General features: G+C 27.9%; 52 protein-coding genes and 1 tRNA gene (2 of these 53 running past the window's edge). 40 read left to right on the top strand and 13 right to left on the bottom strand.

The window, feature by feature from the left end; translation table 11 throughout:
- The 11 genes from neuC to CINS_RS05890 form a co-directional block, all read left to right on the top strand.
- Positions 1-1,120, top strand: partial view of a UDP-N-acetylglucosamine 2-epimerase gene (gene neuC / locus CINS_RS05940; protein ID WP_039650689.1) — the 3' portion only. 29 nt of this gene lie to the left of the window's left edge; the window shows 1,120 of its 1,149 coding nt (coding positions 30-1,149); its start codon lies beyond the left edge, outside the window; its stop codon occupies positions 1,118-1,120.
- Complete coding sequence (locus CINS_RS05935; protein WP_039650687.1) at positions 1,117-2,148, top strand: glucosamine-1-P guanylyltransferase; 1,032 nt, start codon at positions 1,117-1,119, stop codon at positions 2,146-2,148. Before neuC ends, CINS_RS05935 begins: the two co-directional genes overlap by 4 nt.
- Positions 2,145-3,032, top strand: a complete 888-nt coding sequence (locus CINS_RS05930) for a glucosamine-6-P synthase, isomerase subunit PtmF (RefSeq protein ID WP_039650685.1) — start codon at positions 2,145-2,147, stop codon at positions 3,030-3,032. The genes CINS_RS05935 and CINS_RS05930 overlap by 4 nt, the downstream gene beginning before the upstream one ends.
- Positions 3,025-3,732: a flagellin modification protein, acylneuraminate cytidylyltransferase gene (locus CINS_RS05925; RefSeq protein WP_039650683.1), complete on the top strand. Its 708-nt coding sequence runs from the start codon at positions 3,025-3,027 to the stop codon at positions 3,730-3,732. The genes CINS_RS05930 and CINS_RS05925 overlap by 8 nt, the downstream gene beginning before the upstream one ends.
- On the top strand, positions 3,732-4,496 hold the full coding sequence (ptmA, locus tag CINS_RS05920; RefSeq protein ID WP_039650681.1) for a flagellin modification protein PtmA: 765 nt from the start codon (positions 3,732-3,734) through the stop codon (positions 4,494-4,496). The genes CINS_RS05925 and ptmA overlap by 1 nt, the downstream gene beginning before the upstream one ends.
- The gene (locus CINS_RS05915; RefSeq protein ID WP_039650679.1) at positions 4,493-6,400 is read left to right on the top strand and encodes a motility associated factor glycosyltransferase family protein; all 1,908 of its coding nucleotides are present in this window, start codon (positions 4,493-4,495) and stop codon (positions 6,398-6,400) included. The genes ptmA and CINS_RS05915 overlap by 4 nt, the downstream gene beginning before the upstream one ends.
- Entirely contained in the window at positions 6,397-7,317 is a 921-nt protein-coding gene (gene waaF / locus CINS_RS05910; RefSeq protein WP_039651425.1) for a lipopolysaccharide heptosyltransferase II, read from the top strand. The genes CINS_RS05915 and waaF overlap by 4 nt, the downstream gene beginning before the upstream one ends.
- 359 nt (positions 7,318-7,676) lie before the next feature.
- Positions 7,677-8,822, top strand: coding sequence for an MBOAT family O-acyltransferase (locus CINS_RS05905; RefSeq protein WP_331852885.1), 1,146 nt, complete (start codon positions 7,677-7,679; stop codon positions 8,820-8,822).
- An 8-nt stretch (positions 8,823-8,830) separates the two neighbouring features.
- Positions 8,831-9,886 carry a hypothetical protein gene (locus CINS_RS05900; protein WP_039651423.1) on the top strand — a complete coding sequence of 352 codons (1,056 nt, stop codon included), beginning with the start codon at positions 8,831-8,833 and terminating at the stop codon, positions 9,884-9,886.
- 113 nt (positions 9,887-9,999) lie between these two features.
- Positions 10,000-10,302, top strand: a complete 303-nt coding sequence (locus CINS_RS05895) for an HU family DNA-binding protein (protein WP_039650677.1) — start codon at positions 10,000-10,002, stop codon at positions 10,300-10,302.
- A gap of 237 nt (positions 10,303-10,539) precedes the next feature.
- The gene (locus CINS_RS05890) at positions 10,540-11,925 is read left to right on the top strand and encodes a replicative DNA helicase (RefSeq protein ID WP_039650676.1); all 1,386 of its coding nucleotides are present in this window, start codon (positions 10,540-10,542) and stop codon (positions 11,923-11,925) included.
- Between the two features lie 19 nt (positions 11,926-11,944).
- Here CINS_RS05890 and mgtE read toward each other — a convergent pair whose 3' ends face one another.
- Together mgtE and CINS_RS05880 are read right to left on the bottom strand one after the other, a co-directional pair.
- Positions 11,945-13,288 (bottom strand): magnesium transporter, encoded by a 1,344-nt coding sequence (gene mgtE / locus CINS_RS05885; protein ID WP_039650674.1) that lies wholly within the window; start codon positions 13,286-13,288, stop codon positions 11,945-11,947.
- Position 13,289: 1 nt separating this feature from the next.
- Positions 13,290-14,447, bottom strand: a complete 1,158-nt coding sequence (locus CINS_RS05880) for a peptidoglycan DD-metalloendopeptidase family protein (RefSeq protein WP_039650672.1) — start codon at positions 14,445-14,447, stop codon at positions 13,290-13,292.
- A 116-nt stretch (positions 14,448-14,563) separates the two neighbouring features.
- Between CINS_RS05880 and CINS_RS05875 the strand changes: the two genes are divergently transcribed.
- From CINS_RS05875 to CINS_RS05865, 3 genes are read left to right on the top strand one after another with little or no spacing between them, the layout of a single operon-like run.
- Positions 14,564-15,283, top strand: a complete 720-nt coding sequence (locus CINS_RS05875) for a plasminogen-binding N-terminal domain-containing protein (protein ID WP_039650670.1) — start codon at positions 14,564-14,566, stop codon at positions 15,281-15,283.
- A 2-nt stretch (positions 15,284-15,285) separates the two neighbouring features.
- Positions 15,286-16,668, top strand: a complete 1,383-nt coding sequence (locus CINS_RS05870; protein ID WP_039650668.1) for a gycolate oxidase, subunit GlcD-related protein — start codon at positions 15,286-15,288, stop codon at positions 16,666-16,668.
- Complete coding sequence (locus tag CINS_RS05865) at positions 16,668-17,480, top strand: YihY/virulence factor BrkB family protein (protein ID WP_039650666.1); 813 nt, start codon at positions 16,668-16,670, stop codon at positions 17,478-17,480. Before CINS_RS05870 ends, CINS_RS05865 begins: the two co-directional genes overlap by 1 nt.
- Here the strand turns inward: CINS_RS05865 and CINS_RS05860 are convergent.
- The 4 genes from CINS_RS05860 to CINS_RS05845 are packed head-to-tail and all read right to left on the bottom strand — an operon-like array spanning position 17,427 to position 21,361.
- Positions 17,427-18,686, bottom strand: coding sequence for a ComEC/Rec2 family competence protein (locus tag CINS_RS05860; RefSeq protein ID WP_039650664.1), 1,260 nt, complete (start codon positions 18,684-18,686; stop codon positions 17,427-17,429). The genes CINS_RS05865 and CINS_RS05860 overlap by 54 nt on opposite strands.
- Entirely contained in the window at positions 18,683-19,246 is a 564-nt protein-coding gene (locus tag CINS_RS05855) for a DedA family protein (RefSeq protein ID WP_039650662.1), read from the bottom strand. Before CINS_RS05855 ends, CINS_RS05860 begins: the two co-directional genes overlap by 4 nt.
- 8 nt (positions 19,247-19,254) lie before the next feature.
- Positions 19,255-20,808, bottom strand: a complete 1,554-nt coding sequence (gene rny, locus CINS_RS05850; protein ID WP_039650660.1) for a ribonuclease Y — start codon at positions 20,806-20,808, stop codon at positions 19,255-19,257.
- A complete protein-coding gene (locus tag CINS_RS05845) occupies positions 20,741-21,361 on the bottom strand; it encodes a 5-formyltetrahydrofolate cyclo-ligase (RefSeq protein WP_039650658.1) in 621 nt (206 codons plus the stop codon). The genes rny and CINS_RS05845 overlap by 68 nt, the downstream gene beginning before the upstream one ends.
- Before the next feature lie 65 nt (positions 21,362-21,426).
- On the opposite strand from CINS_RS05845, the gene CINS_RS05840 reads away from it, so the two are divergent.
- From CINS_RS05840 to CINS_RS05805, 8 genes are all read left to right on the top strand, one after another.
- Positions 21,427-21,966, top strand: a complete 540-nt coding sequence (locus tag CINS_RS05840) for a TlpA family protein disulfide reductase (protein ID WP_039650656.1) — start codon at positions 21,427-21,429, stop codon at positions 21,964-21,966.
- Positions 21,966-22,832, top strand: a complete 867-nt coding sequence (ftsY, locus tag CINS_RS05835; RefSeq protein ID WP_039650654.1) for a signal recognition particle-docking protein FtsY — start codon at positions 21,966-21,968, stop codon at positions 22,830-22,832. The genes CINS_RS05840 and ftsY overlap by 1 nt, the downstream gene beginning before the upstream one ends.
- Positions 22,833-22,935: 103 nt before the next feature.
- Positions 22,936-24,717 (top strand): motility associated factor glycosyltransferase family protein, encoded by a 1,782-nt coding sequence (locus tag CINS_RS05830; protein WP_442861391.1) that lies wholly within the window; start codon positions 22,936-22,938, stop codon positions 24,715-24,717.
- 33 nt (positions 24,718-24,750) lie between these two features.
- Positions 24,751-26,088, top strand: coding sequence for a DNA repair protein RadA (radA, locus tag CINS_RS05825; RefSeq protein WP_039650653.1), 1,338 nt, complete (start codon positions 24,751-24,753; stop codon positions 26,086-26,088).
- A gap of 83 nt (positions 26,089-26,171) precedes the next feature.
- Positions 26,172-26,852 carry a F0F1 ATP synthase subunit A gene (locus CINS_RS05820; RefSeq protein ID WP_039650651.1) on the top strand — a complete coding sequence of 227 codons (681 nt, stop codon included), beginning with the start codon at positions 26,172-26,174 and terminating at the stop codon, positions 26,850-26,852.
- A 106-nt stretch (positions 26,853-26,958) separates the two neighbouring features.
- A complete protein-coding gene (gene gatB / locus CINS_RS05815; RefSeq protein WP_039650650.1) occupies positions 26,959-28,377 on the top strand; it encodes an Asp-tRNA(Asn)/Glu-tRNA(Gln) amidotransferase subunit GatB in 1,419 nt (472 codons plus the stop codon).
- A complete protein-coding gene (locus CINS_RS05810) occupies positions 28,377-29,279 on the top strand; it encodes an NAD(P)H-dependent glycerol-3-phosphate dehydrogenase (protein ID WP_039650649.1) in 903 nt (300 codons plus the stop codon). Before gatB ends, CINS_RS05810 begins: the two co-directional genes overlap by 1 nt.
- Positions 29,276-30,463: a dihydroorotase, subgroup IIa gene (locus CINS_RS05805; protein ID WP_039650648.1), complete on the top strand. Its 1,188-nt coding sequence runs from the start codon at positions 29,276-29,278 to the stop codon at positions 30,461-30,463. The genes CINS_RS05810 and CINS_RS05805 overlap by 4 nt, the downstream gene beginning before the upstream one ends.
- Before the next feature lie 2 nt (positions 30,464-30,465).
- Here CINS_RS05805 and CINS_RS05800 read toward each other — a convergent pair whose 3' ends face one another.
- From CINS_RS05800 to CINS_RS05790, 3 genes are all read right to left on the bottom strand, one after another.
- Positions 30,466-30,900: a hypothetical protein gene (locus CINS_RS05800; RefSeq protein ID WP_039650647.1), complete on the bottom strand. Its 435-nt coding sequence runs from the start codon at positions 30,898-30,900 to the stop codon at positions 30,466-30,468.
- 18 nt (positions 30,901-30,918) lie between these two features.
- Positions 30,919-31,004, bottom strand: a tRNA-Leu gene (locus CINS_RS05795).
- 33 nt (positions 31,005-31,037) lie between these two features.
- Entirely contained in the window at positions 31,038-31,361 is a 324-nt protein-coding gene (locus CINS_RS05790; protein ID WP_039650646.1) for a F0F1 ATP synthase subunit C, read from the bottom strand.
- A 198-nt stretch (positions 31,362-31,559) separates the two neighbouring features.
- On the opposite strand from CINS_RS05790, the gene CINS_RS05785 reads away from it, so the two are divergent.
- From CINS_RS05785 to pckA, 5 genes are all read left to right on the top strand, one after another.
- The gene (locus CINS_RS05785) at positions 31,560-32,912 is read left to right on the top strand and encodes a sodium-dependent transporter (protein WP_039650645.1); all 1,353 of its coding nucleotides are present in this window, start codon (positions 31,560-31,562) and stop codon (positions 32,910-32,912) included.
- A gap of 10 nt (positions 32,913-32,922) precedes the next feature.
- Positions 32,923-34,260 (top strand): sodium-dependent transporter, encoded by a 1,338-nt coding sequence (locus CINS_RS05780; protein ID WP_039650644.1) that lies wholly within the window; start codon positions 32,923-32,925, stop codon positions 34,258-34,260.
- A gap of 10 nt (positions 34,261-34,270) precedes the next feature.
- Complete coding sequence (locus CINS_RS05775) at positions 34,271-35,605, top strand: sodium-dependent transporter (protein WP_039650643.1); 1,335 nt, start codon at positions 34,271-34,273, stop codon at positions 35,603-35,605.
- Between the two features lie 62 nt (positions 35,606-35,667).
- Positions 35,668-37,455, top strand: coding sequence for a pyruvate carboxylase subunit B (locus CINS_RS05770; RefSeq protein WP_039650640.1), 1,788 nt, complete (start codon positions 35,668-35,670; stop codon positions 37,453-37,455).
- Between the two features lie 9 nt (positions 37,456-37,464).
- Entirely contained in the window at positions 37,465-39,039 is a 1,575-nt protein-coding gene (pckA, locus tag CINS_RS05765) for a phosphoenolpyruvate carboxykinase (ATP) (protein WP_039650637.1), read from the top strand.
- 20 nt (positions 39,040-39,059) lie between these two features.
- Here the strand turns inward: pckA and CINS_RS05760 are convergent, their stop codons facing one another.
- Positions 39,060-39,425, bottom strand: coding sequence for a histidine triad nucleotide-binding protein (locus CINS_RS05760; RefSeq protein WP_039650636.1), 366 nt, complete (start codon positions 39,423-39,425; stop codon positions 39,060-39,062).
- Positions 39,426-39,510: 85 nt separating this feature from the next.
- Here CINS_RS05760 and pheS point away from each other — a divergent pair, with 85 nt between their 5' ends.
- From pheS to efp, 8 genes are all read left to right on the top strand, one after another.
- Entirely contained in the window at positions 39,511-40,506 is a 996-nt protein-coding gene (gene pheS, locus CINS_RS05755) for a phenylalanine--tRNA ligase subunit alpha (RefSeq protein ID WP_052251982.1), read from the top strand.
- A complete protein-coding gene (gene pheT, locus CINS_RS05750; RefSeq protein WP_039650634.1) occupies positions 40,503-42,833 on the top strand; it encodes a phenylalanine--tRNA ligase subunit beta in 2,331 nt (776 codons plus the stop codon). The genes pheS and pheT overlap by 4 nt, the downstream gene beginning before the upstream one ends.
- Positions 42,830-44,107: a 3-phosphoshikimate 1-carboxyvinyltransferase gene (gene aroA, locus CINS_RS05745; RefSeq protein WP_039650631.1), complete on the top strand. Its 1,278-nt coding sequence runs from the start codon at positions 42,830-42,832 to the stop codon at positions 44,105-44,107. The genes pheT and aroA overlap by 4 nt, the downstream gene beginning before the upstream one ends.
- Complete coding sequence (locus CINS_RS05740) at positions 44,097-44,924, top strand: 4-hydroxy-3-methylbut-2-enyl diphosphate reductase (RefSeq protein ID WP_039650629.1); 828 nt, start codon at positions 44,097-44,099, stop codon at positions 44,922-44,924. The genes aroA and CINS_RS05740 overlap by 11 nt, the downstream gene beginning before the upstream one ends.
- Positions 44,925-44,991: 67 nt before the next feature.
- Positions 44,992-46,656, top strand: coding sequence for a 30S ribosomal protein S1 (locus CINS_RS05735; protein ID WP_039650628.1), 1,665 nt, complete (start codon positions 44,992-44,994; stop codon positions 46,654-46,656).
- A gap of 6 nt (positions 46,657-46,662) precedes the next feature.
- The gene (locus CINS_RS05730; protein ID WP_039650626.1) at positions 46,663-47,142 is read left to right on the top strand and encodes a hypothetical protein; all 480 of its coding nucleotides are present in this window, start codon (positions 46,663-46,665) and stop codon (positions 47,140-47,142) included.
- Positions 47,139-48,719 (top strand): alpha-ketoglutarate reductase / D-3-phosphoglycerate dehydrogenase, encoded by a 1,581-nt coding sequence (locus tag CINS_RS05725; protein ID WP_039650625.1) that lies wholly within the window; start codon positions 47,139-47,141, stop codon positions 48,717-48,719. Before CINS_RS05730 ends, CINS_RS05725 begins: the two co-directional genes overlap by 4 nt.
- Before the next feature lie 60 nt (positions 48,720-48,779).
- Complete coding sequence (gene efp / locus CINS_RS05720) at positions 48,780-49,349, top strand: elongation factor P (protein WP_039650624.1); 570 nt, start codon at positions 48,780-48,782, stop codon at positions 49,347-49,349.
- A 22-nt stretch (positions 49,350-49,371) separates the two neighbouring features.
- On the opposite strand, the gene uvrB is transcribed toward efp, so the two are convergent.
- Positions 49,372-51,345, bottom strand: coding sequence for an excinuclease ABC subunit UvrB (gene uvrB / locus CINS_RS05715; RefSeq protein ID WP_039650623.1), 1,974 nt, complete (start codon positions 51,343-51,345; stop codon positions 49,372-49,374).
- A 121-nt stretch (positions 51,346-51,466) separates the two neighbouring features.
- On the opposite strand from uvrB, the gene CINS_RS05710 reads away from it, so the two are divergent.
- From CINS_RS05710 to ispG, 5 genes are read left to right on the top strand one after another with little or no spacing between them, the layout of a single operon-like run.
- The gene (locus tag CINS_RS05710; protein WP_039650622.1) at positions 51,467-51,697 is read left to right on the top strand and encodes a hypothetical protein; all 231 of its coding nucleotides are present in this window, start codon (positions 51,467-51,469) and stop codon (positions 51,695-51,697) included.
- Positions 51,687-51,938: a hypothetical protein gene (locus tag CINS_RS05705; protein ID WP_039650620.1), complete on the top strand. Its 252-nt coding sequence runs from the start codon at positions 51,687-51,689 to the stop codon at positions 51,936-51,938. The genes CINS_RS05710 and CINS_RS05705 overlap by 11 nt, the downstream gene beginning before the upstream one ends.
- Positions 51,928-52,401, top strand: a complete 474-nt coding sequence (locus CINS_RS05700) for a type II secretion system protein (protein WP_039650619.1) — start codon at positions 51,928-51,930, stop codon at positions 52,399-52,401. The genes CINS_RS05705 and CINS_RS05700 overlap by 11 nt, the downstream gene beginning before the upstream one ends.
- Positions 52,398-54,245 (top strand): primosomal protein N', encoded by a 1,848-nt coding sequence (locus CINS_RS05695; RefSeq protein WP_039650615.1) that lies wholly within the window; start codon positions 52,398-52,400, stop codon positions 54,243-54,245. Before CINS_RS05700 ends, CINS_RS05695 begins: the two co-directional genes overlap by 4 nt.
- 53 nt (positions 54,246-54,298) lie before the next feature.
- Positions 54,299-55,369 carry a flavodoxin-dependent (E)-4-hydroxy-3-methylbut-2-enyl-diphosphate synthase gene (gene ispG, locus CINS_RS05690; RefSeq protein WP_039650613.1) on the top strand — a complete coding sequence of 357 codons (1,071 nt, stop codon included), beginning with the start codon at positions 54,299-54,301 and terminating at the stop codon, positions 55,367-55,369.
- On the opposite strand, the gene CINS_RS05685 is transcribed toward ispG, so the two are convergent.
- Together CINS_RS05685 and ftsZ are read right to left on the bottom strand one after the other, a co-directional pair.
- Positions 55,366-56,718 carry a nicotinate phosphoribosyltransferase gene (locus CINS_RS05685; protein ID WP_039650611.1) on the bottom strand — a complete coding sequence of 451 codons (1,353 nt, stop codon included), beginning with the start codon at positions 56,716-56,718 and terminating at the stop codon, positions 55,366-55,368. The genes ispG and CINS_RS05685 overlap by 4 nt on opposite strands.
- A gap of 14 nt (positions 56,719-56,732) precedes the next feature.
- Positions 56,733-57,671, bottom strand: partial view of a cell division protein FtsZ gene (ftsZ, locus tag CINS_RS05680; RefSeq protein WP_039650609.1) — the 3' portion only. The gene runs 165 nt beyond the window's last position; 939 of the gene's 1,104 nt are visible here — the last part of the coding sequence; the start codon falls outside the window, past its right edge — the gene reads right to left on this strand; it ends in the stop codon at positions 56,733-56,735.

Genomic DNA, 57,671 nt, shown 5'->3' with positions numbered 1-57,671 from the left:
CACAAGAGCTGAATGGTATTTACTTAGAAATTTATGTGATCAAATACAACAAGATAAGGATTTGAAATTACAACTCATTTTAACTGCCTCGCATTTAAGTAAGGATTTTGGCTTTACTTATAAAGAAATAGAAAAAGAATTTAAAGTTGATAAAAAAATAGATATTTTATTGAGTAATGACAACAACATATCACTTTGTAAGAGCATGGCTTTACTTGAACTTTCACTTTGTGAAACTTTTGCACAATTAAAACCTGATATAGTAGTTGTTTTAGGCGATAGATATGAGATGTTAGCTGTAGCTAGCGTATGTCTTGTGATGCAACTTCCTTTGGCTCATATTTGTGGTGGTGAGCTTACCCTAGGTGCTATAGATGACAGTATAAGACATAGCATCACTAAAATGGCACATTTGCATTTTGTTTCTACTAAAGAATATAAAAAAAGAGTTTTGCAACTTGGAGAAGATGAAAAAAGAGTTTTTAATGTAGGATCTTTAGGTGGAGAATTGATAAAAAATATGAATTTTTTAGATAAAAAAACATTAGAAGGTGATTTAAATATAAAATTTAAAGAAAATATTTATTTAATTACCTATCACCCACAAACTATAAATAAAAAATCTATCAAAAAAGAAATCAATGCTTTGTTAAATTTTTTAGATACCATAGAAAATGTAAGTTTGATTTTCACAAAGGCAAATGCTGATGAGAATGGATTTTTAATTAATGAGATGATTCAATCTTATTGTGAAAAGAAATCATTTAAAGCAAGATTATTTGATAATTTGGGTTCTTTAAGATATTTGAATTTAATGAAAATTTGCAAAGCTGTTATAGGCAATAGCTCTAGTGGAATTTGCGAAAGCCCTTTTTTAAGAGTACCTTGTATAAATATAGGCGATAGACAAAGAGGTAGAATATGTGCAAACAATATTATAAATTGTGATATATCAAATTTAAGACAAGCTTTTGAAAAACTTAATTGTAAAGAATATAAGCAAAATCTAAAAAAAATTATTAATCCTTTTTATAGTGAAAATACTAGCTATAATATTAAAGAAATTTTAAAATCTTATGATTTGCAAACAATACTTAATAAAGAATTTATAGATCTATGAATATAAATAATTTAAAATTAACAGAAAATTCTAGTATAAAACAAGCTTTACAAACTATAGGTAAACTCAGGGTAAGACTTGCTTTGGTCGTAGATGAAAACGATAATTTTTTGGGTGTTATCAGCGATTCTAATATAAGAAAAGCTTTGATTAATGACTATAAGCTAGAAGATAGTATTAAAAAAATTTATACAAAAAATCCAGTTGTTGTGCAAGAAGATTGCGATGAGAAAACTTTATTAAATTTGAGTGCAAAATACGATATTTATGATTTTCCTGTTTTAGATAAAAATAAAAAAGTTATCGCTATAAAATCCATAGCTTCGATGCTTCATAAAGAAAAAAATAAAAATAATGTGGTTTTAATGGCAGGCGGCCTTGGAACTCGTTTAAAAGAATTGACAAAAAATACTCCAAAACCTATGTTAAAGGTGGGAAATAAGCCTATATTAGAAAGTATTATTACTAAATTTAAAGAGCAAAATTTTGAAAATTTTATTTTTTGCGTTAATTATAAAAAGCAAGTTATAGAAAAATACTTTAAAAATGGTGATAAATTTGATGTTAATATAAAATATATAAAAGAAAAAAAGAGACTAGGGACAGCAGGTGCTTTAAGCCTTATTAAAGATGAATTTAAAGATAGTTTCATTGTAATGAATGCTGATATTTTAACTGAACTTGATTTTAATAAATTACTCAAAGCACATAAAAAAAGCAAAGCTTTAATGAGTGTGTGTTTAAGAGAATTTATTTATCAAAATCCTTACGGAGTAGTAGAGCTTAGTAGAAATTATATTAAAAATATTAAGGAAAAACCTGTGCAAAAATTTTTAGTTAGTGCAGGAATTTATGTCTGTGAACCTTATGTTTTGAAGTTTTTAAGAGAAAATGAATATCTTGATATGCCAGATTTTATTAAATTGCTTATGAAAGAAAATAAAATCAATACTTTTTTGATTGATGATTATTGGATAGATATAGGTCAGATAGATGAGTTTAAAAAAGCTAATGAGGAATTTAAATGAAAGCCTTAATAGTAGGTTATGGCAGTATAGCTAAAAAACATTTTTTAGCTATGAAATCTTTAGGATATGAGATAAGTGTAGTTTCAAAACATCTTGATGATGCAAGTATTAAAAGTTATAAAAATTTAGATGAGCTTGATTTGAATTTTTATGATTTATTTGTAATTTGTAATATCACAACAAAACATTATGAGACATTAAAATATATAGATGAAAAAGTAAAAGATAAAATTATTTTAGTGGAAAAGCCTTTATTTGAAAAATATAAAATTTTAAATACAAATAACACCATATATGTAGCTTACCTTTTAAGGTTTAATTCTTTAGTACAAAGATTAAAAGAGCTTGTAGATACTGATAAAAACATATATTTTACTAAATTTATATGTGGCTCTTATTTACCAAATTGGCGAGAATGTGATTATACAAAAAATTATAGTGCTAAGAAAGATTTAGGTGGTGGAGTTTTACTTGATCTTTCTCATGAAATTGATCTTGCGTTTTACTTTTTTCAAGATCTTACCTTGCTTTATTCTCAAAGATTAAAACTTTCAGAATTAAAAATAGATAGTGATGATTTTTCTTTTTTGTCATTACAATCAAAAAGGAGTTTAATTCACATAGAGCTTGATTATTTCTCTAAATTTATACAAAGAAAGATAATTTTTCATTCTAGTGAGTATAGTTATGAAGCAAATTTGATAGAAAACACTTTAAAAATTTATAATACAAATCATCAAGTTGAAATACAAAATTTTAAAAACGATACCATTGATACTTTAAAAAATTTGCATATTAATATAGCTAGAAAGAGTCAAGATTTGTGTGATTATTCACAAGCAAGTAAAATTTTAAAATTATGTGATGAGGTTCATTATGGATAATATTTTATGTACAATTTGTGCTAGAGGTGGTTCTAAAGGGGTTAAAAATAAAAATATCAAAAAGATTAATAATTTAGAATTAATTGCTTATAGTATTATTCAAGCTAAAAATTCAAAACTTTTCAAACATATAGTAGTAAGCACAGATAGTGATGAAATAGCAAATGTAGCTTTAAAATATGGTGCGGAAATTTTTTTTAAAAGAGAAGCTAAATTAGCTAGTGATGATGCGCCTAAACTTCCTGTTATGAGAGATGCATTATTAAAAAGTGAAAAATACTTTGATACTAAATTTGATACCTTAATAGACTTAGATGCTTCAGCACCTTTAAGAAGTAGTTTAGATATAAAAAAAGCTTATGAGCTTTTTATAAAAGAAAATAAACAAAATTTAATAACTGCTGTGCCTGCAAGACGCAATCCTTATTTTAATCTTATTGAGGTAAATGAAAATTGTGTGCAATTGTCAAAAAAAGGAAATTTTAACACCAGACAAAGTGCTCCAAAATGTTATGATATGAATGCTAGTATTTATATTTTTAAGCGTGATAAACTTTTAAGTAGTGATGATTTATTTGGCAACGAAACTTCACTTTATGTGATGGATGAAAGAAGTGCTTTTGATGTAGATAGTGAATTTGACTTTGAAATAGTTGAATTTTTAATTAAAAAAGCTAATTTAAAGCAGGAAGATTTTTAATGATAAAAGATAAAGTTGTATTAATAGTTGGAGCTTGTGGTAGGATAGGAAGTGCTTTGAGTAAAGCTTGTTTAACACATAATGGAAAAATTATTATTGCTGATATAGATGAGGATAAATTATATAAATTAAAAAATAGTCTAAACAATGAAGAAAATATTTTAAGCATAGTATTTGATATTAATGATAAAAATGCTATTGGTATGTGCTTGCAAAAAGGAATGGGTAAATTTGGAAAAATAGATGCTTTTATTAATTGTGCTTATCCTATGGGTAAAGATTGGGGTAAATTGTCGTATTATGAGGCAAGTTATGAACAAATTTGTGAAAGCTTGAATTTACATTTAGGCAGTTTCATGTTTATAGCTTGTGAGATGGCTAAATTTTTTAAAAAACAAGGATTTGGAAATATAATTAATTTAAGTTCTATTATGGGGGTGTATGCTCCTAAATTTGAAAATTATGAGGGTACTTCAATGCAAAGTTCCTTAGAATATAGTGTTATAAAAGCAGGTATTAATCATCTTGGAGTGTGGCTTGCCAAAGAACTTTTTAATACAAATATACGAGTTAATTCAGTAGCTTTTGGGGGTATTAAAGATAATCAGCCTCAAATTTTTTTAGATGCTTATAGGAAATGCTGTGCTAGCAAAGGTATGTTAGAAGCAGATGATGTGTGCGGTATTTTGTTGTTTTTAATCTCTGATTATTCTAAATTTATTACAGGTCAGACTATGATAGTAGATGATGGTTGGGGGTTATGAATATGTTTGCAAAAAATATACAAGCTTTACTAAATCCGCATTTAAAACAAAAATTACTTCAAATTCAAAAACAAAACAAATTCCAAATAATACAAGGTAAGGATAATTTAGATATAAATTTATTAAATACTCAAGATAATACTTTGATGTATGAAAATACTTTAGAAGAATTAAATGCTATGTTAAATGCTTATCATGAAAAATATTTTTTATATCCTGTTCTTTATTTTTATGGTTTTGGTAATGGAATTTTATATAAAGCTTTATTACAAAATCAAAATCACAAACATATAATAGTTTTTGAAAACGATTTAGAATTAATATACGCTATGTTTCAAATTTTAGATTTTAGCAAGGAGTTGGAAGAAGCAAGGCTTGTTATAATCGATACTAATGATCTTAAAAGACGAGATTATGATTATTTATGCTCAAATGATCCTATGTTTAATTTTTCAAGAACGTATTTTTTAGAATTACATTCTAATTATTATGAAAAATATCAAGATGATGTATTAAGGGTAAATAATAATTTATTAAATTCTTTTAAAAATTCAATATTTTCTCATGGAAATTCCCCTATAGACGTTTTGCAAGGCATAGAGCAATTTGTTTATAATATACCTTCTATGATAAGTAATCCAAGTTATAAAGAATTATTAAATAAAAGAAAAAATTTAAGTGATACTGCCATAATAGTTTCTACAGGTCCTTCTTTAATAAAACAGTTACCGCTTTTAAAACAATACTCTAGTAAAGCAACAATATTTTGTGCTGATAGTGCTTATCCTATACTTGCAAAATACAATATAAAACCTGATTATGTTTGTATGTTAGAGCGTATTGATATCACCGCTGAATTTTTTAATAATGATTTTGGAGAATTTGATAAAGATATAGTTTTTGTTTTAAAATCTGTAGTTCATCCTAATGCTTTTAAATATTTAGAAAAAAAACAAACTAAAATAGTAGTGATATCTGAAAATTCTCATTTTATTAACTTTATAGATTTACAAAATCTTGGTTATGCATATTCTGGTCCAAGTGTTGCCAATATGGCTTATAAATTAGCAACCAACTTAAATCATAAAAATATCATCTTCATAGGGCAAGATTTAGCTTATGCTGAAAATGGAGATTCACATCCTAAAGACTATCAAAATTCAGCTACCTTTGAAAGCGATACTTATGAGCACATAGATACTTTAGCTTATGGGGGGGGGTATATGGTAAAAACTCACTTTATATGGCTTTTATTTAAAAATGAAATGGAAAAATTAATATCAAGAAATGAAAATTGTGCAACTTACAATTGTACTGAAGGTGGTGCTAGGATAGAAGGAGCTATAGAAAAACCTTTTAAAGAAATTTGTGAAACTCTTTTAAGCAAAAATTTACATAAACCTTTTGCAAAATTAGATACTTTAAATATAAATAAGCAAAATGAGCTTTTGCTAAAAGCGTATTGTAAAATCAATCAAAGTATAAAAAAATGTGTTGATTTAAAGAAAGATTTTCAAAAAGAATTAGATTCTTTAAATAAAATGATGAATGATTTTTTGCTTAGTGCAAATGAACGATTATTAAACGATATGATTTTGCATGTAGATAAAATAAAAATAAAAGTAGAAAATTTTAAAACAATGAATGACTTGTATGAGATATTGGGACCTACAATAGTACAATTTGAATTAAACCTTGCTAGAATTTATGTACTAAATCCTAAGACAAAAGAAGATAGCTTTAACAAATCTGTACTTTGGATAAAAGAGCATTTAGAATGGATACAACTTATAATAGCTCATATTAATGCTCAAAAATTAGGACTTATTAAAAATATCAAACAATTAGAATGTGTCTTAATAAATAGAGGCTTTGAAAAGTTGGTAGAAAAAATATGCAAATGAAAATTTTTATTAATCTTCCGACTTGGCTTGGTGATGCTGTAATGGCTAGTGCTGCTATTTATGCTATAAGAGAAAAATTTAAAGATGCTGAATTTATTTTTTATGGTTCTTTTGCTAGTACAGAACTTTTTAAACGCTTGCCAAATTCTAAGATTATAGTTGAAAACAAAAAGCAAAGATATATGCAAATTTTAAAACTAAGATCCCAATTAGGTTTTTTTAATCTAGCTTTTTCTTTTCGTTCAGCATTTTCAAGTAAGATCATTTTAAATTTAATTAAAACTCAAAAAAGATTTTATTTTGATAAAAATATTTTAAAAGAAGAACATCAAGTATTAAAGTATTTAAATTTTATAGAAGATGCTTTAGAATTTAAAGCTAGCTCTCAAAAACTTCAATTACCTATACAAGCAAAAAAAAATAAAAAAATTTTAGGTATTAATCCTGGAGCCCATTTTGGAAGTGCCAAAAGATGGAAAAGTGAATATTTTTATGAAGTTGCAAAAGAATTTGCAACAACACATAGTATTATTATTTTTGGTGTAAAAAGCGAAGAGTTGATTTGTCAAAATATAGAAAATTTGTTTGTAAAAAATGGAATAAAAGTGAAAAATTTATGTGGTAAAACAAGTATTTTCACTTTATGCAAAAATATTTCTATGCTAGATATACTAATTACAAATGATAGTGGTCCTATGCATATAGGTGCTGTTTATGGTACAAAGACGCTAGCTATTTTTGGCCCTACCAAATTTAAACAGACTTCTCCTTGGCAACAAAATGCGAAATTAGTTCATTTAAATTTACCTTGTATGCCTTGCATGAAAAAAGTTTGTCCTTTAAAACACCACGCTTGTATGGAGGATTTAAAACCTGATATGGTAATAAGTCTTGTGAAAAAATTAATAGGAGATTGAGTGTTATTTAGTTCTTATGAATTTATATTTGTATTTTTACCAATAGTTTTGATTATATTTCATACTCTCAAGAAGATTAATTTTATTCAAAGTGCAAAAATATTTTTGGTTTTGGCAAGTTTATTTTTTTATGCATTCTGGAAGGTTGAATATGTGTTCATATTATTATTTTCAATGTTTGTAAATTATAATATTGCAAATATGCTGTTAAAAAGTAGTTTGCTGAAAAAAAAAGGGGGGGGGTAGTACTTGGCATAATATTTAATATAACTTTACTTGGATTTTTTAAATATACAGATTTTTTACTAGAAAATTTCAACACCTTTTCAAAACTTATTAATTTAAATTTTAACATACCATTGCCGCACATACTTTTACCACTTGCTATATCTTTTTTTACTTTTCAGCAAATTGCATTTTTAGTTGATTGTTATAAAAAAAACAATATAGAAGACTTAAAAAATAAAAATGGATATAAAATAAATATCATAGACTATTCTCTCTTTATAACATTTTTTCCACAACTTATAGCCGGTCCTATAGTTCATCATAAGGAAATGATGTCACAATTTAATAAATTATCACATAATAAATTTCTTGTAAATTGGGAAAATACGGCAAAAGGTTTGTTTATATTTTCTCTTGGTTTATTTAAAAAAGTTTTTATTGCAGATTCTTTTGGCAAATGGGCAAATGCTGGATTTGGTATAGTTGAAAATGGTGAATTTTTGAATATTATAGCAGCTTGGTTTGTATCATTGTCTTATTCTTTTCAGCTTTATTTTGATTTTAGTGGATATTGCGATATGGCTATAGGACTTGGATTATTTTTTGGTATAAAACTTCCTGTAAATTTTAATTCACCTTATAAAGCTTTAAATATATCTGATTTCTGGAAAAAATGGCATATAACATTAGGGAAATTTTTTAAAGTTTATATGTATATACCACTTGGAGGAAATAAAATTTCTAAGATATTAAATTTAAGAAATCTTTTTATAGTAGCTTTTATTAGTGGTTTTTGGCATGGAGCTAGTTGGGGATTTATTATATGGGGAATTTTGCATGGATTGGCTATGGTTATTCATAGAATTTATACTTTTGCAATACCAAATGCACATTTTAAAGAAAATATCATCTATAAAATATTTGCTTGGTTTACAACTTTTAACTTTATAAATGTATCTTGGATTTTCTTTAGAAGTGAAAATTTGCAAGGTGCTATAAATCTTTTAAAATCGATGTTTGGTATAGTTTGGGTAGATTTGCCGATAAAATGGTATAGAACTAAAGAAACTTTGCTAGATATTAATGGCAACAATGAAACATTTTTTTATATCATAATTGCTTTTATAATATGTTTATATTTTAAAAATAGTATCTATTATATGGAAATAATTAAACCAAATTACAAATTTATATTTTTAACAGCTTTTAGTTTATATGTGGAGTTAATAACATTATATTCGGCTTCTTATATAGAATTTATATATTTTAATTTTTAAGGTGTTTTATGAGTTATAAAAAAGTTGTTTTATTATCTTTGACTTTACCTTTACCGATTATCTTTATATTTATTATTTTACTTTATATTTATGATCCTTTGCAGCTTTATCACGAGCCATTGTTTAGAGAAAAGACTTGGCATAGTGATATGAGACTTCAAGCAAAAAGTATTATAGATAATAATGATTTTGATTCTGTGATAATTGGCTCATCTATGCTTGAAAATACTTCAGTTAAAGAAGCTAGTGATAAATTAAATAGTAAATTTATGAATTTATCTTTAGCGGCTAGTACATTTCATGAAAGATTTATTATATTAGAATATTTAATTAAACATAAAAAAATCAAAAATATTATTTATTCTTTGGATGGATTTTCTTTAGTGAATGGAGATAAAATTCGACCAAATATCAAAAGATTTGATTTTCTTTACGATGATAATATTATGAATGATTTTAAGTTATATTTAAATAAACATTTCATTCTATGTGCGATATTTTTTTCTCATAAAAAACAATGCATAGGAAAACAGATAGATGTTTATAATTTATTGCAGTGGGAGGAAAATCAAAAAACTTTAGGTGCTTTGATTTTAAACAGTCCAAATATTAAATTTTCTAAAAATAAAGTGTCATATTTTGGACAATCTTATATTGATAATAGTAAATATTTAAATCATTTTTTATTAAAGATGATGATTGAAAATAAAGAAATTAATTTTCATTTGATTATTCCAACTCAGCCTAGAATATTTTATAAGTTAGAAAGCTATAGAAATTATTTTAGTCAAGATGATAAATATTTTCTTTCACTTTATAAAAATATACAATTTCTTATTGAACAGACGAAAAAATATCAAAATATAAAAATTTATGGTTTTGATGATTTAGATTATGCTGATAATATTGCAAACTATAAAGATTTTGTTCACTATAATGTAGATATGAATTCAATACATCTTGATGCTATTAAATACCACAAACATATTCTAACTAATGAAAATATAGATAAATACTTTAAAATAATGGAAGAAAAAATTAATAAATATAATTTAGAATTTTAATTGAGCAAAATAATGGAGGTAGTATCAAATAAATAAGGAATTTACATAAAAACTCTTGCAAAAGCTTGATAAATGTGCTAAACTTAAGGACCATTTTGAAAAAGGAGTTTTTTATGACTAAAGCAGATTTCATTTCTCAAGTTGCTCAAACTGCAGGGCTAACTAAAAAAGACGCAACTGCTGCTACAGATGCTGTTATTGCTACTATTAGTGATGTATTAGCAAAAGGCGATAGTATTAGCTTTATAGGTTTTGGTACTTTTTCAGTAGCTGAAAGAGCTGCTAGAACAGCAAGAGTTCCAAGCACAGGAAAAACTATTAATGTTCCTGCTACTAAAGTTGCTAAATTTAAAGTAGGAAAAAATCTTAAAGATGCAGTTGCTGCTGCTAAAGCTGCAAAAAAAGCTAAAAAATAATTTTTAAGCAAGAGCTAGGACTCTTGCGTTCTTTTGTCTAATTTTAAAATTAATCTCAACTTATTTTTATTACTTACAAAGTTTACTAAATTTTTAAATTTACATGTGATTAAAATTAATTTTTGAAGTTATAATAAGATATTTTTTTCTATAATTTCAGTCTCAAAGCTATGAATTTTTATATTTTAATAATATTAAAAATAGGTAAAAGCATAAAAATATTTTAATGGAGCAAAGATGAACCAAAACAATGAACATTTTGACTTAGACTTAGAAAGAGCGATACTTAGTTCATGTATTTATAGCGAAGATTCTTTTTTTAGTATATCTTCAGATGTAGAAGTTAATGATTTTTCCCTTAAGGCTCATCAAGATATTTATAAAGCTATTTTAGCTTGCGTTAATGCTGGAGAACCTATAAGTGTTAGTTTCATAAGAAAACATAAAAAAATCGATGAGCAAGTATTAAGTGAAATTTTGGCGACTACTTCTATTGCTGATGTGAGTAAGTATGCCCATGAATTAAGGGAAAAGTCAATCAGAAGACAGCTTTTAAATTTTGCTTATACTATACCTATGAGAGTTAATGAAGATAAAAGTATTTCTCAAATATCAGATGAAATTGGTAAAGAAATTTTTAATTTAACCAATAGAGTTAATACTAATAGTATTAAAGATATGACTATGGTTTTATCAGAATTGGTTGAAGAATTTAAAAAACAAAAAGAAGCTGAAAATAAAGATATCTTAGGACTTGATACTGGCTTTAGTGAATTAAATAAAATGACAAAAGGTTTTAAAGCTGGAGATCTTGTTATTATAGCAGCACGTCCTGGTATGGGTAAAACAACTATTTGTTTGAATTTTATAGAAAAAACTCTAAAACAAAATAAAGGTGTGGTGATGTTTTCACTAGAAATGCCTGCGATGCAAATTATGCAAAGATTAATTAGTGCAAAAACTTCTATACCTTTACAAAAAATCTTAATTGCAGATTTAAATGATGATGAGTGGAGCAGGGTAAGTGATGCTTGCGAAGAGTATTCTCAAAAAAACCTTTATATTTATGATAATGGATATGCAAGTATAGCTGATATTCGTTCAGTTTTAAGAAAAATTAAAGCTCAAGATGAGAGTGTAGAACTTTGTGTAGTTGATTATATAGGTCTTATGATGAGCAATTCAGCATTTAATGATAGACATTTGCAAGTAAGTGAAATTTCAAGAGGGTTGAAGCTTTTGGCAAGAGAGTTAAATATGCCTGTAGTAGCACTTTCTCAATTAAATCGTTCATTAGAAAGTCGGGCAAATAAACGTCCTATGCTTAGTGATTTAAGAGAAAGTGGTGCTATAGAGCAAGATGCTGATACTATATTATTTGTATATAGAGATGAAATTTATCGAGAGCAAGAAGAAAAAGAAAGAGAAAATAAGGCGAAAATAGAGGGAAAAAATTATGAAAGAAAATTTATGCCAAATCCTGTTCAAGAAAAAGCTGAGTTAATTATAGGAAAAAATAGAAATGGACCTGTTGGGCATGTAGATTTATTATTTTTAAAAGAAAAATCTTGTTTTATAGAAGCTCCAAAAGAGGAATTTATTGTAACTGATTTTGAGGGTTAAAAAACAAATGCTGATTTTATTATAAAAGTATCATTTTTGCTAGAAGTAAAAAACTAAAAAATCCTAATGCATCAGTAATTGCTGTGATAACTACACTAGACCCAACTGCTGGGTCTATTTTGAGTTTTTTTAATGTTAAAGGTACGAAAGAACCTATAAAGCCAGCTAGCGCTAAATTGATAAGCATAGATAAAGCGATTACAAGTCCTAGCATTAGTGTTTTAAACCATACAAAGGTTATAATACTCATGATACCAGCAAAGATAAATCCATTAAGCAATGAAATACCGCTTTCTCTTAAAATAACTTTTTTAGCATCTTTAAATTCAACTTCGTTAAGTGAAAGCTTTCTTACTGTAACAGCTAAAGCTTGTGAGCCTGTATTGCCTCCCATAGAAGCAACAATAGGCATCAAAACAGCTAAAGCTACTAATTGCTCAATTTCTCCTGAAAACAAGCTTATGATATTAGCTGAAATTAATGAGGTTGTAAGATTGATCATCAGCCAAAAAGCCCTTGCTTTAGCAGCTTTTAAAGCGCTTTCTTCTTCAACTTCTTTATCAACGCCAGCTAAGTTATAAATTTGTTCTGTTGCATTATCTTGAATTAAATCATGTATATCATCATAAGTAATTCTTCCTAAAAGAATTCCTTCATCATTTACAACAGCTAAAACACTTAAATCATAATCTTCAACCATATCAATAGCCATTTGTATATCATCGTGATCTTTGACGCTATAGCTTTGATATTTTTTATCATTTTCTTTAATAATATCAGCGAAACTTAATTTAAAATCCCAAAGTAAAAGATCGCTTAAATTTATAGAATTGCAAAGTTTTCCATTTTCATCAGTAATATATATCTGAAAAATTTGATCTATTTTTTCACTTTTTTTTAGTATCCTATATCTTTTGATAGCTTTTTCTATGCTTTCATCTAAAAATGCCGTGAAAATCTCAGTTTGCATATAAGCACCAGCTGTATTTTCGTCATAATTTTTCAAACGAAGAATTTCTTCTTTATCTTCAGAACTTAAACGATTTAGTATTGTAAGAGTTTTTTGCGGATTTAATTCTTCAAAGCGTTTAATTAAGTCAGTAGCATCATCACTTTCTAATTCTCCAACCGCTTGAGCTATTTTTGTGATACTTAGGTATTCTAAAATATCTTCAAGTATATATTCGGGTGTGATAGTAGCTACATTTGCTAAAGTGAATGTATCAAGAGAATTTAAAGTTTGTAAAAAAAGCTCTTCATTATGCCTTTTGATAGTTTTTAACGCTTCATTAATCTCATAAGTGCTTTGGGAGCTAGAAATATTTTTTAAAAGTTCTTGTGCTTCTAAAAAATCATGAGACATATTAAAGCTCCACTGAATTTTCTATGTTTTGTTCTTTTGGTGGATTTTTGAAATCTTCTTTTATATTATCAAGGATATTTTGATAATCTTTAGATATTTTTAAAAATTCCTCTTTATTTGTACCGCTTAAGCTTGATTTTGGAATTTTTACTATAGTTTCAGGATTAATTGCTTTGTTGTTTAAATAGAGACCAAAATGCAAATGAGGACCAGTACTCATACCAGTTGATCCTACGTAAGCTATTACTTGACCTTGCTTGACTTTTTGATTACGCTTAATTTTTGCAAAGCGACTAAGATGAGCGTATAAAGTCATATAACCCGAAGTATGCTTAATTTGTATTACTTTTCCATAACCACCTTTGGTCCCAATGAAACTAACAACCCCATCCCCGGCACTTTTTACTGGAGTTCCTGTAGGTGCTGCGTAATCTATTCCTAAATGAGCTCTATATCTTTTTAAAATAGGGTGATATCTTGCTTTTGTAAAGCGATCTGAAATTCTAGTGTATTGTACAGGTTTAGTTAAAAAGAAATTTTCTAATTCTTTTCCTTGAGCATTGTAGTAAGAATCTTTATATAAAAAAATAGAATACTCTTTTCCTCTTATGTTAGCCAAAGCCGCATTTATACTAATGTCGCCAAAAAGTCTTCCTAAACGTCTTTTTTGTTCATAAATTAAAATAACGCTATCGCCTTTTTTTACATTTTTAAAATTAACACTATTTTTAAAGGCACGCACCATAGCTCGTGCTAAAGTTACACTTCCACTTTCATCATATACATCTTGATAAGCAGAATTATTAATAGCTACTCTTAATGTTCTTTTTTCTTTAATATAAGAAATTGGAGTGAAGCTAAGAACAAATTTATTGTCTATGTTTTTATAGATATGAATTTGTAAATCATCACTAATTGGTATTAAAACTTGTTCGAGATTACCTTGATCATCTTTTAACATTTGATATTTTACACCACTTGCAATTTCTGCACTTGATTCTTTATCTTCTGTATCCAAATTATAATAAAGATTAAGCGGGATAGAATGATCTTGTAAAAAGTCAAGTAAGGTTTTGCCATCTTCCCATGAAAGTTCTTCTACGCTTGAAAATGCAAATAATTTTATTGAAAGAAATAAAGATATAAAAAATTTTTTCATAATTAAAAAATAAAACCCCTAAAATAAAATAAATTTGTATTTTACTTAATTTTTCTTACAATTTTGTAAGGAAAAGACATTATAATTTACTTTTTATATCCTAAAAGGAGATGCAATTGGTAAGATTGATTATAATGAGTTTGTGTTTTGCGGTGTTTTCGTATGCAAAAAGCTTTGATTTGATACAAACTAAACTAGAAAAAGTTGAAGATATTTATGGCTATGTACAAGATGATCCTAGAATTTTAATGCATTCTAGTGGTATTGTGGTTCATAGTATTGAAAATCAAGATTCCATTATTGCAAGAGTGAGTGTTGTAGGACGTGAAAACGGCTTAGTAAAGCTACAATTTAAAGTATTTGATATGTTGACTCAAGATGCTATGCCTTTACCAAATGTTTTACCAGAGATTGATGATAAGGTAGTTTTAAATTATCTTTATGATAGAGCTTTAATCATAGCTCCTGATAAAAAAGTGTATGATTATATCGCACAAAAATTTAGTGATTTATATTTTTTGCATCCTGATTTATTTGGTGCTCATATGATACAAGAATATCGTCAAACTCCAAAAAGGTTAGATTTTAGATCGTTTTGTTCAAAAAATGCAGTAGGGCTTTTAGTTGTTGCTTTAGAAAATAAAGCTGAGTTAGTCGACTGTCAGGATTTTGAAAAATTACAAGAGATTGAAATTCCGCAAGCACAAGGTTTGCAGATACCATTTTATTCAAGAATTAGTGGATATAAAAGTGATATTTTTAGTTTGAATGATGAAGCTATAGAGAATTATTATATTTATTATAAAAATTTAATTAGCTTAACTAGAGAACAATAAAAATGCAAGAAAGTCATAAAAGGTTTTTCCAAAATTTATTAGGAAAAGATAATGTTTTCTTCGATGAAATACATAAACGAGCTTATAGTTATGATGCGACAAAAAATCACTATTTACCAGATGGCGTGCTTTTTCCAAGAAATGAAAACGATGTTAGTGAAATTTTAAAATATTGTAACAAAGAAAATATTATCATAATTCCTAGAGGTTCAGGTTCTGGTTTTACAGGTGGAGCCTTGGCTGTTAATGGTGGTATAGTTTTAAGTTTTGAAAAACATATGAATAAGATTTTAGAAATTGATCTTGAAAATTTAGTTGCTGTAGTAGAACCTGGAGTAATTAATGCAAAATTACAAAAAGTACTAAGTGAATACAATTTATTTTATCCACCTGATCCTGCTAGTATGGATTATTCTTCAATAGGTGGTAATGTAAGTGAAAATGCTGGTGGAATGAGAGCTGCAAAATATGGCATCACTAAAGATTATGTGATGGCTTTAAGAGCTGTCTTGCCTAATGGAGAAGTTATTAGAGCTGGTAAAAAAACAATAAAAGATGTAGCAGGTTATAATTTGGCCGGAATCTTAATAGCTAGTGAAGGATCTTTAGCTGTACTTACTCAAATTACACTCAAACTTGTAGCTTTACCTAAAATTAAAAAAACTGCCATGGGAATTTTTGATAGCATAGATGATGCTATGAATGCTGTTTATAAAACTTTAGCAAAAGGTGTTACGCCAGTATCTATGGAATTTTTAGATCAATTAAGTATTCAAGCGCTTGAGCTTAAATTTAATAAGGGTTTGCCAGTAGATGCAGGAGCTATTTTAATTGCTGATGTAGATGGAAATGTGGAAGAATCTGTAGAAGCAGATTTGAAGATATTGCAAGAGAATTTTTTAGATTCTAAAGCTAGGGAATTTAAAATTGCAAAAGATGAGCAAGAAGCTGCAGATATTTGGTTTGCAAGAAGAAACTGCTCCCAAAGTGTTGCAATGTACGGGAAATTAAAGCTTAATGAGGATATTACAGTGCCTCGTGCAAAATTACCAGAGCTTTTAAAAGGAATATCTGAAATTTCTAAAAAATATGATTTTAAAATCCCTTGTTTTGGTCATGCAGGCGATGGAAATGTTCACACTAATGTTATGGTAAGTGATAAAAATAATTCTGAATTAGTAGTAAAAGGTTATGAGGCAGTAGAAGAAATTTTTAAACTTACGGTTTCTTTAGGAGGGACTTTAAGTGGAGAGCATGGTATAGGAATTTCTAAGGCTCCATTTATGAAATTGGCATTTAATGAAGCTGAGATGGAATTGATGCGAAATATAAAAAAAGCATTTGATCCAAATAATATATTAAACCCTTTTAAAATGGGTCTTTGATGAATTTTAAAAATATCTTAAAAATATTTTTATATCTAAGAGATAAAGAAATTTTAAATTATGCTGCGGCCTTGAGTTTTTATACTATTTTATCTTTAATCCCACTTTTGTTTTTGTGTTTTTGGGTTTTTACCCAAATTCCAAGTTTTGAAATATATCAAGAAAAAATTAAAAATTTAATTTTTGCATTTTTGATTCCAACTCAACAAGAATTAATAATAGGCTATATAAATACCTTTTTAAAAAATAGTGTTAATATAGGCTTAATAGGACTTGTAGCTATGGCCATCACTTCGCTTGCGTTTTTTTCAGGTTATGATTATGTGGTCAATAAACTTTTACAAGAAGAAACTAAAAATTTATGGCATAGTATTAGTTCTTATTGGACTTTAGTTACTTTAACACCTTTAGGATTAGGTCTTAGTTTTTATATTTCAGGCTTGATACAAAAGACATTAGATGATTTTAATATTGGTTTAAATTTTTTTGAAATTTTACCTTATGTTATTATTTGGGTTTTATTTTTTATATCATATTCTAGTTCATTGAATAAAAAAGGTAGTGTAAAGCTTTTACTTATAATTTCTTTTGGCGCTTCTGTTATATGGTATATTTCTAAAACTATTTTTGTGTACTATGCGGTATATAATAAAACTTATTTAAATGTGTATGGTTCTTTTTCTGTTATTTTATTTTTCTTTTTATGGATATATATTTCGTGGATAATTTATCTTTTGGGTTTGAAAGTTTATATTTTATTAGATCAAGAAAATAAAGGGAATAAACCCAAGAGAAACTACAAAAAGAGCTAAATATTTGTTAAAAATAGCAAATAGCGACATTAGTAAATAAGCTAAATAAATATAAAATGAAATTTTAAAATTAATGCTGTAAAATTTTATATCAAAAAAATAGATTAAAATATTATCTAAAAAATTTCCATATCCAATAATATGAAGCAGTAAAACTAGAGGGTAAAATATTATAAATAAAATACTAAGAGGAATAGCTAGAAATTGTTGCAAACTAAGTAAAGGGAAAAAATATAATACTGGTAATATCATAGCTAGAAAAGTCCAAAAGTTTAACAAAATTATGTGAGTTAGATTTGAAAAATAATTTTTAAAATGATGAATATATAAGTAAATATAAAAAACTCCTAAAATTGAAAATAAAAATCCTACACTAAAGATTAATTGTGGAAAAATACTTATACATAAAACTATGCTCAAAAATAAAAAATTAAAGCTTAAAATATTTATATTTTTGCAATAAAAATAAAATCCAAGTAAAGCCATGCACAAAGCTCTTATATAAGAAGGTGGAAAATTGATCAAAAATGTATAAGATATTAAAAGTGTAAAAACTAATAAACTAATATCAAATTTCAAACTTCTATAGGGAAAATATCTTTTTTGAAAAAAAGCATATATAGGTGTAAAAATAAAAAAACAAAAGCTAAATAATAATCCTAAATGATATCCACTAATTGCTATTAAATGTGCTATACCATAAAAATTTATATCCTGACGTAGTTGATATGAAATACTTTTAGCAAAAAACAAAGCTCCATAAAATTCTATTATTTTTGAATTTTGATGTTGATTTAAAAAATATCTAGTAATAAAATTATCTTGTTTGATGGATGTTGTTTGGTTGATATCATAACTTGGCGCAAAAAAATTTTTACTCAAATAATCTTTAAAATTTACATTTTTTGTGATAATTCTAAGATTTATGCGTTTATTTCTATCTAAATCTAATATTTTATAATCTAGAGTATAAAGGGTAAAATCAGAATTTTTAAGCTTTAAAATTTGATATCTTTTTCCATTTGTATTTTCTTTAATATGACTTGAAATAATTATATTATCTTTAAGATAAAGATGTTTAGTGAGTTTAAAATTTTGATAATGTTTATATTCGTAAAAAAGATTAAGTAAAAGAATAATTAAAAAGCAAAGAAATAAAATGCTAAATTCTCTATAATTTTTAAATACAGAGAATTTAAAATTCATTTTTTCTTAGAAAATTTTGATAAATATAACCATATGATTAAAGCGAGAGTAATTATAAAAATAGGTGCTATATATGGATAGTGAGAAAGTATTTCAAAAATATCTTGCAAGGCATTGCCAAAAATAAATCCAACATAACCCAAAGCAATAGCCCAGATTAAACTTGCTACGGTATTAATAATAACAAATCTTACAAAACTGAATTTACAGAGTCCAGCAGCTATAGGAATGATGGTTTTAACTCCATATATAAATTTTTGTATGATTAAAAGTAAATCGCCATATTTTTTAATCTTAATCATAGCAAGAGCGATTTTTCTTCTGTGATTTTTAAAATAGGGCATAATATCTTTTTTGTAGTACTTTCCAAGTATAAAAAGCAAGGTAGAACCTAAGGTGTTTGCTAAAAAAGCTAAAAAAATACACCAATGCAAGTCAAGTTTGGTTGAGCTTGCACAAAAGACACCAGCAGCTAAAATAGCTACCATGCCACCACCAAAAGAATAAAAAAATAAAATCAAATATCCATAAGTACTAAGATTATCAATCATTTCTTGCATATTTAGCCTTATTTTGCGTAATCAACCGCTCTTAATTCTCTAATGACATTGACTTTAATTTCACCAGGATATTGAACTTTTTCTTGAATTTCTTCAGCAATTTCTTTGGCTAAAAGTATAGATTCATCATCATTAACTAATTTTGCATTAACAATAACTCTTATCTCTCTACCAGCATTAATAGCATAGGCTTTTTTAACTCCTGACTTATTTTTTGCTATGTCTTCAAGTTCACTTACTCTTTTTAAGAAGGCTTCTAGTACTTCTCTTCTTGCCCCAGGTCTTGCTGCACTAAGAGTATCTGCTGTACAAACTGCAGCTGATTCTATACTAAAAGCTTCTTCATGACCGTGATGCGCGTAAATAGCATTAATAACAACAGGATGTTCTTTATATCTTTTGCAAAGTTCAGCTCCTAAATCTACGTGTGAACCTTCAAATTCATGAGTTAAAGCTTTTCCTATATCGTGTAAAATTCCAGCTCTTCTAGCTAATTTTTCATCACCACCGCATTCTGCTGCTATGATTCCAGCTAAATGTGCTACTTCTAGAGAATGCGTCAAAGCATTTTGTCCATAACTTGCTCTATATCTTAACTTACCTATAAGTTTTACAATTTCAGGATGAATATTGTTAAGTCCTAAATCCATGACGATAGTTTGACCTTCTTCTAAGATATTATCGTCAAATTCTTTGCATACTTTTTCGTGGATTTCTTCGATTCTTGCAGGTTGAATTCTTCCATCTTCAACTAAAAGTTCTATAACTTTCGTTGCTATAGCTCTTCGATAAAGATTAAAACAACTGACTATAATAGCTCCTGGAGTATCATCTATGATGATATCTACTCCTAAAACCATTTCTAAAGTTTTAACATTTCTTCCTTCTTTTCCTATTATACGACCTTTTAATTCATCGTTTTTAATATTAACAACATTGATTAATCTTTCAGCAGCAAATTCTCCAGCAAATCTTGAAGTAGCTTGTGCTAGTATATAATTAGCCTTTCTTTTAGCTTCAGTTTTAGCTTCTTCTTCATATTTTCTAATTATATGAGCAATTTCATCTCTTGCACTCTCTTCTGTTTTTTGCAAAACTATAGCTTTAGCTTCTTGTTGAGTAAGACCTGCAGAATGTTCAAGTATTTTTAAAACCTCATCTAATTTTTGCATATAAGTTCGTTTTAGATTTTCATTTTCTTCTGTTAGAGTTTTAATATTTTGTTTTTCTTTAATAAGACTAGTTTTATTTTCTTCATTAAGTTTTTCTTGATGAAATAAATTTTGTTCTTTTTTATTGAGTTCTTCCATTTTCATAGAATGTTCTCTATGAAGTTTTTGAATTTTTTCATCAAATTTTTTCTTAGCACCAAATTCGGCTTCAGCTACGGAATTTTTAGCATCTTTTAATATTAACTCAGCTTCATATTCTATAGCTTTTGCTTTTGCTTTTGCTTGTTCTAAAAAGATGTTGAAATTTGCATCGTGAATCTTTTTAGCGACTACATATCCAATCCCTCCGCCTATAAAAACGGCTATTAATGCAACTATAATTTCTATCATTTTTATTTACTTTCCTAAAATATTTTTTATAAGGGTTAATATAAAAATCACCTTTTATGTCATGATTTTCACATAAATTTTCTTTAATTTTGCTATTAATTATTTGTACAAAAATAATTTTAGGTTTTTTATGAGTAAAATTTGCAAAAAATCTATCATAAAATCCTTTCCCATGACCTATTCTCTTAAAATTTTCATCTACACCTATGACAGGAACGATGGCTATATCTACACGAGAATGCAAAAAGGAATTTTTTGGTTCATATACCCCAAAACTCTTTTTATCAAGAGTTAGCCTTAATTTTACTACCTTTAAACTTTTATCTTGCATAAATGGAACAAAAATTTGATATTTATTAGAAAGTAAATGCCTAAATCTATAAATATCAACTTCATGTTTTAAAGGTATGTAAATTAGTATGTTTTTTGTTGTTTTTAGCATTTTTAAAATTTTGATTATTTCTTTAAAAATAATAAAATTTTTTTTATATTGAAATTTTATTCTTTGATTAGTTTTATTTTTTTGAATTTGTCTAAAAATATTTTTTGTCAAAGGCTTCCTTAGCTTTTTACTTTTTATGTTATAATTTTAAGCTTAAATGATCATAAGGATAATGCTTGAAGATTAATTTTTTTTTAGTAATTTTTATATTAGTTTTTTTTAGTGCTTGTTCGAGTGAAAAAGAAGATACACAAGAGATGAATGGTGCTAGTTTAACGCAAAGTGAAAATGTGCATTTTACTTTAAAATTTTTAGATGATAAAAAATTATTTGTCAATTATCAAGATCAAAAATTTGATTTTGATGATAATTCTAAAGCAAAATTATTTGTATTTTTTACTTCGTGGTGTATACCCTGCAAAGCAGAAATTGCACATTTAAATAATTTACATAGAAAATATAAAGATGGATTGGATATTATAGTACTTTTTTTAGAGGAAAATAAAGACAAAGAAATACTTGAATTTATACAAGAAAATAAAATAACTTTTCAAGCAGGATCAGGAGAAAATAGTCTCATTTTTTCTAAGATTTTAAATATAGGCTCCATCCCCACAATGGTTTTATTTGACACAAAGGGCCAGAAAATAAAAGAATACTTAGGACTAATTCCTGAAGAAATGTTAGATATAGATATACAAAAAGTGATAATGTGATGTTTGGATTTTTAAAAAATGGTTTAAAAAAGACTTTAGAGAGTATAAATTTAGTTAAAGCAGACAATAAAATTGTTACAAAAGAATTATTAGAAGAAATGCTATTAGAAGCTGATGTTGCTTATGAAATAATAGAAGAAATTATTTATTATTTACCACCTAATGATGAAGTAAAAAGGGCTGATTTAGAGCGTGTAATGGGAACTTATTTTATTTATGATAAGCCTGAATTTTCCAGCGATAAGCCTTTTGTAGATTTAATTTTAGGAGTTAATGGGGTTGGAAAAACTACAAGCATTGCTAAGATGGCATTTTTACACAAAACAAATGGTGAAAAAGTTATACTTGGAGCTTGTGATACTTTTAGAGCTGGAGCTATTGAACAACTAAAACTTTGGGCACAAAAACTTGATATGGATATTATAGCCACTTCTCAAGGACACGATCCATCAGCAGTTGCCTTTGATACCATCTCTAAAGCATTGGCTAAAAAATACGATAGAGTTATTTTAGATACTGCGGGTAGATTACAAAATCAAAAAAATTTGGCTAATGAATTAGAAAAAATTGTGCGTATTAGTGCTAAAGCTATGCAAGGCGCACCACATAGAAAAATACTTATTCTTGATGGCACGCAAGGAGTATCTGGAATTTTGCAAGCTAAAGCTTTTAATGAATTAGTTCAACTTGATGGTGTTATTATTACAAAACTTGATGGTACTGCTAAAGGTGGAGCATTATTTAGTATAGCTAGAGAATTGGAGCTTCCGATATTTTATGTTGGTATAGGAGAAAAAATGGAAGATCTTTGTGAATTTAATGTCAAAGAATATCTAGATGCTATTTTGGAACCTATTTTTAAATGAGTATATTATCTAAAAATTTAGCATCATTAAATAATCCTTATTTATTAGATCAACTAAGAAAAATACAAAATAATAAATTTCAAAAAATAGATAATGGGGGGGGATCAATCTAAATTTTATAAATACTAAAACTAATATAGCAATTTATGACAATCTAGACTCATATTTACAAGAAAAAATAAAATTTTATCAAGAAAAATATTTGTTGTATCCTGTGTTATATTTTTATGGGTTTGGAAATGGAATCTTGTATAAATGTCTTTTAAAAAATCAAAATTTAAAACATATTATTGTTTTTGAAGATGATTTAGAATTATTGCAAATTGCACTGAGTAATTTTGATTTTTCTCAAGAGTTAAAAGAACAAAAAATTATTATTTTAAATAGCGATATTGATAGTTCAGATTTGATGATTTTATTTCAAAAATTTCCTTTTTTTAATTTTTTGAGAGTATATGATATGCATTTGCATAGTGATTACTATAGCGACGTTCAAACAAAAATTTTAAAACTAAATGATAAAATTTCACAATGTATAAAAACTATCATTTTATATCAAGGAGATGATATAGGAGATACAATTCAAGGAATTGCACAATTTACTTATAATATGTCAAAAATGATTACTGGTTTAACCTTGCAAAGTTTACTACAAAACAGAAATAAAAAGTCAAAATCAGCTATTATAGTTTCTACTGGACCATCTTTAACAAAGCAACTTCCTTTGTTGAAAAGATATCAAGATAATTTTAGTATATTCTGTGTAGATAGTGCTTATTCTATTTTGGCTAAAAATGAAATTAAACCTGATTATGTTTTAATGAGTGAACGTAGTGAAATGACAGCTGATTTATTAAAACAAAATTATGAAAATATAGATAAAAATATAGTATTTATTTTGTTGACTCTGGTGCATCCTTTGGTTATAAAGTATCTAGAAGATACAAAAAGACAATACACTTTGACACCTTATACAACAAAATTTATTGATAATTTAAATTTAGATAGTTTTGGAAATTTGTCAGCTGGTAGCACAGTGGCACTTAATGCTTTGCATTTAGCATGTGAATTAAGCCATGAAAATATTATATTTATAGGACAAGATTTAGCTTATGCAAATGATGGTACCTCCCATCCTAAAGAGTATATTTATGGTCCAAATTATGAAAGTTATACAGATAAAGAATCTGCTAAAGCTTATGGCGGTGATGGTATTGTGGTTACTCATAGATTTTGGAATATATTTAGATTAACGATACAAAATTATATAGCTAGCAAAGAAGGTTTTAAATTTTATAATGCTACTGAAGGTGGGGCGCATATTGAAGGGACCATAGAAAAACCTTTTAAAGAATGTTGTGAAGAATTTCTAGATAAAAAAATAACTAAACCTTTTGAAAAACCTGTATCATTAGATAAAAATATGCAAAATGATTTGTTGATACAAAGTTATAATGAAATAAAAAATAACATAAAATTTAGTAAAGGTTTTATTGAAGAATTTCAACTTCATTTAGATAACTTAAAGCAATACAATCAAAAAATCTATCAAATTTCTTTGTTTGAAGAAAAGAAAAAAATGATTATGCAAACTATGCAATTTTTAGATACTTCTAAAATAAAACTTGACGAATATTGCAAAAGTTTTTTATATGAGTTTATCAGACCATTTTTGCAACAATTTGAATTTAATTTAGCAAGAATTTATGTAATAAATCCGAGAAATAATGACGAATGGTTAAATAAAAATTTAACTTGGATAAAAGATCATATATTTTTATTTGAAGTTTTAATTCAAAATATAAAATTTACAAATGAAGAAATACTTAAAAATATTATCCCTTTAGAAGAAGAAATAGTAAAAAGAAATCTTAAAGATATTTAATTAAAATATGAAATCATAATTTTAGGTAGTTTAATGGCTAAAAAACATATTTTATTTGAATGTCAAGCTTGTGGTAATCAGCAAACAAAATGGCTTGGAAAATGTCCTGATTGTGGTGCTTGGGATAGCTTTGTAGAATTAAAACAAGAACAAATAAAAGTTTTAAAAGAGCTTGAAAATATAAATAAAAGCAATCTAGCAGTTTGTATTAACGATGTAGAAGAAGAAAATTTTATCCGAATTTCTACTCAATATAGGGAACTTGATTTAGTATTAGGTGGTGGATTGGTTATAGGTTCTTTGACTTTAATAGGAGGTTCCCCAGGAGTTGGAAAATCTACTCTTTTACTTAAGATTGCTTCAAATTTAGCTAAAAATGGTAAAAAAGTCTTATATGTAAGTGGTGAAGAAAGTAAAGCTCAAATTAAACTCAGGGCAAATAGATTAGAGGCTAATGATAAAAATTTATTTTTGCTAACTGAGCTTTGTTTAGAGGATATTCTGAGTGAACTTTTAAAAGATCAATATGAAATTTTAATTATCGATTCTATACAAACAATTTATTCTAATAAAATTGCTTCAGCAGCTGGTAGCGTAACTCAAGTTAGGGAAATTACTTTTGAATTAATGCGTTTTTGTAAAGCTAGAAATATAAGTACTTTTGTTATAGGCCATATTACAAAAGATGGAGCGATTGCTGGTCCTAGAATTTTAGAACATATGGTTGATGTAGTGCTTTATTTTGAAGGTGATAATAATAAAGAAATTCGAATTTTACGTGGTTTTAAAAATCGTTTTGGAAATATTAGTGAAGTCGGAATTTTTGAAATGACTTCTAAAGGATTAATTAGCGCAAAAGATATTTCGAATAAATTTTTTACTAGAGGTAAAGCAGTTAGTGGTAGTGCTTTGAGTGTTGTTATGGAAGGATCAAGAGCATTGATTTTAGAAATTCAAGCCTTAGTGTGCGAGAGCACTTATCCAAAAAGAAGTGCTACAGGTTATGAAAAAAATCGTTTAGATATGCTTATAGCGTTACTTGAGAGAAAACTTGAAATTCCTCTTGGGAGATATGATGTTTTTATAAATGTTAGTGGTGGAGTTAAAATCAATGAAACAGCAGCGGATTTAGCAGTAGTTGCCGCCATTATTTCAAGTTTTAAAAATAGACCCCTAAGTAAAGATAGTGTTTTTATAGGAGAGCTTAGCTTAAATGGTGAAATTAAAGAAGTTTTTTCACTTGATGTAAGATTAAAAGAAGCGAAGATGCAAAATTTTAAAAATGCTATTATAGCAAGTGATCCTTTGGAAAAAATAGGATTAAAATGCTTTGTTGCAAAGGAATTGCGTGAAGTATTAGAATGGATGTAGTTTGTAAAAATATTTTTTCATTAAAATATAAGAAAAATTGTTTTATAATAGTTGCTTTTGAATATTCTAGCTGAGGTTTTTTAATGAAAGATTTATTTTTATTTAGTTCTTTTATCGATACTAGTCATACTTTTGCTTATTTTTTTCATCTTGCTATAGTTGTTGTAATTTCTTTGGTTTTGGCTAAATTTGCTACAAAATCAATGCAAATCGTTCCTAGAGGAAGTCAGAATTTAGCTGAGGCATATATGGAAGGTATACTAAGCATGGGAAGAGATACCATGGGAAGTGATGAAGCTGCAAGAAGATATTTGCCACTTGTTGCAACTATAGGTTTTATGGTATTTTTTAGCAATTTAATAGGTATAATACCTGGCTTTGAAGCTCCTAGTGCTAGTTTGAATTTTAGTGCCACTTTAGCTATTATCGTATTTTTTTATTATCATTATGAAGGTATTAGAACTCAAGGAATTTTTAAATATTTTGGACATTTTATGGGCCCTGTAAAAATTTTAGCCCCATTGATGTTTCCTATAGAAATTGTTTCCCATATTTCAAGAGTTATTTCTTTATCATTTCGTCTATTTGGAAATATAAAAGGAGATGATTTATTTTTAGCTGTTATTTTAGCACTTGTACCTTGGGTAGCTCCTTTACCAGCTTATATACTTTTAACTTTTATGGCATTTTTGCAATCATTTATTTTTATGATATTAACTTATGTTTATTTAGCTGGTGCTACTGTAGTTGATGAACAGCACTGATTTTATAAAAAGCAATAAAATGCTTTTTATAACTCTTCTTTGATTCTTTTAAACTCTTTTTGAAATAAAACACGATAAAATAAAAACAAAATTCTAAGGAAAATTAATGTTTGAGGTAGTTATAGGGTTAGAAGTTCATGCACAATTAAATACTAAAACTAAGATTTTTTGTTCATGTGCAACTTCTTTTGGAGAAGAATCAAATACAAATGTTTGTCCTACATGCTTAGCCTTACCAGGTGCTTTGCCTGTTTTAAATAAAGAAGCAACAACTAAAGCTATAGCTTTTGGTAAAGCTATTAATGCGACAATAAATCAAAAAAGTATATTTAATAGAAAAAATTATTTTTATCCTGATTTACCAAAAGCTTATCAAATTTCACAATTTGATGTGCCTATAGTTGAAAACGGAGAACTTTTTATAAATATAAATGGTGATAATAAGCGCATAGGTATTACAAGAGCTCATCTAGAAGAAGATGCAGGAAAAAATATTCATGAAAGTAATTTTTCAAAAGTTGATTTAAATAGAGCAGGTACGCCTTTGCTAGAGATAGTGAGTGAGCCTGAACTTAGAAGTTCTGATGAGGCTGTAGCTTATCTTAAAAAATTACATTCTATTATAAGGTTTTTAGATATTTCTGATGCAAATATGCAAGAAGGAAGTTTTAGATGTGATGCAAATGTAAGTATTAGACCAAAAGGAGATACTAAACTTTATACTAGAGTAGAGATAAAAAATTTAAATTCATTCCGCTTTATACAAAAAGCTATAGACTATGAAGTAATGCGTCAAAGTCAAGCTTGGGAAGATGGTGTGTATGAAGATGAAGTATTTCAAGAAACAAGATTGTTTGATACTGTAAATTTGGTTACTAAAAGTATGAGAGGTAAAGAAGACTCTGCAGAATATAGATATTTTCCAGATCCTGATCTTTTACCCGTAATCTTAAGTGATGATATGTTAAATATAAAAATTCCAGAATTGCCAGATGAAAAAAAGGCTAAATTTATTGATAAATTTGGTATAAAAGAAAGTGATAGTGAAGTTTTAGTTTCTTCTTTAGAGCTTTGTAGATATTTTGAATATTTAATAAGTCAAAATTTAAGTCCAAAATTATGTGTGACATGGCTTACGACAGAGCTTATGGGGCTTTTAAAAGGTGATTTAACTATAGAAAATTCACCTGTCAAACAAGAAAAATTAGCCTTGCTTATTCGACGTATAGAAGAGGGAGTAATTAGTGCTAAAGCAGGCAAGGATATACTTGCATATGTGTTTGAAAATGTAGAGATTGACATTGATGATGCCATAGAAAAACTTGGATTAAAACAAGTTAGTGATGATGGTGCAATTGAAAAAATTATTGATGAAATTTTACAATCTAATGAAGATAAAGTTGCTGAATATAAAAGCGGTAAAGATAAACTTTTTGGATTTTTTGTTGGTCAAGCTATGAAAGCAGGCAAAGGAGCATTTAATCCTAATAAGGTAAATGAAATTCTAAAAGCAAAGCTTGGATAATGAAAATAGCAGTTATTGGTGCAGGCAAATGGGGAAGTGCCTTATATGACGCTTTAAGCGTACATAATGAATGTGTGATTACTTCATATCACAATAAAGATATTCCGAATTTTGTTAGTACTGATATCGCTTTAGAATGCGAATACTTAATTTTTGCCTTGTATGCTCAAGGTTCTTATGAATGGTTAAAAAATAATTTTAAAGACTGCGATCATAAAATTTTGGTTGCTTCTAAAGGTATTGATTTTAAAAGTTTAAAATTCATGGATGAAATTTTTATGGATTTCATAGCCAGTGATAGAATTTGTTTTTTAAGCGGCCCTTCTTTTGCTTTAGAGGTTTTAGAAAAAAAACCATGTGCTTTAGTTATTAGTGGAAAAAATAAACAACTTTGTAGCAAATTTTCATCCTTTTTTCCAAAATATGTAAAAACTTATATAAGTAATGATGTTAAAGGTGCTGAAATTTGTGGAGCATATAAAAATGTTTTAGCTATTGCTAGCGGTGTATGTGATGGTTTAAAATTAGGAAATAATGCGCGAGCTTCACTTGTATCAAGAGGTTTGGTTGAAATGCATCGTTTTGGTAGATATTTTAATGCAAGTGAAGAAACTTTTTTAGGATTGAGTGGAGCAGGAGATTTATTTCTTAGTGCTTCAAGTCCACTTTCTAGAAATTATAGAGTGGGTTTTAATCTCGCACAAAATAAAAATTTAGAACAAATTTTGCAAGAATTGGGTGAAGTTGCAGAGGGAGTGCAAACAGCATTTGCTATTCATTCTTTAGCGCAAAAATATCAGATTTATACTCCCATTGTTAATGAAGTAGTTTTCATGTTAAATGGTAAAAACATTCAAAAATGTGTAGCTGATTTAATGTTATCAAAAGAGGAAATTCAATGATTTTAAAAAATGCAAGAATTTATGGCGAAGAAAAAGTTGATATTCAAATTCAAGATGGTAAAATTATTCATATAGATAGTTTTATTAGTGATAAATCAGATTTAGTTATTGATTTAGAAGAAAAAACTCTTTTGCCTTCTTTTATTGATTTAAATGTCAATTTATTAGATAATGATTTTGAATTTGATAGCTTGGTTGCTTTAGAAAAACAATGTTTGAGTGGAGGTGTTTCTACTATAGTTTTAAGAGATAGTTTGGATGTTAACACTCAAGGATATAAATTATATTTTGATAAATTAAAAACTTTAAAAATTAATATTATTCCTACTATAAAAGTACTAGATAAAGAAAACAAAATGAAAGATATATCAATTTTGTTAGATAGCGGTGCAAAAGGATTAGAAATTCAAAGTAATATAGAATCAAATTTTTTAAGACAAAGTATGCAATATGCTAAGATGAAAGATAGTTTAGTGTTTATAAAATGTTTTGATGAAAAATTTGATGACCACGGTGTTATGAATGATGGTAAGATGAGTTTTGAATTAGGGCTTATTGGTATTAGTGATATAGCTGAAAGTAGTGAAGTTGCTAAAATGAAAGAAATTTCAGAATTTTATGATGTTAATGTGAATTTTGACGCATTAAGCTTAACTCGATCTTTTGATTTATTGCAAGATAAAAATAGTGAAATTTCTATCCATCATTTATTAAAGAATGATAATGCATGCGATAATTTTAATACCAGTGCAAAAATTTTACCTCCTTTAAAAGATCAAAAAACGCAGACAAAATTAAAAGAATATTTTTTAGATTATAAAATTAAATTTTTAACTTCATTACATTCTCCTATCTCGACATCAAAGAAGAATTTGGCTTTTGATGAAGCTAAATTCGGAGTTGATGCTATTGATATGTATGTTAGTTTATGTTTTACTTATTTTGTGCAAAATAATTTATTAAGTTGGAAGAAACTTTGCGACTTTACAAGTTATAATCAAGCAAAATTCCTAGGATTGAATAAGGGAAAGATAGCAATAGGGTATGATGCAGATTTTATTATCTTTGATGAAAAATATAAAAAAATAATAGATAATGAATATTCTTTATATCATAATGAAGAAATCTGCGGTATTGTTACACATTCTGTAATTAATGGAGAAATAATAAAATTAAATAACTAAAATTATTCTTTTTGTAGTTCATTAAATTTATTCATCAAATACATTCTTAATTCATCGCTTAACTTTTCTCCATCTTGGATGAAATCTATAAGTAAATTTTCTAATTCTTTTAAAAATAAAAAAAGTTCATTTTGCCATATGGTATCGCTTTTATTGCTCAAATTCATTGTTTGTATATGATTTAATTTTCTACTCATATTGCTTAAATTTTCTAAAAAATACTCTTTGTCGGTATTATTTTTAAGTTCAATTTCGCTATTTAATAGTTGAGTTTTTAATAATCTTATTTTTTCATTAATCAAGTCACAAAATTCAGGATAAATATTTGTTTTTATGGGTTCTAATAGTGATTTTTTATCTAAATTTAATGTGTATTTTTTTACAGAGTATATAAGAACTAAAAATGCTATAGCACTAACAAGAAGATAGAAAGTCATTTTAAAATCCTAACATTATGGTGCGGTTAGCGAGATTTGAACTCGCACACGCTGAGCGCACCACCCCCTCAAGATGGCGTGTCTACCAATTCCACCATAACCGCATAAACCTTCTACAATAGAAGGTATTAATTTTTTTAAGCTGCCACTAACGCTTGAAATGGATTAGCATAAAGAGCAATCAATGCTATAACAAGTGCATAAATTACTTGAGCTTCTATCATTGCTAAAGCAATAAACATAGTAGTCATTAATTTACCGCCAAGACCAGGATTTCTAGCTGTTCCTGCTATAGTAGCTGCTGCTGTATTTCCCATTCCTATAGCTCCACCTAAAGCTGCAACACCAAGGCCAAGACCTGCTGCTAAAACAGAAAATGATGCTAACCATTGATTCATACTTCCTTCTGCTGCAAACGCAAAACCACTTAGAGCTAGCATTAAAAATATAATCTTTTTCATAATTTTTCCTTAAATTAGTGATTTAATAATTAAAATTCTTTCGGCTTGCGTATCCCTACTCGTAATTTTAAAGCATTGATTTTATAAAAAAATAACTTTAAAAATATTGAAATTTTAATAAATTAAACTCCATTTTAAAATAAATTAAAGTTTTTTTAGCTAAATTAAACCCTTTATAATTGTAATTAGGGTGTTTTTATGAATGAAAAGTTTTCTAAGATAGGATTTGTTTTAGCGGTTGCAGGATCAGCTGTTGGACTTGGAAATGCGTGGAAATTTCCAACTTTAGTAGGTAATAATGGCGGGTCAGCTTTTGTGATCGTATATTTACTTTTAACTTTAGGTGTTGGTTTTATAATATTTCTAGCTGAACTTAGCATAGGAAAGCTAAGTGAGAAAGATCCTGTAAATGCTTATTATACTTTGGCGCCAAAAAATAAACGATTATGGTCTCTTGTGGGATTTTCTATGATAGGTGCAATTTTAATAGTTTCTTTTTATAGTGTGATTATAGGTTGGATTGTTAAGTATATTTATTTTGGATTTTTTCCTTTGCCAAAGAGTATAGATGAAAGTGCAGCAAGTTTTGGAAATTTACTTTCAAATGATGTTATATCACAATTTGTGTGTTTTACATTTGTATTTGTAGTAATTTTTTATGTAGTATCAAAAGGAGTAAAAAGTGGTATAGAAAAACTAAATGTCTGGATGATGCCAAGTTTATTTATATTACTTATCTTAATGCTTGGATATTCTTTTAGTATGGAAGGATTTTCTAAAGCTAGTGACTTTTTGTTTTCTCCTGATTTTTCAAAGTTGGGAGTTGGCTCGTTTTTAAGCGCTTTAGGACTTGCATGTTTTTCTTTGTCAATTGGAGTTGGTTCTATTATCACTTATTCAGCAAGTTTGCCTGATAAAACTAATTTTATAAGTAGCACTATTAATATCATATTTATCAATGTCATTATAGGTATTATGATGGGTTTGATTGTTTTTACTTTTGTTTTTGAATTTAATGGAGATCCAGCTCAACAAGGACCAGGATTAATTTTTGTTTCCTTAATGAATTTATTTTCAAATATCAATCCGATAGGTTTTTTACCTTTGGGTAATGTTTTAGCTGTAGTCTTTTTTATAGCTTTGTTTTTTGCGGGCATAACTTCAGCAATCTCAATGATAGAACCACTAACTTTTTATTTGATTAACTCTTATAATTTTTCTCGTAAAAAGGCTTTAGTATTGATTGCTTTTGTGGTATATTTTTTAGGAAGTTTATGTATTTTATCAAGTATTGAGTGGAGTAAAGATTCTTTAGAATTTTTTGGAAAAAGTTTTTTTGATATACTTGATTTTGTTGCTTCAAATTTAATGATGCCTTTGGGGGGATTATTTGGTGCTATTTTTGTTGGGTTTGTTTTGAAAAAAGAAGTATTAAAAACATTATTTAATCCTTATATGAGGGGAATATTTTTTGAAATATGGTATTTCTTTTTAAGATTTATCTCTCCTTTAGCTGTGATTTTAATCATGGCAAAACAAATTTTTTTCTAGGATTTAGCATATGAATGATAAATTTTCTAAGATAGGATTTGTTTTAGCGGTTGCAGGATCAGCTGTTGGACTTGGAAATGCGTGGAAATTTCCAACTTTAGTGGGACAAAATGGCGGATCAGCTTTTGTACTTTTATATTTGATTTTAACTTTAGGTGTTGGTTTTATAATATTTCTAGCTGAACTTAGCATAGGAAAGCTAAGTGAGAAAGATCCTGTAAATGCTTATTATACTTTGGCGCCAAAAAATAAACGATTATGGTCTCTTGCTGGTTTTTTTATGTTAGGAGCTATAATTTTAGTTTCTTTTTATAGTGTTGTTATAGGTTGGATTGTTAAGTACGCGTATTTAGGATTTTTTGAACTCCCGCATAATACTAGTGAGGCAGGTGTAGTTTTTGGAAATTTACTTTCAAATGATGTTATATCACAATTTGTGTGTTTTACATTTGTATTTGTAGTAATTTTTTATGTAGTATCAAAAGGAGTAAAAAGTGGTATAGAAAAACTAAATGTCTGGATGATGCCAAGTTTATTTATATTACTTATCTTAATGCTTGGATATTCTTTTAGTATGGAAGGATTTTCTAAAGCTAGTGACTTTTTGTTTTCTCCTGATTTTTCAAAGTTAAGTGTAAATTCTATATTAGATGCTTTAGGTTTAGCATTTTTTAGCATGTCTTTGGGCGTGTGTGTTATTTTGACTTATGCAGCAAGTTTACCTGATAAAACTAATTTTATAAGTAGTGCGCTAAACATTATTATTATAAATACTATCATAGGTATTATGATGGGCTTGATTGTTTTTACTTTTATTTTTGAATTCGGTGCTGATCCTACACAACAAGGACCAGGGTTGATTTTCATTTCATTAACAACCTTATTTGCAAAATTAGGATATTTGGGTAATGTTTTAGCTGTAGTCTTTTTTATAGCTTTGTTTTTTGCGGGCATAACTTCAGCAATCTCAATGATAGAACCTTTTACTTTTTATCTTATAAATCGTTACCATATTTCAAGAAAGAAAGCTTTAGCTTTTGTTGGGGTTATAGTATATTTTTTGGGAAGTTTGTCAATATTATCTTTTTATGATTTGAGTGCTGATAGCTTGAAATTTTTTGGAAAAAGTTTTTTTGACATTTTAGATTTTTTTATACAAAATCTTTTGATGCCTATTTCAGCTTTGATTACCGCATTTTTTGTTGGGTTTGTTTTGAAAAAAGAAGTATTAAAAACATTATTTAATCCTTATATGAGGGGAATATTTTTTGAAATATGGTATTTCTTTTTAAGATTTATCTCTCCTTTAGCTGTGATTTTAATCATGGCAAAACAAATTTTTTTCTAGGAGTTAGCATATGAATGATAAATTTTCTAAGATAGGATTTGTCTTAGCGGTCGCAGGTGGAGCTATAGGACTTGGAAATGCGTGGAAATTTCCAACTTTAGTAGGGCAAAATGGTGGTTTTGCTTTTGTACTTTTGTATCTAGTTTTAACTATTAGTGTTGGATTTTGTGTTTTTTTAGCAGAAATAGCTATGGGTAAATTAAGTCATAAAGATCCTGTAAATGCTTATAAAACTTTAGCTTTAAAATATTCTCAAAAATGGAAATTTGCAGGATTCTTTATGCTAGGTGGAATTTTTGTTTTATCCTTCTATTTAGTAATTATGGGTTGGGTTTTAAAATATATGGTTACATCGATTTATTATCTGCCAAGTAACACTCAAGAAGCTGGAGCTTTATTTGGAAATTTGGTAGAAAATAGCGTTGTAGAAAGTAGCATGTATTTTTTAATTGCTTTTGTTCTTACTTTATTTATAGTATCAAAAGGAGTTAAAAGTGGAATAGAAAAACTTAATGTTTGGATTATGCCAAGTTTATTTATCATGCTTATTTTGATGCTTGGATATTGTTTTTTTCAAGATGGATTTAGCCAAGCTTTCTCTTATCTTTTTTACCCTGATTTTTCTAAATTAAATTTAAATTCTATCCTTACAGCTTTAGGGCTTGCATTTTTTACTTTATGTTTAGGTATAGGGTGTATCACAACTTATGCAGCGTCTTTAAAAGATGACACGAATGTAATCACCAGCTCTTTAGTTATAGTATTATTAAATATTTGTATAGGTCTTATGATGGGACTTATAGTTTTTACTTTTATATTTAAGTTTAATGCCAATCCAGCAGAAGGCGCAGGTCTTGTATTTATATCTTTAACTACTTTATTTTCAAATTTGGAAAATTATTTTGGAAATTTTCTAGCTTTTTATTTTTTTCTAGCTTTGTTTTTTGCAGGCATAACTTCAGCAGTTTCGATGATAGAACCTTTTACTTTTTATCTTATTAACGAATATAAAATTTCTAGAGTAAAAGCCTTAGTTTTTATAGGTTTTATAGTATTTATTTTAGGTATAAGTTGTATTTTGTCCTTTAGTGGAGCATATAAAGAATATTTTAGCTTTTTTGGATTAAGTTTTTTTGATATTCTGGATAAATTAACTTCAAATTTTATGTTGCCATTAGGGGCTTTAGCTAGTGCTATATTTGTAGGTTTTTTTATGAGTAAAGAAAAAATTTATCAACTTTTTTCTCAATTTATGGGAAATAAAACATTTGAAATTTGGTATTTTTTGCTTAGATTTGTTGCTCCATTGGCTATTATTATTATTATGTTAAATCAAATTTTATAAATTTTATTTTTTTAAGAAAGTTAGAGTTATAATTATTTTTGATACAACATTAAGGAAAAGAAATGGCTAAAAAATTCATAGATGTAATGGATACAACTTTTAGAGATGGATTTCAATCTGTTTATGGTGCTAGAGTTTTGATGCAAGATTTTTTTCCTGCTTTGGAGGCAGCTAAGGAAGCGGGGATTACTCATTTTGAATTTGGCGGAGGAGCAAGATTTCAGAGTTTATTTTTCTATTTAAATGAAAATGCCTTTGAAATGATGGATAAATTTAGATCAATTGTAGGTCATGAAACAAATCTACAAACCTTAGCTAGGGGTGTTAATACTGTTACATTAGATACTGGTAGTAGAGAGATTATAGATTTACATGCAAAAATGTTTGCAAAACATGGTACAACTACAATAAGAAATTTTGATGCATTAAATGATGTGAATAATTTAAAATTTAGTGGGGAGTGTATAGTTAAATATGGTGTAAAACATGAAATTACCATTACTTTAATGGATTTACCTCCACAATGTACAGGAGCTCATGATGTGGCTTTTTATGAAAAAATCTTAAAAGAAATTCTACAAGCTCAAATTCCTTTTGATAGTATTTGTTTTAAAGATGCAAGTGGAACTTCAAATCCAAATAAAATTTATGAAGTCATTAAAATGGCAAGGCGGAATTTGCCTCAGAGTATGCATATAAGATTGCATACTCATGAAACGGCTGGAGTAAGTGTTGCTTGCTATATGGCAGCTTTAGAAGCAGGTGTAGATGGTATAGATTTGGCTGCATCACCTGTGAGTGGCGGGACTTCACAGCCTGATATTTTAACCATGACTCATGTTTTAAAGGGGAAAGAATTTGATTTTGGCTTAGATAGTGAGAAAATTTTAAAATATGAAGAAGTTTTAAAAGAATGTCTAAAAGACTACTTTTTGCCTCCTGAAGCGACTTCTGTTAACCCTTTAATTCCTTTCTCTCCTATGCCAGGTGGAGCTTTAACTGCAAATACTCAAATGATGAGAGATAATAATATTTTAGATAAATTTCCTGCTGTAATTAAAGCAATGCAAGAAGTGGTAGAAAAAGGTGGATATGGTACTTCGGTAACACCAGTTTCACAATTTTATTTTCAGCAAGCTTTCAATAATGTAATGTTTGGATCTTGGAATAAAATTGCAGAAGGCTATGGGAAAATGGTTTTAGGATATTTTGGAAAAACTCCTGTTGCTCCAGATAAAAAAGTAGTTGAATTAGCTAGTAAGCAATTAAAACTAGATCCTACTACTAAATGTGCGATTGATATTGCTGATGCAGATGAAACAAAAAGTTTAGCATATGCAAAAGCTTTATTAGAGAAAGAAAATTTAGAGCTTAGCGAAGAAAATATTTTTATAGTTGCAGCTTGTAAAGACAAAGGATTAAGCTTTTTAAAAGGTGAAGCTAAAATTCAAGTAAGAAAAAATGAAAAAATAAAGTCAGTTGATTCTAGTGATAATAATCAATTTACAGTTTCTGTGAATGGAAACAAATATCACGTAGAAGTTAATAGTGGATTTGACAAAGATGTTAATATAAAAAATGCTGTTAAGATAAAAAATGATATGATTAATACAGAAACTAAGCAATCAGTTAATAATACTGATGCTATAGTAGCAAGTATGAATGCTAATGTTTTTAAAATTATGGCTAATGCGGGAGATAAAGTTAAGGAAGGTCAGGTTGTGGTTATACTTGAAGCTATGAAAATGGAAATTGAAATTAATGCACCTAAGGATGGAGAAGTTCTTGAAGTTCTTGTAAGTACCGGTGATAGTGTCAATGAGGGACAAATTTTAATGAGCTATAGATAAGGAGATAGAATGAAAGGTTTAGAGAATTTAGGTTTAAAAAATATAGGACAAGTTTTTCATAATCTTAGTTATGATGAACTTTTAAAACATGAAATTCAGAATAAAGAAGGGAAATGTACAAATAATGGAACTTTCAGTGTAGATACAGGAATTTTTACAGGAAGAAGTCCAAAAGACAAGTATTTTGTAAAACAAGATCCTTCTCAAAAATATATAGCTTGGGGAAAAATTAATCAGCCAATTAATGAAGAATTGTTCGAAAAACTTTTAGAAAAAGCAAAGGTACAATTGAGTGATTGTGATATTTATATACAAGATGCTTATTGCGGTGCTTCTTTAAAAAGTCGTAAAGCTATACGTTTTGTGACTCAAATTGCTTGGCAAGCACATTTTGTAAAAAATATGTTTATTCGTCCTGATGAAAAAGATTTAGATGATTTTGAGCCTGATTTTGTGGTATATAATGCATGCAAATGCGTTAATGAAGATTATAAAAAAGATGAGCTGAATTCAGAGGTATTTGTTATTTTTAATATAGAGAAAAATATAGCAGTAATTGGTGGAACATGGTATGGTGGTGAAATGAAAAAAGGAATTTTTTCTATGATGAATTATTGGCTTCCACTTGAAAATAAATTTCCTATGCATTGTAGTGCTAATGTGGGAGAAAAAGGTGATGTTGCGCTTTTCTTTGGACTTAGTGGTACTGGAAAAACTACTCTTTCAACAGATCCAAAAAGAAAATTAATAGGTGATGATGAACACGGTTGGGATGATGAGGGAGTATTTAATTTTGAAGGAGGTTGTTATGCAAAATGTATCAACCTTGACCCTAATAGCGAACCAGAAATTTATGGCGCTATTAAACAAAATGCACTTTTAGAAAATGTTGTTTTAAGACCAGATTTAAGTGTAGATTTTAATGATGGCTCAAAAACTGAAAACACTAGAGTTTCTTACCCTATTGAGCATATTTTAAATCATGAAAAAAGCCTATGTGCTACACATCCAAGTAATATTATATTTTTGTCTGCGGATGCTTTTGGAGTATTACCTCCTGTTAGTAAACTTAGCAAAGAGCAAGCAATGTACTATTTTTTAAGTGGCTATACAGCAAAAGTTGCAGGTACTGAAAGAGGTATTACTGAACCAGTAGCTACTTTCTCAGCTTGCTTTGGCGAGGTATTTTTGCCACTTCATCCTACTGTATATGCAAAACTTTTGGGTGAAAAAATCACTAAACACAATGTTAATGTTTATTTAGTAAACACAGGCTGGAGCGGTGGTGCTTATGGTGTTGGACAAAGAATGAGTATTAAAGCAACTAGAGCTTGTATTAATGCTATTTTAGATGGTAGTATTTTAAAATGTGATTTTGAAAACTATGATTTATTTAATCTTGCAGTACCAAAAGCATTAGAAGGCGTTGAAAGTAATTTGCTAAATCCTATTAATACTTGGAAAGATAAAAAAGCTTATGAGGAAACTAAAGTTAAACTTGCAAAAATGTTTATAGAAAATTTTAAACGTTATGAAGATGTTAAAGAGGGTGTTGAATTTAAATTAGCAGGTCCAGTATTCTAAAAAAGAGTTTTAACTCTTTTTTAGAATAATGATTCTGGATTAACTTGATTGTCTTTATTCTTTGGAAGTTCAAATCCACCTAACATATGAAAATGTAGATGAAATACTTCTTGCCCACTATTTTTTCCACAATTTGTTATTAATCTATATCCACTTTTATCAAGTCCTAATAATACTGCTAATTCTTGCATAAATTTTGTCATATCACACATTATTTCAGGATTTAATTCTTGAAAATTTGCAAAATGTTCTTTTGGAATAATCAAAATATGTATAGGTGCTTTAGGATTGATATCGTGAAATGCTAGAAATTTTTCACTTTCTAAGACTTTGTTAGCTGGAACTTTTCCTTCGACTATAAGTTCAAAAATAGTTTTTTCTCTCATTATTTATCCTTTTTTAGTTTGATTTTTTGCTAAGTTTAAATAATTTTACATTAGAATATTTTTAAAAAATTATTTGGAGCAAAAATTGCAAGAAAATATAATATTACAAATTAATTCTGCAAATACTTTAGTGGAGCTTGAAAACGTAAGAATTGGTGTTTTGGGAAAAAAAGGAATTTTGACCCTAGAATTTGCTAAATTAAGAAATTTAAAAGATGAGGAAAAAAAAGAATTTGCTGATAATCTAAATAAAATAAGAGATGAATTTAATCAAATATATCAATCAAAACTTAAAGAATTAGAAAAAGAAGCTTTAAATGAAAAGATGAAACAAGAAGTACAAGATTTTAGTTTTTTTGATGAAAATTCAAATTCAGGTGCTTTACATCCAATCGCTTTTACTATGGATAAGATTATAGAATATTTTAGTGCTTTGAATTTCAGTATAGAAAAAGGACCATTGATAGAGGATGATTTTCATAATTTTGAAGCCTTAAATTTACCGCAAAATCATCCAGCTAGAGATATGCAAGATACTTTTTATTTTGAAGATAAAACTTTACTAAGATCACAAACTTCTCCAGTGCAAATTAGAACTATGCTTGCACAAAAACCTCCTATTAGAATGATAGCACCAGGTGCAGTTTTTAGAAGAGATTTTGATATTACACACACTCCTATGTTTCATCAAGTAGAAGGACTTGTGGTTGAAGAGGGTAATAAAATTAATTTTGCAAATTTAAAAGATATGTTGGAAAATTTCTTAAAACATATGTTTGGTGATGTGAAAGTGCGTTTTAGACCGAGTTTTTTCCCTTTTACAGAGCCTTCAGCCGAGGTTGATATTTCTTGTGTATTTTGTAAGGGTTGTGGTTGTAGAGTTTGTAAGCAAACTGGATGGTTAGAAGTTTTAGGTTGTGGAGTTGTTGATCCTAATGTTTATAATTTTGTTGGCTATAAAGATGTTAGTGGTTATGCTTTTGGTTTAGGTGTAGAGCGTTTTGCCATGTTGTTACATAAAATTCCTGATTTGCGCTCTATGTTTGAAGGAGATTTGAGATTATTGGAGCAATTTAGATGATTATTAGTAAAAATTGGTTAAGTGAATGGATTGATTTAAGTGATATTTCCACGCAAACTATTGTTAATACTTTAAATTCTATAGGTTTAGAAGTTGATAATTTTAAAAGTGTTAAAGCTCCAGATAAAGTAGTGATAGGAAAAATTTTAGAAAAAACAAAACACGAAAATTCAGATAAATTAAATATTTGTAAAGTTGATGTTGGAAATGAAGTTTTACAGATTGTATGTGGAGCTAAAAATGTCGAAGAAGAACAATTTGTAGCAGTTTCTTTGATTGGTGCTTTATTGCCTAATGGTATTGAAATAAAACCAGCAAAACTAAGAGGCGTAGAATCTATGGGTATGATATGCTCATCTAGTGAATTGGGTTTTGGAAAAAGCAATGAAGGTATTATGATTTTAGATGAAAGCATAGGGGAATTAGTTCTTGGCAAGGCTCTTAATGAATATGAATTATTTAATGATGAAATTATTGAGATAGATCTTACGCCAAATCGTGGTGATTGCTTAAGCTTGTATGGTGTTGCAAGGGATTTAAGTGCAGCATTAGATTTGAATTTAAAAGAAATAAATGTCTTAAAAGATAATGAAAATAGTGTAGGTATTGGAAGGATTTTAAGTATTAAAAATAATACCAAGCTAGATGGATTATTTACATATAAAGCTTTAGAAATTAAAGAAAAATTTAAACTTAATATAGTGATACAAATTCGTCTAGCATTGGTACAAAAATATAAAAATAGTCCTATTGAAAACCTTTTATCTTATAGTACTCATGCTACTGGTGTCATTCTTAATGCGTATGATTTTCATAAACTTTGCAAAGAATGCCAAGTGGATGAAAAAGTTGTTTTAGAAATAAAAGTTCAAGAGCATGGAGAATATGGAATTTATTATAACGATAAATTAATTTCTTTAGCTGGAATTGAACAAAAAGATGAATTTAAAATTAATGATGATAGTAAAATTATTGTTATTGAAGCAAGCTATATACACCCAAATATTGTTGCGAATGCTTTAGCATATTATAAAAACAAAAACGATATGAATTATCATACTTTAAGAGGTAGTGAGCCAAAACTTTCTTTAGGTATTGATTATTTATCAAATGAATGCTTAAAAATAGAAAATATTAGTATTTTTTCAGGCATTCAACAAGTATTTTGCGACATAGAAGAAAAGATCATAGGAATATTTACAAGTGATATTGATAAAATTATTGGCATGCCAATAGATAGAAATATATTAGTTAAAATTTTGAAAAAATTGGGTTTTGAAATTTCTGCAATTAATGAAGAACAAATTAATGTAAAAATTCCTTTACATCGAAGCGATATAGCTAACATTGCTGATATTAGTGAAGAAATTTTAAGAATTATAGGTATTGATAATATTCCTTCAAGAGCTTTGGAATTTAAGGAAAAAAATCGCTTAAATAAAATTTATTTTGACTATCAAGATCTTAAGAATTTAAGATTAAAGGCTAGTCATAATGGATACTTTGAAAGTATACATTATGTTTTAGATAATGAAGAAGAATTAAATTTTCTAGGCTTTAAATGTATAAAAAATAAATTAATTAATCCTATAACAAGCGAACTTAATACCTTAAGAAGCACTTTGATTAATCATCTTTTAAAAGCAGTAAGTTTTAATCTCAAAAATTCTAGAAAAAAGATTAAACTTTTTGAATGCGGAAGTGTTTTTGATGAGTATTCTGTTGAGCATTCCAAATTTGCTATGGTTTATTGTGGTTTTAAAGAAGAAGCAAAAATTTCAAATAAGGCAAAACCAGCTGCAATTGATTTTTATACCTTTTTAGCTGAAATAAAAAGTGTTATAGGTGATTTTACTATGCAAAAATCTAATCATTGTTTTTTAAGTCCATATGAGCAAGCTAATGTTTATAAAAATGGTAAATGTATAGGTTTTGTTGGAAGAATGCATTTGAGTATTGAAAATAAGAGAGATTTAATAAAGACTTATGTGTGTGAATTTGATGTAGAAAATTTAAAGCAAGAATTTAAGATTGTTAAAAATTATTCTAAATTTCCTTCTATGAGTAGAGATTTAAGTATTTTAATTCCTAAAGGATTTGAATACGATAAAATCAAAAAAGCTATTATTAAATTAGATATAAATATTTTAGAAAGCTTTAAAGTAGTAGATCTATATACTGATGAATCTTTAGGAGATTTTTATAGTCTAACGATTAATTTTGTATTTAGAGATTTTGAAAAGACTCTAGAAGATAGTATTGTGATAGAGCAGACTAATATAATTTTGCAAACTTTAAATGAAGAATTTGGATTAAATTTAAGATGAGAATTTTTCCCATCTCTTCTTTTGTGGCAACATTTGAAGATATAGCATCTGATAAATCTATATCTCATCGTTGTGCAATTTTTTCTTTATTTACAAATGGTACATGTAAAATAAAAAATTATCTTAATGCACAAGATACATTAAATACTTTAAAAATTATCACTTCGTTGGGTGCTGAAGTTAAAAATGATAAAAATTGTATTTATATTACTCCACCGATAAAAATTCAATCTCCTAATAAGGTGTTAGATTGTGGAAATTCTGGTACTTCAATGAGGCTTTTGATAGGATTTTTGAGTTCTATTGAGAATGAATTTTTTGTCTTAAGTGGTGATAAGTATCTAAATGCTAGACCAATGAGAAGAATATGTAAACCATTACAGGATATTGACGCTAAAATTTATGGGAGAAATGATGCTAATTTAGCTCCAATTTGTATCCAAGGAGTTAAAATTAATAAATTTGATTATAAAAGCAATATAGCATCTGCTCAAGTAAAAACAGCAATGATTTTAGCTGCTTTAAATGCAAAGGATAAATGTTATTTTGAAGAAATAGAGCTTTCAAGAGATCATAGTGAAATAATGCTTGCTAAAATGGGTGCAGATATTCAAATACTAAATAATAAAATTCAAATATCACCTTTAAAAGATAAACTTAAGCCTTTTGAAATTTACGTGCCCAATGATCCATCATCAGCTTTTTATTTTGCATTAGCTGCTTGTATTTTACCTAATTCTAAGGTTGTTTTAAAAAACATTGTATTGAATAAAACGCGTATAGAAGCTTTTAAAATTTTAGAAAAAATGGGTGCTAAAATTTCTTATATTCAAACTAGTGATGATTATGAGAGTGTGGGAGATATATATGTTGAAAGTTCTTGTTTAAATGGTGTTATTGTAAATGAAAAGATAGCTTGGCTTATAGATGAAATTCCTGCACTTGCTATAGCTTTTGCGTGTGCAAACGGTAAGAGTATTGTGAAAAATGCTAAAGAGCTTCGCGTAAAAGAAAGCGATAGAATTAAAGCCATCGTTATAAATTTGCAAAAATGTGGAGTAAAAATAAAAGAATTAGATGATGGTTTTGAAATTGAAGGTGGCGTATCTAATGGTGCTCAAATAGAAAGTTTTGGTGATCATCGCATAGCAATGTCTTTTTTAATTTTAGGATTAAAATATGGAATGGAAGTGGATGATTGTGATTGTATTCAAACTTCTTTTCCAAATTTTATAGATATGTTAAAACAAATGGGGGCAAAATTTGGAAATTGAATTGGCAAATAGTTATGGATTTTGTTTTGGAGTAAAAAGAGCAATTAAAAAAGCAGAACAGATTAAAGATGCAGCTACCATAGGACCATTGATCCACAATAATGAAGAAATTACTCGTTTATGGAAGAATTATAATGTAAAAACCTTACACGATATCAATGAGTTAAAAGATGAAGGGAAAGCTATTATTCGTACCCATGGTATTACTAAACAAGATTTAGCAGAGTTAAAGAAAAAAAATATAGAAATTTTTGATGCAACTTGTCCTTTTGTTACCAAACCTCAAAAAATTTGTGAGCAAATGAGTAATGAAGGTTATGAAATTGTTATTTTTGGAGATGAAAATCATCCTGAGGTAAAAGGTGTAAAAAGTTATGTAAGCACTAAAGCTTATGTGATACTTGATGAAAAAGAGTTGATTGATGTAAAATTACCTTCTAAAATAGCTGTAATTTCGCAGACTACTAAAAAGGTTGAAAAATTTATGGAAATAGTAAATTTTTTAATGCTTAAAATCAAAGAAGTAAGAGTTTTTAATACAATCTGTGACGCAACTTTTAAGAATCAAGAAGCCATTAATGAACTTGCTAAAAAAAGTGACGTGATGATTATAGTTGGAGGTAAAAATTCAGCCAATACTAAACAATTGTTTTTGATAGCTAAAAATTATTGCGAGGATAGTTATTTAATAGAAAACGAAAAAGAAATTCAAAAAGAATGGTTTAAAAACAAAAAACATTGCGGAATAAGTGCTGGTGCTTCAACACCGGATTGGGTTATAAATTTGGTACTTGAAAAAATAAAGGAATATGCTTAAAATTAATTAAGTTTAAAGAAAACAATATTATAATCTACAATTCAAAAATTTAAAATAAAGGACCACGATGAGCGAGGTGAACAAAAAAGTTCAAAATAGACTAGAAGATATAGTCATAGAAGAAGATTTTGAGCAAATGCTTGAGGAATCTTTTAAATTTAATGAAACAGCGGCTACGCAAGGTGTTATTGTTGAAATCAAAGGCAGTGAAGTATTTGTTAATATTGGGCAAAAATCTGAAGGTATTTTAGACTTAGAAGAAATTCAAAATAATGAAGGTGAATTGATTTTTAAAGAAGGTGATACTTTAGAGGTTGCTGTGATAGGTTCTCGTGGTGGTAGATCTTTGCTTTCTCACAAGAAGGCTTTAAGAAAACAAAAAGTAAAAGAATTTATAGAAAATTACAAGGAAAATGATAATATTTTTGACGTAAAAATTATTGGCAAAAATAAAGGAGGCTTTGTAGCTGTTGATGACAATGGCGTTGAATTTTTTCTTCCAAGATCTCAAAGTAATTTTAAAGATAATAATGTTATCAATAAAACTTTTAAAGTAAAAATTATTAAAATTGATACAGAAGCCCAAAGTATCGTTGTTTCAAGAAAAAAAATTGTAGATGAAGAAAGAAGAAAGCGTAAAGAGATTATTTCTAATGTAATTAATCAAGATGAAATTATCGAAGGTATAGTTAAAAAAATTACGACTTATGGAATGTTTGTAGATGTAGGCGGAGTTGACGGGTTGGTTCACTATAGCGAAATTTCTTATAAAGGACCTGTAAATCCTAATTCTTTGTATAACGAAGGCGATAAAGTTCCAGTAAAAGTTATAAAATATGATAAAGAAAAAAAACATCTTTCTTTATCAATTAAATTAGCTATGCCAGATCCTTGGGACGAAATTAAAGATGGTTTAGAGCTCGGTGATACTATTAAAGTTACTGTATCTAATATAGAACCATATGGCGCATTTGTAGATTTAGGTAATGATATAGAAGGATTTTTACATATAAGTGAAATTTCATGGGATAAAAATGCCAAAAATCCAAAAGATTATATCAGTGAAGGTCAAGAGCTTGATGTAGAAGTTATTGAAATAAACGCAAAAGAAAGAAGACTCAGAGTATCTTTAAAAAATTTACTTGCAAAGCCTTTTGATGAGTTTTTGAAAAAATATAAAGTTGGCGATGTGGTTAAAGGAAGCGTTACTTCTGTAACTAATTTTGGTGCTTTTATAAAGATTGCAAATATGGAAGGTCTATTACATAATGAAGATGCTTCTTGGGATAGAAATGATAAGTGCAAGGATTTATATAAGATTGGTGATGAGTTAGAAGTTAAAATTATCAAATTAGATAAAGAAAGTCAAAAAATTTCTTTAAGCGTGAAAGAATTGCAAAAGAGTCCTGTTCAAACATACGCTCAAAATCATCATATAAATGAAATTATTGTGGGTAAAATTCGTGATATTAAAGATTTTGGATTGTTTGTGGAATTGGATGAAGGTGTAGATGCTTTAATTCACAAAGAAGATTTGGGTAATATTGATCTTTCTAGCTTAAAAATAGGTGAAAATATAGAAGCTTTAATCGTTTTTATTGATGAAAAGAAAAATAGAATTCGTTTAAGTGTTAGAAGTCTTGCTAAGATGAAAGAAAGAGAAGCATTAAATGAAATCAATGATAACGATAAGGTTACTTTAGGTGATATTATAAAAGATAAACTTTCATAATAGTAGATGAAAAAATATGCTCTTTATGGTATTCTAAGCTTTTTAAGTTTAATTTTATTAATCGCTTTTATTTTTATGGTGAAATATGTAAATATAAAAGATTTACATATTTCTCAGAATGTAAAATATTCTTTTGATGATATCAAAAGAGAAATTCCTCAAACTTGGCAAGATAAGTTTTCAAATCTTAAAATAAATGATTATTATCCAGCTGCAAATGAATTTTATATGAGTTTTAATATGGATGACTCTGCGGCAAAACCGAAACAAAAATTCTACATTCTTGATGTAAATAAAAATGATGTATATTCTATGTTTTGTTTAAAACAGACATTGCAAGCTTTTTTAATTAAGTATACTTTAATTCAGAGTAAAAACGAAGTAGTAATTTATCTTGATACTGATAATAAGCAAGTGTTAAAAAATTTAATTGAACGATTAAAATTTTACGATATAAATGCAAATTTAAAGGAGGCATGGTTATGAAAAAAATTATAGTTTGTGATGCAATATTAGACAAAGGGGTTGATCTTTTAAAAAATGCTGATGATATCGAGCTTATAGAAGCTTCTCATTTATCTAAAGAAGTACTTTTGACAAAACTTGCTGATGTTGATGTTGCAATTACTAGAAGTTCTACTGATGTTGATTTAAAGTTTTTAAATGCTTGTAAAAATTTAAAAGCTTTGGTAAGAGCTGGTGTAGGCGTTGATAATGTTGATATTGATGAATGTTCTAAAAAAGGTATTATAGTGATGAACGTGCCAACAGCAAATACCATTGCTGCTGTTGAGTTAACAATGAATCACTTACTTTGTTCTGCTAGATCTTTTGTAAATGCTCATAATTTTTTAAAAATTCAAAGAAAATGGGAAAGAGAATTGTGGTACGGTGTGGAGCTTATGAATAAAACTTTAGGTGTAATAGGTTTTGGTAATATAGGCTCAAGGGTGGCAGTTCGTGCTAAGGCATTTGGTATGAAAGTAATTGCATTTGATCCTTATGTTGCAGCTTCAAAAATGAAGGAATTAGGAATAGAATGTGTAGATTCATTAGATGAAATTTTAGTTCAAAGTGATTTTATAACAATTCATACACCAAAAACAAAAGAAACAACAAATATGATTTCTTATGAAGAAATTAATAAAATGAAAGATGGCGTTAGACTTATAAATTGTGCTAGAGGAGGGCTTTATAATGAGCAAGCTCTATGCGATGGTCTAAAAAACAATAAAATAGCATGGCTTGGTATTGATGTTTTTGATAAAGAACCAGCAACTAATCATCCGTTTTTAGATTTTGAAAATATTTCAGTTACTTCACACTTAGGTGCTAATACCTTAGAAAGTCAAGAAAATATATCTATACAAGCATGTGAACAAGCTTTAAATGCGGCAAGAGGTATATCTTATCCGAATGCTTTAAATTTACCAATTAAAACAGAAGATCTACCTAATTTCGTAGCTCCATATATAGAATTAATTTCTAAAATGGGATTTTTGGCAGCTCAGCTTGATAAAAATCCAATCAAAGCTATTAAATTAGAAAGCGAAGGTGATATCAGTGATTACAATGAGTCTTTATTAACTTTTGCAGTTGTAAGCGTTTTAAGAGGAATTTTGGGTGAAAAAATTAATTATATAAATGCAAAATTTGTCGCTCAAGATAAAGGTATAGAACTTTCTCATGATGTTTTACCAAGAAGTGGATATAGCAATAAAATTTCAATAAAAGTTATTACAGATAATTCAAGTCTTTCTATAGCTGGAACTATTTTTGGTGATAGCGAGCAAAGAATAGTTGAATTAAATGGCTTCGATATAGACTTTAAGCCTAAAGGAAAAATGATTATTTTAAATAATAACGATATTCCTGGGGTTATTGCAAATGTTAGTGGAATTTTGGCTCATAATAATGTAAACATAGCAGATTTTAGACTTGGAAGAAATGGGTTTGGTAAAGCTTTAGCGGTAATTTTGTTGGATGAAAAAATTTCAAAAACTATACTTGCGGAGCTAAGAGCAATAGATGCTTGTATTTTTGCAGAATATGCAGAGATTTAAAGTTTTTTATAAAGCTTAATTGATACAATGTAATTTGAAATTAAAATTTAAGGAAAATATATGGCTTCTTATGGAATGGGAGATTTGAAAAAAGGTTTAAAAATAGAGATTGATGGTGTTCCTTTTAAAATAGTGGAGTACCAACACGTAAAACCAGGTAAAGGTCCTGCTTTTGTACGTATTAAAATCAAATCTTTTATTGATGGTAAAGTTTTAGAAAAGACTTTTCATGCAGGAGATAAATGTGAATCTCCAAATTTAGAAGAAAAACAAATGCAATATTTATATGATGATGGCGAAAATTGTCAATTTATGGATACTCAAACTTATGAGCAAGTTGCTATTAGTGATGAAGATGTAGGAGAGGCTAAAAAATGGATGCTTGATGGAACTATGGTTGATGTGTTGTTTCATAATGGTAAAGCAATTGGTGTTGAAGTGCCACAAGTAATGGAGCTTAAAATTGTAGAAACTGCACCTAATTTTAAAGGAGATACTCAAGGATCAAATAAAAAACCAGCAACGCTAGAAACTGGTGCGGTAGTACAAATTCCTTTTCACGTCTTAGAAGGTGAAATAATTCGTGTTGATACTGTCCGTGGTGAGTACATTGAAAGAGCAAATAAATAATTACCCTTTATTTTAGGGTAATTTATAAAGTTCTTAATTTATTGATTTCATCTCTAAGCATAGCAGCTTTTTCAAATTCAAGCTCTTTAGCTGCTTTTAACATTTGATTTCTTAGATCTTTTATTATTTTTGCACGTTCTTTGGCAGGCATTTTTTCAACTTCTTTGCTTTTGCGGTAAATTTCTGCTTGATCGATTTCTTGTTTTAAGCTTTTTTCAATATCTCTTTTTACTGAAGTTGGTGTGATATTGTGTTTTTTGTTATAAGATTCTTGTAAAATTCTTCTTTGATTGGTAGTTTCAATAGCTTCTTGCATAGATTTTGTGATTTTTTTACAAAAAAGCAACACTCTACCATTTATATTTCTTGCAGCTCTACCCATAGTCTGAATCAATGCTGTTGTGCTTCTTAAAAAACCTTCTTTATCGGCATCCATAATGGCTATAAGAGAAACTTCTGGTAAATCAAGTCCTTCTCTTAAAAGATTAATTCCGATTAAAATATCAAAAAAACCATTTCTTAAATCACGAATAATCTCATTTCTTTCAATCGCATCTATTTCTGAATGCATATATTTAACTTTTAAACCAAGTTCAAGATAATATTTGCTTAGATCTTCTGCCATTTTTTTAGTTAAAACAGTTACCAATACTCTTTCGTTGCGTTTTATTACCTTTTTGGCTTCATCAAATAAAATTTCTACTTGATTATCGCTATCTTTAAGTTCTATAATAGGATCTAATAAGCCAGTAGGTCGCATAATTTGATGAAAAATTTTATTCTTACTAAGTTCTAATTCAAGAGGTGCAGGAGTAGCTGAAACAAATAAAAATTTGCAATTTTTATTAATAAATTCATCAAACATTAAAGGTCGATTATCTAAAGCGCTAGGTAAGCGAAAACCATAATCAACTAAAACTTGTTTTCTACTACGATCTCCTGCAAACATACCTTTAAATTGTGGCAAAGAAACATGGCTTTCGTCTACAATAACTAGAAAATCTTTATTTTTAATAGCAAAATAATCAAATAAAGTATAAGGAGTGTCACCACTTTTAAGTCCTGTAAGATGTAATGCATAATTTTCTACCCCTTTGCACATACCAGTACTTTGAAGCATTTCAATATCAAATTCAACTCTTTGTTTTAATCTTTGAGCTTCTACGAGTTTATTTTCATTTTCAAAATAAGCTAGACGTTCGTTAAGTTCATTTTTGATGCCATTAATAGCCTCTTTAAGTCTAAGTTCTCCTACGCTGAATTGACTTGTTGGATAAAGTATGAATTTATTTAAATTCTTGCCTTTTTTATTTTCAAACACATCATAATGATACATAACTTCTAATTCATCTCCAAAAAATTCAAGTCTAATAGCTTCGTCTTCATAGTATGCTGGATAAATATCGATTATATCCCCATTTACACGAAAATCAGCTCTATCAAAAAAATTATCGTTGCGTTTATATCCCATATCTACGAGTTTTTTTAATAATTGCTTTTGTGAAATTTGCATATTTAATTCCAAAATCAAAACCATGCCAATATATTCACTAGGATTACCCAAGCCGTAATTTGCTGAAACACTTGCAATACAAATTACATCATCATAGCTTAAAAGTGAGGCACTAGCACTCAATCTTAGTCTTTCTAGATCTTCATTAGTAGAGCTATCTTTTTCTATAAAAATGTCTGTTCTTGGTATGTAGGCTTCTGGTTGATAATAATCATAATAACTTATAAAATATTCCACATGATTTTGAGAGAAAAAGCCTTTAAATTCACTATAAAGTTGAGCACATAAACTTTTATTGTGAGACATTATTAAAGTTGGCATATTTAGTTGTTTAATTATATTTGCCATAGTAAATGTTTTACCACTTCCTGTAACACCAAGTAAAGTTTGATATTTATTACCTTCTTTAATGCTTTTAACAATACCATCTATAGCTTGTTTTTGATCAGGACTAGGAGTGTAATTGCTTGTAAGATTAAACATAAAATTTCCTATGATTATTTTTTGTGAATTTTACACAAAAATTTTTGTAAAATTAAATTTTTTTTTGTTACAATTGAGTATTTAAAAGACTCTTATAATTAAAATCAAAAAAGGCAGAAAAATGTATGATGAAAAAATTATTAACACTATGACAGATAAGGTAAATGAGCTAATTGAAAAATATAATGAAGTGTGTGAGATAAATGAAAATTTAAGAAATGAATTAGTTAGTGTAAAAGCACAGAATGAAGCAAAAAGCAATCAAATTGCACGTTTAGAAGAAGAATTAAAATCGCGTAATGCTCAAAGTGAAGATATTTTCAAAAAAATAGAGGCAGTTCTTGGCAAATAACAATCAAAGAAAAGTTACAATCAATGTCTATGCTAAAGATTTTGTTGTAACTTGCAGTAATGAATTTGCTAATCATCTTGAAGATGAAGTAGCTTTGATTTCTGGAGGTACAGGAAAGATAGAGCTTGCAAATTTTATTAATGCTTTTGTAAAACTTAGCTATGAAAATTATATTATCAAAAAAGAGTTAAATAAACTTGTAGTTACTATAGATAAAGAAATTAAAAACAATGCAATTTAAGAGAGCTTTCACTATGATAGAGCTTGTTTTTTGTATGATTATTATTGCAATACTCTCGATGGTAGCATATCCTTACTTTTCCTTTACTAAAACAGATGCAAAGATTGTTAAATTAAAAAGTGAAGTGGAATTTATTAATGCATCTTTAGCCATGCTTAAAAATCAATTTGTATTTAGTCCGTCAAAATTTCCTAAAATATTAGATGAATCTTTAATCAATAAAGAAAATCAAAAACTCTTTTATTGTTCTTACAACCAAATTCAAAATTGCAATAATGGAAATTGTTGCTCTTATAGTATATTTGAAAAAGCAATAATATCAAACAAATTTTCATGGATGAAAATTGGAAATAATCAGTATAGATATTTTATTAATGCAAAAAAATATATTGATTTTTCATATGATAATCAAAAAGTTTTTTTAGAATGTGTAAGTTCAAATTGTAAGGATTATGGAATTTGAAATATTATGAGCTTGCTATTAAAGGATATTATCTTGATACATTAATTTTTGAAAGTCAAGAATATATAGAACCTTTAAGTGAAGTAGTAGTGGATGTAGCTAGAAAAAAAAACCTTAAAGCTATAGTGTTAAAAGAGTGTCCAAAGCCAGAATTTAAAACACAAATAATTAAAGAAAAAACTTATAATAAAATCACAAATTTTCAATATGAACTTGCTAAATTTATTGCTTATTATTATGCAAGTAAGATTTCTTTTGTTTTAGGGATGTTTGAGAGCATAGGTACTTGTATTTTAGAAAAATCGTTATATGTAGAAAATACTCCAAAATTAAATATCGAACAAAAAAAAGCATTAAATTTTATTAAAGAACACAAAATTTCTTTGTTGTTTGGTGATACAGGTTGTGGAAAAACTGAGATTTATATTTCACTAATCAAAGAATATTTAGAACAAGGAAAACAAGTTTTACTCTTGATGCCAGAAATTGCATTAACTCCGCAAATGCAAAAAAGATTAAAAATCTATTTTAACGAATATTTTTTTTTGTGGCACTCTAAAATTTCAAAAAAGAAAAAACAAGATTATCTACAAAATTTGCAAAATTCTAGCGCCCTTTTGGTAGCTGGTGCAAGATCGGCTTTATTTTTACCTTTTGAGAATTTAGGACTTATTATTGTAGATGAAGAACATGATAATTCTTACAAAGCAAATAACAATCCAAGACTTAATGCGCGAGATTTAGCTTTATTTTTAGCAAATAAAAAAGATATTAAAATACTTTTAGGATCAGCAACTCCTAGTGTAACAAGTTTTTATAAGCATCCTGTATATAGACTTAAAGGAACATTTTTTGAAAGTCAAAAAGAAATTTTATATGACGAGAGTGAGGATATTATTTCATCTAAATTACTTTTAGAACTAAGAAATACCTTAAAAGAAAAAAAACAAGCAATAATTTTTTTACCTATAAGGGCTAATTTTAGACAAATTTTATGTAAAAATTGCGGTATTACTATAAAGTGTCCATTTTGTTCTGTAGCTTTGAGTATGCATAAAAAAAAGAATATTCTTAAATGTCATTATTGTAATTTTATTAAAGAAATTGATAAAAAATGTCCAAGTTGCGATACTATTATGCTTGAGGCAAAAAAGATGGGAACTGCAGAGCTTTGTGAACGCTTAGAAAAAGAATTTAGCGAATATAATATTGTGATAAAAAAATTTGATAGCGATGAAATTAGTAGTATAAAAAAACTTGATAACATTTTAAAAGATTTTAATGATCAAAAAATAGATATCTTAGTCGGTACTTCAATGCTCGCTAAAGGTCACGATTATCATAGTGTAAGTTTGAGTGTTGTTTTAGGTTTAGATGAATATTTATTTAGGCCTAATTTTAAAGCTTTAGAAGAAACTTTATCTTTGGCTATACAAGTTGCAGGAAGAGCTGGTAGAAAAGGTTTTGGTAGAGTTTTATTACAAACTAAAAATAGAATTTTTTTTGAAAAATATTTACAAAATTATGATGCTTTTTTAGAAGATGAATTAAACACAAGAAAAAATCTTTATCCACCATATATAAGACTTTTGAGATTGATTATTGAGGATGAAGATAGAGATAAAGCTAATGTAATATGTGAATATTTAACTAATTATTGTAGGAATTTTAAGCAAGTTGAAGTCATAGGAAGTGGAAACTGTGCAATTGAGATTTTAAATAAAAAATGGCGTTTTAATGTATTATTGCGTAGTAAATTCTATCATGAACTCGTTAAAATAGAACATTTTGCTTTAAATTTTAAGAATGTAATTTGTGATATTGATCCTATAGAATTTAATTAATTTTAAAATTTTTAAAGTCAAAAAATTATAAAATTCATAAAAAGTGAGAATAAATGAATTATCAAAGATATAAGACAAGACAGATCAAAGTGGGCAATGTTTTAATTGGGGGAGATGCGCCAATTTCAGTGCAGTCAATGTTGTTTAGTAAGACAAGAGATGTTCAAGGTTCCTTAGATCAACTTAATAGGTTGTATTTTGCTGGAGCAAATATCGTCCGTTTGGCATGTTTAGACATGATTGATGCAAAAGCATTAAAAGAAATCAAGGAAAAAAGTCCTCTACCTTTAATAGTTGATATTCATTTTAATCATAAATTGGCTGTATTTTGTGCAGAGTTTATTGATGGTATTCGTATAAACCCTGGTAATATTGGATCAAAGGGTAATATTAAAGAGGTTGTGAAAGCGTGCAAACAAAGAAATATTCCTATACGCATAGGAATAAATCATGGTTCTATAGAAAAACAATTTAGTGATAAATATGGTTATAATATAGAAGCTATGCTAGAAAGTGCCAAATATAATATTAAGCTTTTGGAAGATTTTGATTTTTTTGATATTAAAATTTCAATGAAAACTTCTAATGTTCAAACTACTATTAAAGCTTATGAAAAATTACGACCACTTTGTGATTATCCTTTTCATCTTGGGGTAACAGAAGCAGGAACAAAATTTCATAGCACCATAAAAAGCTCCATCGCTCTAGGAAATTTGCTTTTAAAAGGCATCGGTGATACGATGCGTGTTTCCATGACTGGAGAATTAGAAGAAGAAATTCGTGTTGCAAGGGCTATTTTACAAGATAGTGGAATTCAAAAAAGTGGTATAAATATTATTTCATGCCCAACTTGTGGGCGAATTCAAAGTGATTTAGTAAGCGCCATTAAGATAGTAGAAGAAAAAACTAAACATATTAAAGAACCTCTAAATATTAGTGTAATGGGTTGTGTGGTTAATGCATTGGGTGAAGCAAAAGGTGCAGATGTTGCTATAGCTTTTGGTAAGAATCAAGGTCTTGTAATAAGACATGGAGAAGTGGTAGCTAAGCTTAAAGAGAGTGAATTGGTAGATAGATTTTTACTCGAAGTAGAAGATGAAGTTAAGTTAAGAGAGAAGAATTAAATTAATTGTTGTTGTATATTTTTTAATCGTTTTGAGATTTTTACTTTATAAAAACTTATATTATTAAGTTTTTTATATTTTTGATTTAATTTGCTGATGTTTTCTTTGTAAAAATCTTGGATAGATAGTAAATCTGGACTTTCATAAACTAATTTCCCATTTGTAAAAATAAGATTTAGCATTTCTTTTGAATGGAGATTTTTATAATTTAAAATTTTTTCATCGTGATTATATAATTTATCAAAATATATTTTATTATTTTTGTAATAGCGAATTAATTTTTTGAATGATGGTAGGGTAGTTTTACTACTTTGTTCGCTGATTTTTATTTTTGGAATGATTTGATTGTTTTCTTCTATGGCAACCAATTTATAAACTGCACCAAAAATAGGTGAACTTGCTGAGGTTATAAGATTTTCTCCAACACCAAAACCATCAATCGGGGCTTTATTTTTTAGTAGTTTTGAAATTTTTATTTCATCTAGAGCATTGCTTACAAATATTTTGCAATCATATAAATTATTTTCATCAAGCATTTTTCTTGCTAATTTAGATAATTTTAAAATATTTCCAGAATCTATGCGTATGGCGTAATTTTTTAGATTTTTATTTTTAAATTTTTTAAATACCAAGATGGCATTTTCAATTCCTTTAATGCAATTATAAGTATCCACTAAAAGTGTAATATTATCTTGATAAATTTTGCAATAGGCTTCAAAAGCTTCAATTTCATTATTATGCATTTGCACCCAAGCATGAGACATGGTGCCACTAATAGGAATATTAAAAATTTTTCCTGCTAGTGTATTTGCAGTGGCATCAAAGCCGCCTATGAAAGCTGCTCTTGCTCCGTTAATAGCGGAGCTTTCCCCATGAGCTCGGCGTGATCCAAATTCTAAAAGTATTTTTTTATGAGCATTTAAATAAATTCTAGAAGCTTTAGTGGCAATTAAACATTGGTGGTTTAAAGTTAAAAGTATAAAAGTTTCCAATAATAAAGCTTCAATAATTGGTGCTTTAATGTATAACAAAGGTTCATTTGTAAATATACATTCTCCTTCTTGGATGCTATACATATCGCCGCTAAATCGTATTGTGGAAATATAATCTAAAAATTCACAATCGAATTTATTGACACTTTTTAAATAATGAATATCATCTTGTGTAAAGAAAAAATTTTGTATGTGCTCTATAATCTGTTTTAAGCCAGCATAAATGGCAAAATTTGCATTGTCTGGAGTTTGTCGAAAAAAAACTTCGAAATAAGCTATTTGCTTATGCTTATTTTGTTTGAAGTAAGCATAAGCCATAGTTAATTCATAAAAATCACATAATAGAGTATGATTCATAAAATGGATTTATCTTAATCCATTTGGCGGCGTAAAAATGCTGGAACATCAAGTTGAGAAATAACTTCTTCATCAAATCCACCACTTGCTTTGCGTAAATTCATATAAGAATTTTTCTTACTTTCTTCTTGTTCTTTTGCTTGAATTTCATTTTTATCTTCAAATCCAGTAGCTATAATAGTTACCTCTACTTTATCCCCCATAGATTCATCAGCTGTAACACCAAATATAACTTTTGCATTTTCATCTGATTCATCACTAATACTTTGAGTTGCTTGAGAAATTTCAAGTAGTGAGCATTCTGGTCCTACTTTATAATGAATAATAACCCCTTTCGCACCTTTCATAGTCATGCCATCTAGCAAAGGAGATTCTATGGCACTTTCCAATGCTTCCATGATAGCATTTTCACCTTCACCTTGCCCTACTCCCATTAGAGCTAAGCCTCTATGACTCATAACAGTTCTAACATCTGCAAAGTCTACATTGATATCACCATCTTCTAAAAGTATAGAAACCATTCCTCTAACAGCTCTTGTTAAAATATCATCTACTAATTTAAATGCTTCTTTAATTCCTGCTTTCTTAGGAAGTATGCTAAGGAGTTTTTCATTTTGGATTACAATGATAGAATCACTTTCTTTTTTTAATTCTGCTAAACCCATTTCAGCAAGTTTTTTTCTTTGTTTACCCTCAAAAGTAAAAGGCATAGTTACTACAGAAACTGTTAAAGCTCCTGCTTCTTTAGCGGCTTGAGCAACTACAGGAGCAGCTCCTGTACCAGTTCCTCCACCAAGACCAGCAGAAATAAATACAATATCGCTTTGAGATAAGGCTGCTTTTATTTCTTCAAAACTTTCTCTTGCGCTTTCAGCACCTATCTCAGGTTGCATACCTGCACCAAGCCCTTTAGTTTTTTTCTCTCCAAGTTGAATTTTTGTTTTAGCTAAGGA

Source organism: Campylobacter insulaenigrae NCTC 12927 (assembly GCF_000816185.1).
Classification (GTDB): domain Bacteria; phylum Campylobacterota; class Campylobacteria; order Campylobacterales; family Campylobacteraceae; genus Campylobacter_D; species Campylobacter_D insulaenigrae.
Note: the sequence above shows the minus strand (reverse complement) of the source record. Positions and strands in the feature narration are given on the sequence as shown.

Excerpts from the sequence above, each read along its gene's own strand:
- CINS_RS05700 (WP_039650619.1), top strand. The coding sequence starts at position 51,928 with ATGCAATTTAAGAGAGCTTTCACTATGATAGAGCTTGTTTTTTGTATG.
- CINS_RS05820 (WP_039650651.1), top strand. The coding sequence starts at position 26,172 with ATGAAAGATTTATTTTTATTTAGTTCTTTTATCGATACTAGTCATACT.
- CINS_RS05685 (WP_039650611.1), bottom strand. The coding sequence starts at position 56,718 with ATGAATCATACTCTATTATGTGATTTTTATGAATTAACTATGGCTTAT.
- CINS_RS05930 (WP_039650685.1), top strand. The coding sequence starts at position 2,145 with ATGAAAGCCTTAATAGTAGGTTATGGCAGTATAGCTAAAAAACATTTT.
- CINS_RS05900 (WP_039651423.1), top strand. The coding sequence starts at position 8,831 with ATGAGTTATAAAAAAGTTGTTTTATTATCTTTGACTTTACCTTTACCG.
- CINS_RS05870 (WP_039650668.1), top strand. The coding sequence starts at position 15,286 with ATGCAAGAAAGTCATAAAAGGTTTTTCCAAAATTTATTAGGAAAAGAT.
- ptmA (WP_039650681.1), top strand. The coding sequence starts at position 3,732 with ATGATAAAAGATAAAGTTGTATTAATAGTTGGAGCTTGTGGTAGGATA.
- CINS_RS05790 (WP_039650646.1), bottom strand. The coding sequence starts at position 31,361 with ATGAAAAAGATTATATTTTTAATGCTAGCTCTAAGTGGTTTTGCGTTT.
- CINS_RS05735 (WP_039650628.1), top strand. The coding sequence starts at position 44,992 with ATGAGCGAGGTGAACAAAAAAGTTCAAAATAGACTAGAAGATATAGTC.
- CINS_RS05710 (WP_039650622.1), top strand. The coding sequence starts at position 51,467 with ATGTATGATGAAAAAATTATTAACACTATGACAGATAAGGTAAATGAG.
- ftsY (WP_039650654.1), top strand. The coding sequence starts at position 21,966 with ATGTTTGGATTTTTAAAAAATGGTTTAAAAAAGACTTTAGAGAGTATA.
- CINS_RS05855 (WP_039650662.1), bottom strand. The coding sequence starts at position 19,246 with ATGCAAGAAATGATTGATAATCTTAGTACTTATGGATATTTGATTTTA.
- ispG (WP_039650613.1), top strand. The coding sequence starts at position 54,299 with ATGAATTATCAAAGATATAAGACAAGACAGATCAAAGTGGGCAATGTT.
- mgtE (WP_039650674.1), bottom strand. The coding sequence starts at position 13,288 with ATGTCTCATGATTTTTTAGAAGCACAAGAACTTTTAAAAAATATTTCT.
- rny (WP_039650660.1), bottom strand. The coding sequence starts at position 20,808 with ATGATAGAAATTATAGTTGCATTAATAGCCGTTTTTATAGGCGGAGGG.
- CINS_RS05925 (WP_039650683.1), top strand. The coding sequence starts at position 3,025 with ATGGATAATATTTTATGTACAATTTGTGCTAGAGGTGGTTCTAAAGGG.
- CINS_RS05860 (WP_039650664.1), bottom strand. The coding sequence starts at position 18,686 with ATGAATTTTAAATTCTCTGTATTTAAAAATTATAGAGAATTTAGCATT.
- pheT (WP_039650634.1), top strand. The coding sequence starts at position 40,503 with ATGATTATTAGTAAAAATTGGTTAAGTGAATGGATTGATTTAAGTGAT.
- waaF (WP_039651425.1), top strand. The coding sequence starts at position 6,397 with ATGAAAATTTTTATTAATCTTCCGACTTGGCTTGGTGATGCTGTAATG.
- CINS_RS05725 (WP_039650625.1), top strand. The coding sequence starts at position 47,139 with ATGAAAAAAATTATAGTTTGTGATGCAATATTAGACAAAGGGGTTGAT.
- CINS_RS05915 (WP_039650679.1), top strand. The coding sequence starts at position 4,493 with ATGAATATGTTTGCAAAAAATATACAAGCTTTACTAAATCCGCATTTA.
- CINS_RS05785 (WP_039650645.1), top strand. The coding sequence starts at position 31,560 with ATGAATGAAAAGTTTTCTAAGATAGGATTTGTTTTAGCGGTTGCAGGA.
- CINS_RS05865 (WP_039650666.1), top strand. The coding sequence starts at position 16,668 with ATGAATTTTAAAAATATCTTAAAAATATTTTTATATCTAAGAGATAAA.
- CINS_RS05800 (WP_039650647.1), bottom strand. The coding sequence starts at position 30,900 with ATGACTTTCTATCTTCTTGTTAGTGCTATAGCATTTTTAGTTCTTATA.
- gatB (WP_039650650.1), top strand. The coding sequence starts at position 26,959 with ATGTTTGAGGTAGTTATAGGGTTAGAAGTTCATGCACAATTAAATACT.
- aroA (WP_039650631.1), top strand. The coding sequence starts at position 42,830 with ATGAGAATTTTTCCCATCTCTTCTTTTGTGGCAACATTTGAAGATATA.
- CINS_RS05780 (WP_039650644.1), top strand. The coding sequence starts at position 32,923 with ATGAATGATAAATTTTCTAAGATAGGATTTGTTTTAGCGGTTGCAGGA.
- CINS_RS05880 (WP_039650672.1), bottom strand. The coding sequence starts at position 14,447 with ATGAAAAAATTTTTTATATCTTTATTTCTTTCAATAAAATTATTTGCA.
- radA (WP_039650653.1), top strand. The coding sequence starts at position 24,751 with ATGGCTAAAAAACATATTTTATTTGAATGTCAAGCTTGTGGTAATCAG.
- CINS_RS05760 (WP_039650636.1), bottom strand. The coding sequence starts at position 39,425 with ATGAGAGAAAAAACTATTTTTGAACTTATAGTCGAAGGAAAAGTTCCA.
- CINS_RS05895 (WP_039650677.1), top strand. The coding sequence starts at position 10,000 with ATGACTAAAGCAGATTTCATTTCTCAAGTTGCTCAAACTGCAGGGCTA.
- CINS_RS05810 (WP_039650649.1), top strand. The coding sequence starts at position 28,377 with ATGAAAATAGCAGTTATTGGTGCAGGCAAATGGGGAAGTGCCTTATAT.
- CINS_RS05805 (WP_039650648.1), top strand. The coding sequence starts at position 29,276 with ATGATTTTAAAAAATGCAAGAATTTATGGCGAAGAAAAAGTTGATATT.
- CINS_RS05775 (WP_039650643.1), top strand. The coding sequence starts at position 34,271 with ATGAATGATAAATTTTCTAAGATAGGATTTGTCTTAGCGGTCGCAGGT.
- uvrB (WP_039650623.1), bottom strand. The coding sequence starts at position 51,345 with ATGTTTAATCTTACAAGCAATTACACTCCTAGTCCTGATCAAAAACAA.
- CINS_RS05935 (WP_039650687.1), top strand. The coding sequence starts at position 1,117 with ATGAATATAAATAATTTAAAATTAACAGAAAATTCTAGTATAAAACAA.
- CINS_RS05730 (WP_039650626.1), top strand. The coding sequence starts at position 46,663 with ATGAAAAAATATGCTCTTTATGGTATTCTAAGCTTTTTAAGTTTAATT.
- CINS_RS05770 (WP_039650640.1), top strand. The coding sequence starts at position 35,668 with ATGGCTAAAAAATTCATAGATGTAATGGATACAACTTTTAGAGATGGA.
- pckA (WP_039650637.1), top strand. The coding sequence starts at position 37,465 with ATGAAAGGTTTAGAGAATTTAGGTTTAAAAAATATAGGACAAGTTTTT.
- CINS_RS05890 (WP_039650676.1), top strand. The coding sequence starts at position 10,540 with ATGAACCAAAACAATGAACATTTTGACTTAGACTTAGAAAGAGCGATA.
- efp (WP_039650624.1), top strand. The coding sequence starts at position 48,780 with ATGGCTTCTTATGGAATGGGAGATTTGAAAAAAGGTTTAAAAATAGAG.